The following is a 51,359-nucleotide window of genomic DNA, read 5'->3' as shown; positions in this document are numbered from 1 at the left end:
CAGGGCCTCCCAGGCGGTCTCCCCCTCGCTCCTGGCCTGGGCCAGCTCCACAGCCAGCCTCTCGGGAATGGCCCGGGCCCTCTCGTAGGCCCGCCGCCAGGCCCGCACGTTGACGGCGGCATCGGAAAGGGGGTCCTCCACCAGGGACGACCCCTCCACCTTCTCCAGCCACTCCCCGATCCTGGGGTCGGTGGCCCGCTCGTGGAGGAGGCGGGCCAGAGCGGCCATCTGCCGGGCCCGGTGCCCGTGCCCCTTTCTGGGGATCATGGTGCGCTGGTCCCAGGCGGCCAGGGCCCCTAAGGAACCCAGGTAGGCGGTTTCCCTCTGGAACTCCAACAGGTTCTGATAAGCGGCTTCCGGCGTCACGGGAGCATCATACTTCCAGCCTGGGAAAACCCGGTGAACGTCCCGGTACAATGCCCCCATGTGGCCCCTTTTCGCCCTGGTCCTGGGCCTCGTGGTGGGCTCCTTCCTCAACGTGGTCATCCGCCGCCTGCCCAAAGGGGAGTCCCTGGCCTATCCCCCCTCCTACTGCCCAAGCTGTGGCCACCGCTTGGGCCCCAAAGACCTGGTCCCCGTCCTCTCCTACCTGGCCCTAAGGGGGCGGTGCCGCTACTGCCAAAGCCCCATAAGCCCCCGCTACCCCCTGGTGGAGGCCATCACCGGCTCCCTTTTCCTCCTGGCCGCCCTCTTCTACCCGCCTTCCCCCATGGCCTTTTTGGTCTTCGCCTTCCTCGCCTTTCTGGTGGCCCTCGCCTTCATTGACCTGGACACCTACGAGCTTCCCGACGCCCTCACCTACGGCCTCCTCTTCCTGGGCCTCGCCGCCTCCTACTTCCTCGCCTTCCCTCTCCCCTTCAGGAAGAGCCTGGACGGGGCCCTGATGGCGGCGGGGGGCCTGGGCCTGGTGGCCGGGTACGGGGGGCTTTTCCTGAGGCGCTTCCGGGAGAGGAGGCCCGAGGTCCCCGTGGGCCCCCACCAGGTGCACATGGCCGCCCTCTTGGGAGCCCTCCTGGGCCCCGGGGTGGGGATGGCCCTGGCCTTCCTCACCTGGGCCCTCTCGGCGAGAACGGGTAGGCCCGTGGTCCTCCCCGACCGGCTCACCCTCCCCCTCCTTCCCGTGGCCCTCCTCCTGGCCCCCGCCCTGGGCCTGGACCTTCTGGAAAGCCTGAAGGGAAGCCTCGTCGCCGCCGGGGGGCTCGCCCTGGCCGGAGGGCTTTACTGGGCCTTCCGGCCCGCCCCGCCCGAAGAAGAGGAGGAGCCGGTCGCCATGGGCTACGGGGACGTGAAGCTTTTAGGGGCCCTCGGGGCCTGGCTTGGGCTTTACGCCTTTTTGGCGCTTCTTCTCGCCGTCTTCCTGGGGGCGGCCTTTGGGCTCGTCCTTAGAAGACAGAAAATCCCCTTTGGCCCCTACCTGGCCCTGGGAGGGGTGGTGGCCTTCTTCTTCGGGGAGGCCCTGTGGCAGGGGTACCTGGCCTTCCTTGGCCTCTAGGGGTCCTTTAGGCCCTGGTATGATGAAAGGGTGCGCCTCGAGGCCGAGCGCTTGCTAAGTACCCCACCGCGGCTTTCGCCGCGGGTGGGGTACTTAAGAAAGCTCCTGCAAGGGCTTCCCATCCCCCTCACCCGGGCGCTCCTCTTTGGCTCCCGGGCCAGGGGCGAAGCCCTGGAGGACAGCGACTGGGACCTCCTCGTGGTCTCCCCCGCTTTTCGGGGCATGGACTACCTGAGCCGGATCCAGCTCCTGTACCACCTTCTTCCCCTGAGAAACGTGGACTACGTGGCCCTCACCCCGGAGGAGTGGGAAGCCCGCAAGGGGGAGATCGGCCTTGTGGGGGAGGCCGCCCGGGAAGGCCTTGTCCTTTTGGACGAAGGGGCCCCTATGGCTTGACCACAGGCCCGCCCAAGGCCGTATCCTGCCCCCATGGACCTCACGCCCATCCTGGCTAAGAGGCGAAGCGTGCGCCGCTTCAAGCCCGTGCCCATTCCCCCGGAGGACCTGGAGAAGCTCCTTTTCGCCCTCCAGCGGGCCCCCACGGACGCCAGCGCCCAGCTTTATAGCGTCCTGAGGGTCAGGGACCCGGCCCTTAGGGAGGCCATCGCCCGGCTTTCCGGGGACCAGGAGCACGTGCGGCAGGCGGCGGAGTTTTTCCTCTTCCTGGCGGACGTCCACCGCCTGGAGAGGCTCCTCGCCCACCGGGGGGAAAGGATGGCCTCCTGGCCCAAGACCGCCCTCCACTTCGGCGTCCTGGACGCGGGGCTTTCCGCCGCCTACCTGGCCCTCACCGCCGAGGCCCTGGGCTACGGGGTCTGCTTTATCGGCGGGGTCCTCAACGAGCCCGAGGCCCTACTGGACCTCCTCCGCCTGCCTCCCGGGGTCTTCCCCGTGGTGGGGCTGGCCCTGGGGGTCCCGGACGAGGAAGGTCCCCCTAGGCCCAGGCTTCCCCGGCACCTGGTGGTCCACGAGGACCGCTACCGCCCCTACACCGAGGAGGACCTGGAGGCGGCCTACCGGGCCATGGCCCCCTACAGCCGCGTTGGAGACTGGGGAAGGGTCCTAAGCCGCTACTTCGCCCAGGGGGGCGCTATGGAGGCCCGGGAGGCCCCTTACGGCCGGGCCCTAGCCCGCCAGGGCCTGGACCCCGACCTGCCCCAGGGAAGCCCCTATTACTCCCTGGGAAGCCTCATAGAGACCGCCCTAAAGGAGGCCCGGGCCGTCCTCTTCCGCCGGGGGGAGGCCTGGCTGGAGCGGGAGGCCGAAGCCTTCCGGGGGGAGGGGAGGCCCGGGGAGGCGCTTGTGGAAGCCCTGAAGAAGGCCCGGGGAGAGGTCCCGGACTGGCCCTAGGGCCCTTTGGCCTCCTGGAGGACCCGCCTCGCCCCCCTGTAGGCCTTTTTGTAGAGGGGGGCGTCCAGGCTCTCTATCACCACCCGGCTCCCGTAGCTACTGGCGTGGGCGAAGACCCCCCGGCCCAGGTAGATCCCCACGTGGTCCACGTCCTTCCCCCCGAAGCTGAAGAAGACCAGGTCCCCGGGGCGCAGGGTGTCGGCCGCGGGCAGGGCGCGGTACTGATCCCGGCTGGTCCGGGGCAGGGCCACCCCCAGCTCGGCGTAGACCTGGGCCACGAAGGCGGAGCAGTCCAGGCTCAAGGGCGAGTTGGCCCCGTACTTGTAGGGCACGCCCAGGTAGCGGAGAACCGCCTTCACCAGGGGGCTTTCCGGGTCAAAGTCCTCGGCTTGGGGTTCCTGGGGAGGGCCTTCCTGCGAAGAGGGGGCGGGAAGCTTCAGGACCTGGCCCACCTGGAGGTCCGGGGAGGTGAGGCCGTTCAGGCGCATGAGCTCCTCCACCGTGGTCCCGTACCTGCGGGCGATGGAGAAAAGCGTGTCCCCGGGGGCCACGGTGTGGGTGGGCTGGGCCAGGGCAAGGCCGAGGAAGAGGACCAGAACCGCCTTGCGCATGGGTCCATTCTAACCGGGCGATAATGGGGGCATGAAGGTCCTCATCCTCACCGTGGGCACCACCCGGGAGCCCCTGGAGGTGGCCCTTTCCGAGCACGCCCCCGAGGGGGTGGTCTTCCTGGCCAGCCAAGCGAGCCACCCCGTGGCCGCGGAGCTTCTAAGGGACTACGGGGCCTCCTTCCGCCACCACACCCTTCTCCTGGAGGACGCGGAAAGCCTCCTCGAGGCCTACCAGAAGGCCCTCCTCGCCCTGAGGAAGGCCCTGGAGTGGGAGGCGAAGGCCATCGTGGCCGACCTCACCGGGGGCACCAAGCCCATGGCGGCGGGCCTCACCCTGGCCCTCACGGGGCGGGGGGTGGTCTTCAGCTACGTGGGCGGGGAACGGCGGGACCCAGAGACGGGCCGGGTCCTCTCCGGGCACGAAAGGCTCCGCCTCCTGGAGGACCCCACGGCCCGCTTTGGCCTCCGGGAGTGGGCGGGCTTCACCCGGGCCTGGAACGCCCTGAACCTGGGCATGGCCCTCTCTGAGTTGGAAAGCCTCCTAAGCCGCCCCCTCTCCCCTTCCGAGGCCCGCTTCTACCGGGCCATGCAGGGGGTGGTGGAGGGCCTCATGGAGTGGGACCGCTTCCGGCACCAGGAGGCCCTAAACCGGCTTTCCGCCCACCTCCCCGTGGCCCTGGCCGTGGCCGAGGCCTGGGGGCACGGGGGCAAGGTGCGGGTCCTGAAGGGCCTGGAAGCCCTCCTTCCCCATCTACAAAGCATCGTGGAGGCCGGGGAAAAGCCCACCTTCCCCCTCCTCCAGGACCTCCTGGCCAACGCCGAGCGCCGGGCCGCCTTGGGCCGCTTTGACGACGCCCTGGCCCGCCTCTACCGCGCCCTGGAGCTGGCCGTGGAGGCCGACCTCCAGGAGCGCCTGGGCTTCACCCTGAAGGACCCCAAGACCTGGCCCGAGGACTTCCCAGAAAGCCTTAGGGAGCGCATTCTGAAGCCCAGAGGCCTCATGGAGCTCCTCGAGGCGGCCTTTGACTTGGACCTGGCCTTCGGCCAGCGGGGCACCCTAGCCCAGCGCCTCTACGGAGAGAAGAACCGGCTCCAGGCCCTCCTCCAGAAGCGGCACGGGAGCATCTTGGCCCACGGCACGAAGCCTGTGGAGCGGGAGGACTACGAGCGCCTGCGGGACTTCCTCGCCGGGCTGGACGAGCGCCTGAGGCCCCTTCCCCCCTGGCCCCTCTTCTGATGACCCTACACCTCACCCACCAGGGGGCCACCCTGAGACTCAGGGCAGGCCGCCTCCTCCTTGAGAAGGACGGGATTACCCTGGCCGACTTCCCCGCCCGTCAGGTGCGCCGGGTGGCCCTTTGGGGCAACGTGCGCCTCTCCACCCCCGCCCTGGTCTTCCTCCTCCGGCAGGGGGCGCCGGTCTTCTTCCTCTCCCTGGAGGGCTTTCTCTACGGGGTGGCGGGGGCCTTCCCCGACCCCCACCCGGCCCACCTCCGGGCCCCGTTTGGGGCCGAGGCCCTTCCCCTGGCCCGGGCCTTCGTCCTGGGGAAACTCCGCTCGGCCCAGGCCCTCCTCCTGCGCCACGGCCTTCCCGAGGCCGAGGAGGTGGCCCAGGCCCTCGCCCGGGCCGGAGAGGCCCAGAGGCTGGAGAGCCTCCGGGGGGCGGAGGGGGAAGGAAGCCGGGCCTACTTCCAGGGGTTAGGCCGCCTCCTCGCCGCCCAAGGCTTTGGGGGGCGCACCCGCAGGCCCCCTAGGGACCCGGTGAACGCCGCCCTCTCCTACGGCTACGCCCTCCTCTTGGGGCGTGTTCTGGTGGCGGTGCGCCTGGCGGGGCTCCACCCCGAGGTGGGCTTCCTCCACGCCGAGGGGCGGCGGAGCCCCGCCTTGGCCCTGGACCTGATGGAGGAGTTCCGGGTGCCCGTGGTGGACGCCGTGGTCCTCTCCGCCTTCCGGAGGGGGCACCTCACCCCAGCCCACGCCGAAGCCAGGGAAGGAGGCGTGTACCTGAACGAGGAGGGCCGGAGGCGGCTCATAGAGCTCTTGGAGGGCCGCTTCCTGGAGGAGGTAGCCCACCCCTTGGGCTTCCGCAAACCCCTGGGGGAGATGATAGAGCTCCAGGCCCAGCGCCTGAAGGCCGCCCTTTTGGAACGGGGGCACTACACGCCCTTTTACCTTTGGCGATAAGGCGGGCCTTTACTATACTTGTCAGCAAAATTACGATGCAACTGGCCCTTCTTGCGCTTTGAAAATCAAAGCCCCTTTGCCAGGCCGCCTTTTGGCCCATATTTTGACCTGGTTCAACGTTGCGGTGTGTGCTATACTCCCCCTAACCCGGACCTCCGGGTGGGGACCTTGAAAGCCAGTTCTTCCCTTGGGGATGGGCAATATGCGTTTTCTCCTTCTCATCGGCCCTCTCTCCTGCGTGTGTTCATCGGCATAAACCCCCGAAAATCCCCGTTATTCGTCCCATGCATATTCCAAGCTTCATCTTTCTCACAAACCCCTCTCTGGCAGCGCCGTCCAGAACGGCGTTCTTAGGGGGGTAAAGTTGCAAACCACTTAGCCCCGTAAGGGGATTGCGACCTCGGGGGGAAGGGCCCCCTCGTAGCCGAACACCACCTCGTTGCAAACCACTTAGCCCCGTAAGGGGATTGCGACGCGTGCGGGCCAATCGTGTCCCGCACGTTCTCCATCGCGTTGCAAACCACTTAGCCCCGTAAGGGGATTGCGACCAACAGTGATGCAGCAGCCCAATGACTGTCATGATTAGTTGCAAACCACTTAGCCCCGTAAGGGGATTGCGACTGCCGGGTGTTTCGGATAGTCTAGACCCATGGCAAAACGCCTTTACGCTGTGGCGTATGACATCCCCGACGACACCCGCAGGATTAAGCTGGCCAATCTGCTCAAAAGCTATGGGGAGCGGGTCCAGCTCTCCGTGTTTGAGTGCTACCTGGACGAAAAGCTCTTAGAGGACCTGCGCGCCCGGGCGAGGCGGCTTTTGGACCTGGGCCAGGACGCCCTGCGCATCTATCCCGTGGCGGGGAGGGTGGAGGTCTTGGGGGTGGGGCCGCTTCCGTCCCCTCGGGAGCTCGCCGTGGTCTAGGGCGTGTGCCAACGCCACATCCTCTTGGCCCAAGAGAGGGGCCTTCCCGGGCATCAAGCCCCCCCGGCTTGGCCCCTGGGCCAAGGTGTGCTACAATCCCTCAAGGCGGGGGCCGTTAGCTCAACTGGCAGAGCACCGGTCTCCAAAACCGGGGGTTGGAGGTTCGAGTCCTTCACGGCCCGCCAGATGGCCCCTCTGGGGCCTTTTTTCTATGAACAGGTACCAGGTCCTCATCGTGGGCGCCGGGTTCTCGGGGGCCGAGGCGGCCTTTCGCCTGGCCTCCCAAGGCGTGCGGGTGGGCCTTCTCACCCAAAGCCTGGACTCGGTCATGATGCCCTTCCTCCCCCCAAGGCCCCCCTTCCCCAAAGGAAGCCTCCTGGAAAGGGCCTACGACCCCAAAGACCCCCGGGTCTGGGCCTTCCACGCCCGGGCCAAGTACCTCCTGGAGGGGGAAAGGAACCTCCACCTCTTCCAGGCCACGGCCACGGGCCTCCTTCTGGACGGGGAGCGGGCGGTGGGGGTGCGCACCTGGGAAGGCCCCCCCGCCCTGGCGGACAGGGTGGTCCTGGCGGTGGGGAGCTTCCTCGGGGCCAGGCTCCTTATAGGAGAGGTGGAGGAGGAGGCGGGGCGGCTTTCCGAGGCCAGCTACCCGGACCTCCTGGAGGACCTCCTCTCGCTGGGCTTCCGCTTCGTGGAGCGGGAGGGAAGCGTGCCCGAGACCCCCAGCACCCCGGGCTACCGGGTGCGCTACCTGGCCTTCCACCCGGAGGAGTGGGAGGAAGGGACCTTCCGCCTCAAACGCCTAGAAGGGCTCTACGCCGTGGGGCTTTGCGTGCGGGAGGGGGACTACGCCCTCATGAGCGAGGAGGGGAAGCGCCTGGCGGAGCACCTTCTCCATGAGCTTGGGTAGAGGCCTTTTCCAGGGGTCCTCCCCTTCCCCCTCCCAGAAGGCCCCGTGGACCTCCACAAGGAGCCTCCTGTGGGTTAAGGCGTGGCGGACCTCTCCCAGCAACCGGGGGGCCACCCCCAGGGCCTCCGCCCTCACGGGAAGCTCCTCGGCCGGGAAAAGGGGGACGCCGTAAAGCCCCTGGAAGCGCCCTTCCAGCCTTTCCAGGTAAACCCCCTTCCGCCCCAGGAGGACCAGAGCCGCTAGGCGCTCTTCCCTGACCTTTCGCCTTTGCGGGAGGGGGTAGCGCTCCGGGGCCTCCTTCCCCCGGCAGCGGGAGGCCAGGGGGCAGGCCCCGCAGAGGGGCTTCCTGGGGAGGCAGACCGTGGCCCCAAGCTCCATGAGGGCCTGGTTCCACTCCCCGGGGTGGGCCTCCTCCGGCATAAGGCTCTGGGCCAACCCCTGGAGGGCCTTGGGCGAGGCGCCTTCCAAGGCGAAGAGGCGGGCGAGGACCCGGCGCACGTTGCCGTCCACCGCCGCCACCCGCTCCCCGAAAGCCATGGAGGCCACCGCCGCCGCGGTGTAGGGGCCGAGGCCGGGAAGGCCTTTGAGCTGGGCGAAGCTTTGGGGTAGGGCCTCCACCTGCTGGGCCAGGCGGTGCAGGTGGACCGCCCTCCGGTAGTAGCCCGCCCCCTGCCACACCCTCAGGACCTCCTCCAGAGGGGCCTCTCCCAGGGCCTTCAGGGTGGGGAAGCGCTGGAGGAAGCGGCGGTAGTAGGGAATGGCCTGCCGGACCTGGGTCTGCTGGAGGAGGACCTCGGAGACCAGGATGCGGTAGGGGTCCTTCTCCCCCCGCCAGGGCAAGGGGCGGGCGTGCTTCCGGTACCAGGCGAGAAGGGCCTCCTGCCAGGCTTTCACGCTAGAGGGGAATGGAGCCAAAGAAGAGGCGCCTGTGCTCCACCATGAGGCACCGGTCCGCCACCAGGGGGATACCCGCCTCCCGAACCCGTTCTTCAAAGGCCGGGTTGCGGATGCCCGACTGGAGCCAGACCAGGCCGGGCCTGAGGGCCAGGATCTCCTCAAGGTGGGCCATGAGGGCCTCCCCCGGGCGGAAGACGTCCAGGATGTCCACGGGGCTCTGAAGCTCCAGAAGGCTCGCCGCCACCTTTGCCCCAAAAAGCTCCTCCCCGGCGAGGCGGGGGTTCACGGGCAGGATGCGGTAGCCTCTCTCCAAGAGGTAGCGGGGCACGTAGTGGGCGGGGCGGCTTGGGTCCTTGTGGGCGCCGAGAACGGCGATGGTCTTGGCCCGACTCAGGTAGGTTTTGAGCTCCTGGTCGCTCATGGCCGGTAGTCCAAAGGCCTCAGGTAAAACTCCCCGATGGCCGTGGAGGAGAGGAGGGCCACGGTGGGGAGGGCCCGCTTCCAGTGGGTGCGGTTCACCCCCTCCTTGACCCGCCGGATCTCCTCCTCGGTGAAGCCCAGGCCCAGGAGGTAGCCGTCGGGGTAGCCCTTCAGGTAGTGCTCCAGGATGACGTCGGCCCGCAGGTAGCGCACCCCCAGATCGGCCTCGTCCGTCTGGCCGGGGATGAGGTCGGCGGTGGGGGGCTTCTTCACCACCGCCTCCGGCACCCCCAGGTACTCGGCGAGCCGCCAGACCTGGGTCTTGTAGAGGTCCCCCAGGGGGTTCACGGGCGGGGTGTCGTCGCCGTGCCAGGTATAGTAGCCGAAAAGCCTTTCCGTCTTGTTGCCCGTGCCCAGGGGGAGGGCCTGGTAGGCCTGGGACTTGTCAAAGAGGACCACCATCCGCGTCCGGGCCATGACGTTGCCCTTGCGGTGGGGCGTGAGGTCCGGGGTCAGGGCGGCGTAGGCCTCCACCATGGGGGTGATGTCCACCTCCTCCAAAGCGACGCCGAAGGTCTCGGCCACCAGGTAGGCGTGCTCCCGGGAGAGGGGACTCGAGTCCCGGTGGGGCAGGAAGAGGGCGTGGACCCGGTCCTGCCCCAGGGCCCGCACGGCCAGGGCCAGGGTGGTGGCGGAGTCCACGCCCCCGGACACGGCCACGATGGCCTTCTCATATCCCCGCCAGGCTAGCTCCTCCCGGATGAAGCGGGTGAGGAAATCGGCCACCAGGGGCCAGTTGAGCTCCAGGCTTTCGCCGAGCCTCGAGGCCTCAATCACCCTCATGGCACCTCCTTAAGACCCCTCTTGGCCAACCGCTCCAGGTCGGGGAGGAGGAGGGGGAGGCTGGCCTCGAGGTCGGAAAGCAGGGGGGCGTCGTAGCGCACCGGGGGAATGCGCTCCCGGTCCAGGGCGAAGAGGAGGGCGGCCTCCTCAAAGAGGGGCGCCTCGGCCAGAACCCGCCCATCGGGCCCCACCGCCAGGCTTCCCCCGCTCATCCCCTTCCCCCCCTCAAAGCCCACCAGGCTGGCCAGGACCACGTAAACCCCGTGCTCCGCCGCCACCGCCCGGGCCAGGTTGCGCCAGCGCTCCACGTTCTCCGGCCGCTCACCCTGGAACCCCCGGGCCGGGCTCGCCGCCGGAACGTAGATGACCTCGGCCCCGTCCAAGGCGGCGATGGCGGCGGTGATGGAGTGCCAGAAGTCCTCGCAGATGAGGATGGCCGCCCGGCCAAAGCGGGTGCTAAAAGCCGCCACCCGGCTTCCCCGGGCCAGGTAGCGCTCCTCGTCAAACACGCCGTAGGTGGGGAGGAAGACCTTGCGGTGGACGTGGACCACGCGATGGGGAAGCTCCAGGTAGGCGGCGCTGTTGTAATAGGCCCCTCCGTCCCGCTCGTAAAAGCCCACCACCACGTCCAAAAGCCCCTCCCAGCCCAGCGCTTGGTGAAGCTCGGAGAAAAGCTCCAGAAGCTCGTGCCGGGTCAGGGCCAGCTCCCTAACCCCCCCCTGGAGGAAGTAGCCGGTGAGGGCGGCCTCGGGCAGGACCACCACCTCGGGGGCGTGGGGGCAGAGGGCCTCCAGGTGGGCCCGAAGGCGAAGGAGGCTCTCCTTCAGCCGGGACTTCTCCGGCCGGAACTGCAACACGGCGTGCCGCGCCACGCCCTTATCCTATCCCCCCGGGCTCGTGGGCAGAGTGGGGCAGAGCTCCCTCCAGGTAGAGCCTGGGGTCGGCCTCGGGGAAGGGGTTGTCCCGCTCCTCCAGGGCCTTCAGCTCCTCCTCGGAAACCCCCCGCAGGATGCGGAAGAAGGCCTCGGCGTGCCCTTCATAGCGCTCCCTGGCGTAGGCCTCCGCCTGGCCGGTGTCTATGAGGAAGGGCCAGTCGGAGGCCTCGAGGAGGAGAAGCTCCCGCATGGCCTGGCGGAGGTGGCGGTGGGAGAGGTTGCCCCGGCGGGCCTCCTCCATCAGGGCCCTTTCCGCCCGGTAGACCTTTCGCCAGTAGTCCAGAGTCTTCTCGTTGAGCCAGACCCGGTGGTCCCCGCCCCGGCCCCAGGAACCCTCGGGCAGACGGGCCCGCACCGCCTTCCCCTGGACCGCCTCCCTGGCGGTCACGGCCTTCACCCCCGGGAGGCGGGATAGGCGGCGCAGGACCTCCTCCAGCCAGGCCACCCCCTCGTACCACCAGTGGCCGAAAAGCTCGGCGTCGTAGGGGGAGAGGATGACCCCCTCGGGCCGCCCCTGGGCCAGGCGGGCCACAAGGCCCACGAAGTGCTCGGCGTGCTCCTTGGCCTTGGCGAAGGCCGCCTCGGGGTCGTAGGGGGCCTTGGCGGCAAGGTCGGCTTTGCGGTGGGTGACCCGCCAGTGGTGGAGCCCGGAAACCGGGTCCTTGCGGTGGAACTCCCGGTAAAGCCCCTCCCCGGGGTAGCCGTGGTCGGCGCTCCACACCTGGAGGGTGGTCTCCCGGTTGCGGGCGAGAACCCGGAGGCCCGACTCCAGCTCATGCACGTAGTAGGTGGCCTCGGCGCTCTCCACCTGGGCCAAGGAGGCCTCCCCATAAGGGGAAAGGGCCTCCCCTCCCTGCACCAGGTGGGCGTCCACGAAGGTGTAGCGGATGCCGGCCCGCATCAAAAGCTCGTCCACCCCCGCCCTGAGACCCTCCCTGGCCCCTTCCACCGGGGGCTTCCAGTACCCCCTGGGCCGGTAGGCCATCTCGGGGAGCCAAAAGCCCATGGGGTCCTTGGCGAAGTGGCGGCGGTAGACGGCCACCCCGGTCTTCACCTGGGCCCACAGGGCCTCGTCGTACCCCAGGAGGGGGGAGTAGCCGTGGGTGGCGTTGGAGGTGATCAGCTCCACCTGCCCCCGGTCCTGGGCCCGGCGGAAAGCCTGGAGGGTGTCCCCGCCCAGATGGTGGAAGTAGTCCAGGGTAAGTTCCCAGAAGGCCACCTGGTGGCGGGCGCTCTTCTCCAGCTCGGTGCCCTGGTAGCGCAGGTAGTCGCTCTGGGCCCGCTCCAGGCGGTCCTTGGCGTAGGCCTGGAAGCCCGCCTTCACCTTGGCGTCGCCCAGCTGCTCCGCCAGGATGGGGGTGATGCCCAGGGTGAAGCGGGCCTCCACCCCCTCCTGCCAGAGCCTTTCCAAGGCCCTCAAGAGGGGCAGGTAGGTCTCGGCCATGGCCTCGTAGAGGGTTTCCTCCCCGAAGGGCCACAGGCCGTGGGAGCGCACATAGGGGAGATGGGCGTGGAGGACCAGGGCGAACCGCGCCATGGGTCTAGCGTACCACGGTACCTTCCCCGGAAAGGGCCCGCCTTATGGGGTTTTCCACCCGGGCGTCGGCGAAGATCACCCGCTTCACCCCGCCCTTCACCGCCTCCACCGCCCCCATGACCTTCCGCTTCATCCGCCCCTGGGCCAGGGCCAGGTACTCGGGGTCCTCTACCCTCTCCACCGGGATCTCCCGCACCAGGGAGGCCTCGTCGGGGTAGTGGGCCAGGAGGCCCGGCACGTTGGAGAGGTAGACCAGGGCCTCCGCCCCAAAGACCCGGGCGAGAAGGGCCGCGATCTGGTCCCCATCGGTGTTGATGGCCTCCCCCTCGTAGCTAAGGGCGGGCGGGGTGATGACGGGCAGATACCCTTGGCCGAGGAGGAGGTCCAGAAGGGCCTTGTTGACCTCCTCCACGGTGCCCGTGTAGTCCCCCCGGTGGATCTTGACCTTGCCGTCTTCCACGTACTTGACGGCGGTCTTGCGGCGGCCCACAAGAAGCCTCCCGTCCAGGCCGGAAAGCCCCAGGGCGTTCACGCCCTCCTTCTGGAGAAGTTCCACCAGGCGCTTGTTGACCAGACCGGCGTAGACCATGATGAAGATCTCCAGGGTCCTCCGGTCCGTGAGGCGGCTCACCTGGCCCCCGGGGTGGGTGAGGAACCGGGGAGGGTGGCCCAGGGCCTCGGCCACCTTGTTGGTCTCCGCGCTCCCTCCGTGCACCAGAAGAAGCCTCTGGCCCTCCTTCCACAAGGAGGCCGCGTCCTTGGCCACGGCCTCGTAGTCTATGCCCTCCGCGCCGCCTACCTTGACCACGATCATGGGCAAGCCTCCTAGATTCAGGGGTGCAGGCCGGGGAAGTCCAACCCCAGGGTCTCGGGAAGGCCCAGGCGGATGTTGAGGGCCTGGAGGGCGTGGCCCGCCGTGCCCTTCACCAGGTTGTCTATGGCCACCATAACCACCAGCCTGCCGGTGTCCTCCTCCAGCTCAAAGCCGATGTCGGCGTAGTTGGTGCCCTGGACGAAGCGGGGGTCGGGGTAGCGGTGGACCCCCTTCTTCTGCTTGACCAGCCGCACGAAGGGCTCGGCCCCGTAGGCCTCCCGGTAGGCCTGCCACACGTCCCTTTCGCTCCAGCCGTCCTGCAGAAAGGTCTGGGCGGTCATGAGGATGCCCCGCACCCGGTCGGTGGCGATGGCGGTCAGGTGGACCTCGGGCCTGCCGGGAAGGTTCTCCACCACCTCCGCCGTGTGGCGGTGGCCCGTGGGCTTGTAGACCCGGATAGAGCCCGCCCGCTCGGGGTGGTGGCTGGCGGGGCTGGGCTCGGCCCCCGCCGCCGAGGTGGAGATGAGAAGGGTGACGAAGATGGGGGAGGGCTTCAGCACGCCCCCCTTGAGGAGGGGGTAGAGCCCCAGGAGGGTGGCCGTGGCGTTGCACCCTGCCCCGGCCATCCAGTCGGCCTCCCTCAAGGCCTCGCGGTAGAGCTCAGGAACGGCGTAGACGAAGCGGCCCAGGAGCTCGGGCCTGGGGTGCTCCCCGTAGTACTTCCGGTAAAGGTCCGGGTCCTTGAGGCGAAAGTCGGCGGAGAGGTCCACCAGGATGGGGGCGAGGGAAGCGTAGCGGTCAAACTCCCGGGCCAGAACCCCGTGGGGAAGGGCCAGGACCAGGATGTCGGCGGGCTCCAGCTTTTCCGGTGGAACGAACTTGAGGCTCGTGCGTCCTCGCAGGTTGGGGTGGACGAAGTGAACGGGCTCCCCGGCGAAGCGCCTCGAGGTCACCTGCTTTACTTCCAGATAGGGGTGGGAAAGGGCGAGGCGCAGAAACTCCCCCCCGGCGTACCCCGAGGCCCCCACGATGGAAAGGGTCTTCCTAGCCACCGGCCACCTCCCAGGCATACCTCAGGATCTCCCCCGGGATATCCACCCCCGTGGTGTGCACGGAGTTCTTGAACTCCATGGTGTGGTTCACCTCGTTGACCAGAAGGCCCCTCTCCGACTCAAAGAGGTCTATGGCCACTACCCCGCCCCCCACCGCCTGGGCGGCCCGCAGCGAAAGCTCGGCGATCTCGGGGGTGACGGGGCAGTTTTCCGCCTGCCCGCCCCGGGCGGTGTTGGTGATCCAGTGCTGGCTCCTGCGGTAGATGGCGGCGATGGCCCTCTCCCCCACCACGAAGACCCTGATGTCCCGGCCGGGCTTCTTCACGTACTCCTGGATGTAAAGGAGCTGGTGCTGGAAGCCTCCCAGGACCTCCTTGTGCTCCAAGATGGCCTCCGCCGCCTCCCGGTCCGTGATCTTGGCGAGGAGGCGCCCCCAGCTCCCGATCACCGGCTTTAGGACCACGGGGTAGCCCCAGGCCTCCATGAGCTTAAGGGCCTCCTCGGCCTCGGTGAGGAGGGCGGTCTTGGGCTGGGGCAGGCCCGCCCGCTCCAGGGCGACGCTGGTGGCCCACTTGTCCCCGCAGGTCTCTATGACCTCGGGCCGGTTGACCACGGGGATGCCCAAAGCGGTCAGGTAGCGGGCCACGGCCAGGCCGCGGCTTTGGCTCACGCACCGCTCCAGGGCCACGGTGACCCCTTCCAGCTCCTTGGGCCTCTCCCCCAGCACCATGTGCAGGGCGGGGACGTAGACCTTTTTGAAGGGGAGGCCCAGGGCCTCGGCCCGCTCAAAGAGCATCTTCTCGTCGGGGCGGATGCGGTCGTAAAGGATGGCCAGCATGGCGGCTTAAGGGGTGAAGCCGGACTCTGTCCGGCCCCGGCTCAGCGGGGGGCTCACTCCCCCCAGTCCTCGGCCTCCTCGGGGGCGGGCTCCAGGCGCAGGGGGTCCAGGGAGACCACCTCCAGCTCCGCCCCGCACTCCTCACAGACCACGAGCTCGCCCAGTTCCGGGTTCTCCAGCCTAAGCTCCGCGCCGCACTCAGGGCAAGTGGCCGTCATTCTTCGTCCTCCTCTACCTCCTCTACCTCGCTCCAGTCAGGCACAAAGCGGAAACCGCACTCGGGGCACTCCACCTCCTGCCCCGCCTCCTCCTCGGAAACCTCCAAGGTGTAGCCGCACCGGGGGCAGTCCACGAAGAAGCCCTCCAGACCGCCCTCCGAGACCTCCAGCTCCAGGGGGTCCAGGGAGACCACCTCCAAAAAGGCCCCGCAGGCCTCGCACTCCAGCACGTCCCCCACCTCGAGGGTCTCCAGATCCTCGGCCAGCGCCACGCTGACCTCGCCGCACACCGGACAGGTGATCTCCAGGTCCTCCATGCCTCAAGTCTACTCCCCCGGGAAGCGCCCGTGCTTCTTGTAGTAGTCCAGGAGGGAACCCTCCTTGAGGGCCTCCAGGAGGAAGGGGGGCGGGGGCCTGAGCGGGAAACGCTCCTCTCCCCTAAACAAAACCCCCCCTTCCAGGTCCAGCTCCACCTCGTCCCCGTCCTCTAGCGCATCCACCACCTCCTCCGACTCAAAGGGAACGATGCCCAGGTTCACCAGGTTGCGGAAGAAGATGCGGGCGTAGCTCTTGGCGATGACCGCCCGGATCCCCAGGCGCTTCAGGGCCTCCGGGGCGTACTCGCGGCTAGAGCCAAGCCCGGCGTTTCGCCCAAAGACCAGGATGTCCCCCGGCCGCACCTCCTGGGCGAAGCCGGGCCGCAGGTGGGCGAAGGCGTAGAGGTGGAACCGGTCCTCCCCCACCATGAAGGGGGCGTACTTGCCGGGCAGGATGTCGTCGGTGTTGATGTGGTCGCCGAACTTGAAAACCTTAGGCATAGACCTCCTTTCGGCACTCCTCCAAGACCTCCTTCTTAAAGCTACGCCAGGCTTCCCGCATCCAGATCCTCCGGCGTGGCGATGTACCCGGCCACGGCGCTGGCGGCGGCCACCCTGGGGCTCGCCAGGTAGATCTCGGCGTCCGGAGCCCCCATGCGCCCGCGGAAGTTGCGGTTGGAGGTGGAGACGCAGACCTCCCCGGGGGCCAGAACCCCCATGTGCCGCCCCATGCAGGGACCGCACCCCGGGGTGCCGATGGTGGCCCCGGCCTCGAGGAGGGTGAGGAGGGTGCCGTCCCTGGCGGCCTCCTCCAGGACCTGGCTGGAGGCGGGCACCACCAGAAGCCGCACCCCGGGGGCCACGCGCCGCCCCTTCAACACCTCGGCGGCGGCCCTCAGGTCCTCAATGCGCCCGTTGGTGCAGGTGCCGATGAAGACCTGGTCCACCCGCTTGCCCCTGACCTCGGCCACTTCGTGGACGTTGTCTACGTAAAAGGGCACGGAAACCCTGGGGGTGAGGGAGGAAAGGTCTATCTCCACCACCTCCCGGTAGCGGGCGTCGGGGTCGGGGTAGAGCCAGTCGGGGACCTGGTACATCTCCAGGATCTCCCCGCTGGGCACCACCAGGCCCGCCTTGGCCCCGGCCTCCACGGTGAGGTTGGCCAGGGTCATGCGCTCGCCCCTTGTGAGAGCCTCGGCCCCGTCCAGGAGGTGAATCTCCACCGCCATGTAGGTGGCCCCCTCCGCCGTGAGGCGGCGCACCATCTCCAGGGCGGCGTCCTTGGCCGTGACCCCCCTGGGGAGGCTTCCCCGGAAGACCACCTTGACGCTCTCGGGGACCCGAAGCCAGGTGCGGCCCGAAGCGGCCGCCAGGGCGATGTCCGTGGCCCCCATCCCCGTGCCGAAGGCCCCCACCGCCCCGTAGGTGGTGGAGTGGCTGTCCGAGCCCACCACAATCCAGCCCGGCTGGGCGAGCCCTTCCTCTATGAGGACCTGGTGGCACACCCCCCGGCCCACGTCAAAGACCCGGATGCCATGCCTCTTTCCCCATTCCCGGATCTCCTTCTGGGCCTTGGCCACCTCGAGGTTGGCCGCCGGGGCCACGTGGTCTATGACGATGGAGACCCTTTCCGGGTAGCGGGGCGTGGCCCCCAGGTAGTCCAGGCGCTTGAAGAAGCTCCCGGCGATGGAGTCCACCACCATCACCTGGTCCACCTCCACCACCAGAAGCTCCCCCGCCTCCACCGGCCTTCCCACCTTGTGGGAGAGGATCTTTTCCGCTAAGGTTTGGGGCATCTTCGCCCTCCCTTACCTTCTATAATGCGGCTATGGGCCGGTACTGGATCCGGGTTTACCCCGATCCCGAGGAGCCCGGGGTTTGGCTCGCCGAGGTCCCCGCGGTACCCGGGGTGCGCTCCGACGGGGACACGCGGGAAGAGGCCATCCAAAACGTCCTGGAAGCCCTCGAGGCCATGTTGGAAGCCCTTCGGGCTAGAAACCTCCCCATCCCTGAACCCGATGAGGAGTGGGTGGAAGTCCACGTAAATGCCGCCTAGACCCGAAGAGGTGGTGCGCAAGCTGAAACGCTTGGGTTTTGAAGAGGCCGGGGGAAAAGGTAGCCACCGCGTCTTCCTGCACCCCGACGGGCGGCGCACCGTGGTCCCCTTCCACCGCAAGGAGCTCAAGAAAGGCACGTTCCTAGGCATTCTCAAGGACATCGGCCTCACCGAGGAAGAGTTCCGCCAGATCTAGCCTCATGCCGTGATCCACTCCCTCAGGATCCGGTCCAGCTCCTCGAGGGTCAGCTGCCCCCGGTCCGCCAGGGCCTTGATGTGCTGGGTGACCCGGTGGAGCTCCTCCTCCCCGTAGTGGAGGCCTAGCTCCTCCGCCCTGGCCTTGATGGCGTGGCGGCCCGTGAGCTTGGAGGCGATAATGAGCTTCCGCTTGACCCCGAAGACCTCGGGAGGGTAGGGCTCGTAGGACTCGGGGTTCAGGTAGATGGCCTTCAGGTGCATCCCCGCCTTGTGGCTGAAGGCGGTCTCCCCGGTGATGTAGTTGTTGAAGGGGATCTCCACCCCCACCATCCTGGCGATCATCCGGTCCAGCTCGGGGATCATGTCCAGCTTGTACTTCCGGCTCACGTACTCGGGCTGGAGGGTGTACATGCGGGCCAGAAACCCTCCCAAGGGGGTGATGCCGTTCCGCTCCCCAATCCCCAGAATGGTGGTGTCCACGTGGGTGGCCCCGGCCTCTATGGCCTCAAAGGCGTTGGCGATGGCGCACCCCGTGTCGTTGTGGCCGTGGAACTCAATGTCCACCTCGGGCCCCACCACCCGCCGCACCTCCCGCACCAGGGCGTAGACCTGCCGGGGGGTGGCGATGCCCACGGTGTCCGCCAGGCCCACCCGGTCCACGTAGGGGGCGACGGCCTGGTAGATGGTCAGGAGGTCGTGCTCGTCGGAGCGGAAGGTGTCCTCGGCGGAGAAGCGCACCTCCACGTGGGGGGCCTTTTCCCGGATGTAGGCGATCACCTCCCGGGCCTCCTCAATGATCCGGGGGATGTCCCGGCCGTGGGCCGCCCGCAGGTACTTGCTGGTGCCAAAGAGGAGGTCAATCCCCTGGACCCCCGTTTCCACCGCTACCTGGGCGGCGTCCAGCCGGGTCTGGATGTGGGTCACCACCTTGGCCTTGAGGCCCAAGGAGGCCAGGACCTCGGCGTCCTTGCGGGACTGGGGGGAGGCCATGGGGGTGGTGACCTCAATGTACTCAATCCCAAACTCGTCCAGGGCCTTGGCGATCTCTATCTTGTCCTGGGTGGAAAAGTTGGCCCTTTCAAACTGCTCGCCTTCCCTCAAGGTGGAGTCTATAATCTTCCATTCCCGCATGCGCCCCTCCCTAAACGAAAACCGGCCCGAACTCGGGCCGGGGGATAGGGAAACCCTTAGAGGGCTATCCTAACCCCCGGCGACCGAGTTTTTTCTCACGGGCCAGCATCTTGGGGGTAAGGATATACGAAGCCTCTCCTTTTGTCAACGCCCAAACCGCCTCTCCCGGGCCTGGTAGCTCCTGAGGGCGCGGAGGAAGTCTATCTTGCGGAACTCGGGCCACAGCACATCGGCGAAGTAGAACTCCGAGTAGGCCGACTGCCAGAGGAGGAAGCCGGAAAGCCTAATCTCCCCCGAGGTGCGGATGATGAAGTCGGGGTCGGGAAGGCCGGCCGTGTAAAGCCTTTTGCCGATCTCCTCGGCGGTGAGGGCCTCGGCCACCTCCTTGGGGGAAAGGCCCCGCTCCTCGGCCTCCAGGAGAAGGCTCTTCACGGCGTCCACGATCTCCTCCCGCCCTCCGTAGCCCATGGCGATGTTGAGGACCATGCCCTGGTGGTGCCGGGTCCGGGCCTCGAGGCGCTCCATGGCTGCCCGCACCTCCGGGGAGAACCCCTCCCGCCGCCCGATGAGGCGCACCTGGACCTGGTTTTCCAGGATGCGGTGGTCCTCCGCCATCCTCTCCGCCTCCCGCACGAAAAGGCCCATGAGGGCCTCCACCTCCTCGGGGGAGCGCCGGAAGTTCTCGGTGGAGAAGACCCAGACGGTGACCGTTCTGATCCCCATCTCCAGGCACCACTCCAGGACCTCGTAGGCCTTCTGCACCCCGAACTCGTGTCCCTGGGTGGGGGCAAGCCCCAAAGCCCGGGCGTAGCGGCGGTTTCCGTCCAGGATGAGGCCCAGGTGCCGGGGCATGGGGCCCTTTTTCACCTCTTTCAGGAGGCGCTTCTCGTAAAGCCAGTAGAGGGGGCGGGAGAGGCCAAGGAGGCGGCGGAGCATACCTTTTCCACCCTAATCCCCGGATATGGAGAAAGGAAAGGGGGCTAAGTGCCCGCACTTTGGTTCTGCAGCACAGGAAGCCCAAACCAGGGCTAGGAATGGCCTTTTGGGGCCCCCGCCGCGGCTTTCGCCGCGGCGGGGTACTTTAGCGGTAAAGCTCCCGGGCGATGACCAGGCGCTGGATCTCCGAGGTCCCCTCGTAGATCTCCGTGACCTTGGCGTCCCGGTAGTAGCGCTCCACCCGGTAGTCCCGGTGGTAGCCGTAACCGCCCAGAACCTGGACGGCCTCCCGGGTCACCTCCACGGCCACCCGGCTGGCGAAGAGCTTGGCGGCGCTGGCCTCGAGGGTGAAGCGCTCCCCCCGGTCCTTCTTCTCCGCCGCTCTCAGGGTGAGGGCCCGGGCCGCCTCGAGGCTCACGTGCATGTCGGCGATCTTGAAGGCGATGGCCTGGTGCTCCCTCAGCTTCTTCCCAAACTGCTCCCTTTGGTCGGCGTAGGCCCTGGCGATCTCGTAGGCCCCCCGGGCGATGCCCACCGCCTGGGCCGCCACGCCCACGCGCCCCGAGTCCAGGCCCGCCAGGGCGTAGGCGAGCCCCCGCCCCTCCTCCCCCAGGAGGTTCTCCTCGGGAACGAAGACCTCCTCGAGGCGCACCTCGGCGGTGTGGGCCGCGTGCAGGCCCATCTTCTCCTCAGGGGGGCCGAAGGAAAGGCCGGGGGTGCCCTTCTCCACCAAAAAGGCGCTGATACCCTTCTCGGTGCGGGCCATGACCACGTAGAGGTGGGCCTGGCCGGCGGAGGTGATCCAGCTCTTCACCCCGTTTAAAACGAAGCCCCCGGGGACCCGCCTGGCCTCGGCGCGAAGGCTCTTGGCATCCGAGCCCGCCTGGGGCTCGGTGAGGCAGAAGGCCCCGATCCACTCCCCTTTGGCCAGGGGCACCAGGTAACGCCTTTTCTGGGCCTCGGTGCCGAAGCGGAGGAGCATGTACTGGGGAAGGCCCGAGGTGACCGAGACGATGACAGCCACGCTGGGATCGGCGGCGGCGATCTCCTCCAGGGCCAGGACCCAGGTCACGGAGTCCAGCCCCACCCCGCCCCAGGCCTCGGGCGTGGTCATGCCCAAAAAGCCCAGCTCCCCTAAGGCCTTGAGCTGAGGCCAGGGGTACTGGCCCGTGCGGTCGTACTCCGGGGCCAGGGGGTAGAGGACCTCCTTGGCCACCTGACGGACCGTGTCCAGAACCATCTTCTGCTCTTGGGTGAGCGTCATCCACCCTATCGTACTATCGTAAACCGGCGAAAAAGCGTCACATCACCCCGGGGCCTCCCCTTCGCCCCACCGGGAAACCCGCCTGGCGGGAAGGCCCAGGTGGTCCAGGATGCGCTGGGTGACGAAGCCCAGAAGGTCGGCGATCTCCTTGGGGCGGTGGTAAAACCCGGGGCTCGCGGGAAGGATCAGGGCCCCGGCCTCCGCCGCCTGGACCATGGCCCTCAGGGTGGGGAGGGGCAGGGGGGTCTCCCGGGGTACCAGGACCAGGGGCCGCCTTTCCTTGAGGTGCACGTAGGCGGCCCGGGTGAGGAGGGTGTCCGCCAGGCCGTGGGCCACCTTGGCCAGGGTGGTGGCGGAGCAGGGGATCACCACCATCCCCCGGGTCTGGAAGGAGCCGGAGGCGATGGGGGCCCCCAGGTCGCTGTCCTTGTACACCCGGGCCGCCAGGGGGTAAAGGTCTTTGGGGCTTAGGCCCATCTCCTCCCACAGGACCCGCTTGGCCCCCTGGGAGAGGACCAGGTGGACCTCGGCCAGAGGGGCCAGCGCCTGAAGGAGGTCCAGGGCGTAGGGCATGCCGCTGGCCCCGGAAAGCCCCACCACCACGCGGGGAAGCTCCATGCCCCCACTATAAGAAAGCCCCGAGGCCTAGGCCCCGGGGGGCACCCCGTGGTGCGGCGTTACTTCAGCTCCACCACCGCGCCCACGGCCTCCAGCTTCTTCTTGATCTCCTCGGCCTCGGCCTTGGGCACGCCCTCCTTGACGGGGCCGCCCTTCTCGGCCAGGTCCTTGGCCTCCTTGAGGCCGAGCCCGGTGATGGCCCGAAGCTCCTTGATGACCTCCAGTTTCTTGGCCCCGGCCTCCTTGAGGATCACGTCAAACTCGGTCTTCTCCTCCACGGGGGCCGCCGCCTGGGCCTGGGCGGGCGCGGCGGCCACGGCCACGGGGGCCGCGGCGGTCACGCCCCAAGCCTCCTTGAGAACGTCAATGAGCTGCTTGAGTTCCAAAACCGTCGCCTGGGAAAGCTCTTCCTTGATGCGTTCAATGTCCAAAGCCATCTTCTACCTCCTAAGCCGCCTTCTTCTCCGCGTACGCCTCGAGGATACCCACCAGCTCGCGGGCCACGCCACCCAAGACGCCCACAAGCTCCGCCATGGGGGCCTGCAGCACGCCCACGAGCTCCGCCCGGAGCTCGTCCATGGTGGGGAGCTCCGCCAGGGCCAAGAGGTCCTTGGCCGAGAGCACCTGCCCCTGCAGAAGCCCGCCCTTGACCTCGGGGATGCCCTTGGGGTTCTTCTTGGAGAACTCCTGCAGGGCCTTGGCCGCGGCCACCGGGTCCTGGTAGAAGACCACGGCGCTGGGGCCGGAGAGCCCGTCCAGCTTGGGCAGGCCCAGCTCCTCCAGGGCGATGCGGATCAGGGTGTTCTTGGCCACGAAGAGCCTGGCCCCTTTCTCCTTTAGCGCCTGGCGCAGGGCGTGGGTTTCCTTGGCGGATAGCCCCTGGTAGTTCACCAGGAAGAAGGAGCCCTTAGCCCGCTCAAGGTTCTCCTTGAGGGCGGCGAGAAGAGCGATGTTGCGCTTGTTTGGCACGCCTTCCTCCCTTTTGGGGCAGGGGAACCCCGACCGATTTCTTGGGATTTTGCGAAACGCTCCCCCTCAAGCGCCTCGGCGGGATGTTTAAGGCCTGAGCCCCCCGCTGTCTTTGGCCTGGGCGCCCACGCGCCCGGGGTGCCATAGAGGAGTGTACGAAGGAAAAGGCCCGGAGTCAAGAAGACCCCGGGCCGGGGCGTCCTTTAGGAGTGGGGATTGATGCGGATGCTGGGCCCCATGGTGCTGGTCACGTAGACCGAGCGCAGGAAGGTGCCCTTGGCCGCCTCGGGCTTGCTGGCCTCGAGGGCCTTGATGAAGGCCCGGATGTTGTCGGCGAGCTTTTCAGGGGGGAAGCTGGCCTTGCCCACGGGGGCGTGGATGGCCCCGGTCTTGTCGTTGCGGAACTCAATCCGCCCCGCCTTGATCTCCTTGATGATCTCCCCGATGTTGAAGCCCACGGTCCCCGCCTTGGGGTTGGGCAGAAGGCCCCTGGGACCCAGAATACGGCCCAGCTTGGAACCTACGGCCCCCATCACGTCGGGGGTGGCCACCACGGCGTCAAAGTCCATCCAGCCGTCCAGGATCTTCTGGATGATCTCCTCGCCGCCCACGTAGTCGGCCCCGGCCTCCTCGGCCTCCTTGATCTTCTCCCCCTTGGCGATGGCCAGGACCCGCACCTGCTTGCCGAGGCCGTGGGGGAGGGAGACGGTGCCGCGCACGTTCTGGTCGGACTTGCGGGGGTCAATGCCCAGCTTGGCGTGGACCTCCACCGTCTCGTCAAACTTGGCGGTGGCCAGCTCCTTCACCAGACGGGCGGCCTCGTCAATGGTGTAGACCTTGCCCGGGTCCACCTTCTCCAGAAGGGCCCGGTAGCGCTTGCCGTGCTTAGGCATCCTTCACCTCCGGCATCCCCACCACCTCCACCCCCATGGAGCGGGCCGAGCCGGCGATCATCCGGGCGGCGGCCTCCAGGTCGGTGGTGTTCATGTCGGGGAGCTTCTGCTTGGCGATCTCCAGCACCTGCTGCCAGGTGATCCGCCCCACCTTCTCCCGGCCGGGCTTGTGGGCGCCCTTCTCCAGCCCCGCCGCCTTGCGGATCAGGTAGCTGGCGGGAGGGGTCTTGGTGACGAAGGTGAAGGAGCGGTCGGCGTAGATGGTGATCTCCACCGGGACGATGGCGTCCCCCATGTTGGCCGTGGCGGCGTTGAAGGCCTTGACGAACTCCATGATGTTGGCCCCGTGCTGGCCCAAAGCGGGCCCCACCGGGGGCGCGGGCGTGGCCTTGCCCGCGGGCAGCTGCAGCTTGACTACGGCAACGATCTTCTTCATTTTTCCCTCCTAGGCTCCCCCCAACTTGGGGGTGCGAACGCCTTTAGGCCTTGACCACCTGGGAGAAGTCCAGCTCCACAGGGGTCTCACGCCCGAAGATGGTGACCATGACCTTGACCTTGCCCTTCTCGGGGTTGATCTCGGTCACGGTGCCGGTGAAATCGGCGAAGGGGCCGGAGACGACCCTTACCTGGTCCCCCTCCCGGAAGCCCACCTGGGCCTTGGGGGCCTCCTTCTTGCCTAGGAGGCCGGAGACCTCGAGGATGTGCCGCACCTCGTCCGGGGAAAGGGGCACCGGGCGGTGGCCCGCCCCCACGAAGCCGGTGATGCCGGGGGTTCCCCGCACCACCTCCCAGGCCTCGTTGGGCTCCTCCTCGTCCCCCAGGTCCATCTGGACGAAGAGGTAGCCGGGGAAGAGCTTGCGCTTGACGACCTCCTTCTTCCCCCCTTCGCGCACCTCCACCACCTCTTCCGTGGGGATGAGGACCTGGAAGATCTTGTCCTCCATGCCGAAGGCCTTCACCCTTTTCTCCAGGTTGGCCTTGGCCTTCTCCTCCTGCCCCACGTAGGTGTGGACCGCGTACCATTCAATGCTCATCGCAAAAGCCCTATCAGGAAGCGGAAGACCAGGTCGTAAAGGCCCAGGATGACCATGGCCACCAGGGTGAAGATCAGGATGGCCTGGGTCCCCTCAACGACCTGCTCCCGCGTGGGCCAGGTGACCCGGGCCAGCTCGGCCCGGGCCTCCTGAAAGTAGCGGACGATCCGGGCCAACATCAGACCTTCACTTCCCGGTGCACCGTGTGCTTATCGCACCAAGGGCAGTACTTCCTGAGCTCCAGCTTGGAGGGGGTGTTGCGCTTGTTCTTCTCGGTGGCGTAGTTGCGGCGCTTGCACTCCGTGCACTCCAAGAGGATCTTGATGCGGACCTCGCTGGCCATGCCTCACCTCGCTTCTTGGGGGGAGGAGGCCCTCCCCCTTCGCCTCACTCCAGGATCTTGGTGACCACGCCGGCGCCCACGGTCCGCCCACCCTCCCGGATGGCAAACCGCAAACCCTCCTCCAGCGCCACCGGCTTGATGAGCTCCACAGTGAAGGTCACGTTGTCCCCAGGCATCACCATCTCCACCCCCTGGGGCAACCGCACCACCCCCGTCACGTCCGTCGTCCGGAAGTAAAACTGCGGCCGGTACCCCGTGAAAAACCCCGTGTGCCGCCCGCCCTCCTCCTTCTTCAGGATGTACACCGAGGCCTCAAACTTGGTGTGCGGCGTGATGCTCCCAGGCTTGGCCAATACCTGCCCCCGCTCCACCTCCTCCCGGCTCACGCCCCGCAGAAGAAGACCCACGTTGTCCCCAGCGATCCCCTCCTGCAACGTCTTCCGGTGCATCTCCACACCCGTGACCACCGTCTTCCGCGTCTCCGGAGCCAGGCCCACGATCTCCACCTCGTCCCCAACCTTCACCTTGCCCCGCTCAATCCGCCCGGTGGCCACCGTCCCACGCCCGGTAATCGTAAACACGTCCTCCACCGGCATCAGGAAAGGCTTGTCCACGTCCCGCACCGGCGTGGGAATGTACTCGTCAATGGCGTCCAAAAGCTCCCAGATCTTGTCCACCCACTCGTTCTCGCCCCGCTTGGTCTTCGGGTTCTTGTGCATCTCTTCCAACGCAAGCAGGGCGCTACCCCGGATCACCGGCACCTCGTCCCCAGGAAACTCGTACTGGTTCAGGAGGTCCCTCACCTCCATCTCCACCAGGTCCAAGAGCTCCGGGTCGTCCACCATGTCCACCTTGTTCATGAACACCACGATGTACGGCACCCCCACCTGGCGGGCCAAAAGAATGTGCTCCCGGGTCTGCGGCATAGGACCGTCCGCCGCAGAAACCACCAGGATCGCCCCGTCCATCTGCGCCGCCCCGGTGATCATGTTCTTGATGTAGTCGGCGTGCCCCGGGCAGTCCACGTGGGAATAGTGCCGCTTCGCCGTCTCGTACTCCACGTGCGCCGTGTTAATCGTGATCCCCCGCGCCCGCTCCTCCGGCGCCTTGTCAATGTCCCCGTAGTCCTTCACCTCCACATTCGGGTTCTCCGCCGCCGCCACATAGGTCAAGGCCGCCGTCAACGTCGTCTTCCCGTGGTCCACGTGCCCAATCGTCCCCACGTTCACGTGGGGCTTCGTCCGGATAAACTCGCCCTTCGCCATGGTTCCTCCTTCTTGCACGCAAAGGCCGCCCTGGGCCTTTCCCGCCCAGGGCAGTCAAAAAGATGGAGCTCGCGGCCGGGCTCGAACCGGCGACCTCACCCTTACCAAGGGTGTGCTCTACCTGCTGAGCTACGCGAGCTCGTGGAGCGGGAGACGGGACTCGAACCCGCGACCCTCGGCTTGGGAAGCCGATGCTCTACCAACTGAGCTACTCCCGCGTGTGGTGTGCTCCGGCACACCGGGTGGTGGGCAGGGCTGGATTCGAACCAGCGTAGGCGTGCGCCAACGGTTTTACAGACCGTCCCCTTTGGCCGCTCGGGCACCTGCCCCCGCACGTTTTGGAGCCACCCAGGGGAGTTGAACCCCCAACCCCCCGATTACAAGTCGGGTGCTCTACCGGTTGAGCTAGGGTGGCGGGACCGGGGATGGGACCCTGTCCGAGGGATTAGGCTACCACAAGGCGGGGTGAGTGTCAAGATAAGGGCATGCGCATCGTACCTTTTGGCGCCGCCCGGGAGGTGACGGGCAGCTGCCACTTGAGGGCCAGCGTCCACACCCTGGGGGGCTTCTCCGGCCACGCCGGCCAGGACGAGCTTCTCTCCTGGCTGGAGGGGCAGAGGCGGGTGGTCCTGGTCCACGGCGAGGAGGAGAAGCTTTTGGAGCTAAGTGCCTGCGCTTTGGTTTCGCAACATGGAGTGCCCAAGTCGGGGCTGTAGGCTTTTCTGGGGCCCCCACCACGGCTTTTGCCGCGGTGGGGTACTTAGGGAAGCTCCTCGCCCTCAGGGGGCAGGAGGTGAGCCTGGCGACCTGGGGGGAAGGGGTTCCGGTCTGAAGCCCAGCCTCTCCAAGACCATGCGGGTGGCGGGGCTTTTGTTGAGGGTGTAGAAGTGCACCCCCTCCACCCCAGCCTCCAGAAGCTCGGCCACCTGGCGGGTGGCGTGCTCCACCCCGATCTCCAGGATGGCCCCAGGGTCGTCCTGGTGGCGCTCCAGCCGGGAGAGGAGGGGGCCTGGGATGCTGGCCCCGCAGACCTCGGTGAAGCGGCGGAGCTGCTGGTAGTTGGTGATGGGCATGATGCCAGGCAGGATGGGGATCTCCACGCCCATCCGGCGGGCCCGCTCCAGGAAGCCGAAGTAGTGGGCGTTGTTGAAGAAGAGCTGGGTGATGGCGAAGTCCAGGCCCGCCTCCACCTTGGCCTTGAAGTGGCGGAGGTCGGCCTCGAGGCTCACGCTCTCCGGGTGCCCCTCGGGGTAGGCGGCCCCGCCCACGGAAAGGGCCTCCCCGTAGCGCTCCCGGATGAAGGCCACCAGTTCGGAGGCGTAGCGAAAGCCCTCGGGGTGGGGGCGGAAAACCCGCTCCCCGGCGGGCGGGTCCCCCCTCAGGGCCAGGATGTTCTCCACCCCCACCTGCCATAGGCGCTCCAGGACCGAGGCCACCTCCTTTCGGCTCTGCCCGGCCACGGTGAGGTGGGCCAGGGGGGTGAGGCCAAGCTCCCCTATGCGGGCTGCCCAGGCCACGCTCCGATCCCGGGTGCTCCCCATGGCCCCGTAGGTGATGGAGACGAAGGCCGGGCGGAAGGCCTTGAGCTCGGCCATGGTGCGGAAGAGGGCCTCCTCCCCCTCCTTGGTCTTGGGGGGAAAGAACTCAAAGGAGAAGTGGGGCCCCTTCGCCCGGAGGAGGTCCCGTATTTTCATGCGCCCAAGTGTAGCCCTCGAGGCCCCCGGGGTCAAGGATGGACCATAATAAGGGCATGGTGGAGGTCCCCGAGATCCCCAAAGTAGAAGCCCTGGAGCTTCCCGCCAAGGAGACCGCCCTGATCGTGGTGGACATGCAAAACGACTTCGCCCACCCCCAAGGAACCCTCTTCGTGCCCGAGGCCCCCAAGACCGTCCCCGCCATAAAGGGCCTACTGGAAAGGGCCCGCCAGGCGGGGGCGCGGGTGGTCTTCACCCAGGACTGGCACCGGGAGGACGACCCCGAGTTCCGGATCTGGCCCCGGCACGCCGTGGCCGGCACCTGGGGGGCGGAGATCCTGGAGGAGCTCAAGCCCAGGCCCGAGGAGCTCGTCATCCAGAAGGTGCGCTACGACGCCTTCTACGGCACCCCCCTGGACCACTACCTGCACCTCTTTGGGGTGAAGCACCTGGTGGTGGTGGGCACCGTGGCCAACATCTGCGTCCTGCACACGGCAGGCTCGGCCGCTTTGCGCTGGTACCAGGTGGTCCTGCCCGAAGACGGGGTGAGCACCCTCACCCCCTTTGACCTGCAGGCCGCCTTGCGCCAGGTCACCTTCCTCTACCAGGGGAAGGTGACCCGGGCCGAAGGGGTGCGGTTTGTGTGAGGGCACCTGGAGTAGTCCCCCTCAGCCAGGCCCACGCCGAGGGCGAGGTGGCCCTCCTGAAGCGGGCCCAGGCCCTGGGCTTTCCCGTAGCCCCCACCTGGGTGGTGGACCTGGAGGAGGAGTTCTTCCGCCTCAACAACCTGGAAGAGCGCCTGGAAGCCCTCTTCCGCGGGGCGTTCGGGGTCCGCATAGACGAGGAGCGCCTCCTTCTGGCCTCGGAGGAGGCGGTGCGGGCGGTGAAGGAAAGCTACCTCCTCCCTGAGCGGGCCGAGGCCTTCCTGGAGGTCCTAAAGGGAAAGGGCCCCTTCCTCCTGCGCTACGCGGGGGAGGGGGCTTTGGAAAGGGCAAGGACCCCCAGGGAGGCCCTCTTCGCCCTGAAGCGGCTTTATTCAGAAAGGTTTCGGGTGGAAGCCGTCCTAGGGCGTTACCCTAAGCTCATCCCCCCCTTCACCCCGGTCCTGGTCCAGGAGGCCGAGGAGGCCAGCGAGGACCCCTTCCTCTCCCTGGACCTCTCCCGGGCCTTGGGGCAGGAAGCGGTGGTTTACGCCTGGCAGGGCCAGGTGGTCCGCATAGAATCGCCTTATGGTGGATAGCCATGTGCACACCCCCCTCTGCGGCCACGCCGAGGGGAGCCCCGAGGAGTACCTCTTCCAGGCCCGAAAGATGGGGCTAAAGGGCCTGGTCTTCACCGACCACAGCCCCATGCCCTCCTGGTACGACCCGGGGAGCCGGATGCGCCTTAGCGAGCTGCCCTTCTACCTCCTGGCCCTGGAACGGGTGCGGGAGCGGAACCCGGATCTCTACGTGGGCATCGGCCTCGAGGCCGACTACCACCCCGGCACCGAGGCCTTCGTGGCCCAGGTGGTCCGAAGCTACCCCTTTGACTACGTGCTGGGAAGCGTCCACTACCTGGGCGCCTGGCCCCTGGACCACCCCGACCACCAGGAGGAGTACGCCTGGCGGGACCTGGTGGAGGTCTACCGGGCCTACTTCCAGGAGGTGGAACGGGCGGCGAGGAGCGGCCTCTTCCACGCCATCGCCCACCTGGACCTCCCCAAGAAGTTTGGGGACCGCCTACCGGAAGAGGCCCTTTTGGAGCTGGCCGAGCCCGCCCTGAAGGCCATAGCCGAGGAAGGGCTCTTCCTGGACGTGAATACCGCCGGGCTCAGGAAGCCCGTGGGGGAGGTCTACCCCGCCCCGGCCCTCCTCAAGAGGGCCCGGGAGCTTGGGATCGGCGTGGTCCTGGGCTCGGACGCCCACCGGCCCGAGGAGGTGGGCTCCGCCTTCGCCGAAACGGAAGGCCTCCTCCTCTCCTTGGGCTTTGAGGAGGCCCACTACTTCCAAAACGGGAGGCCCCTGGCCTATTCCCTGTCCAGGGCCTCGTAGACCCTGGCCCTGTGCCCCTTGAGGTCCAAGGCGTCCCGGTGGCCGCCCGCCTCCTCGTAGCCCCGCACCGCCAGCACCAGGCGCAAAAAGGCCTCGGCGCAGGGGTCCGGGGCGGGAGCCTCGTACTCCATAAGGGTGACGCGCTCGTACTCGGGGCCGTACTGGGCCTCCTCCCGTTCCACGCAGTCCTCGTAGGCCTTTAAGGCCTCGTCCACCTCGAGGTGGGCCCTTTCCAAAGGGGTCATGGTCCTTCCTTCCGGCTCCTAAAGCGTAGGCTGGCGGCGGGGATGGGGCCCTCCTGGAAGCGCTCCTCCTTCCAGGGGTCCCCCCGCCAGTGGTAGCCCAGCCTTTCCCAAAAGCCCAGCTCCAGATGGTCCAGAAGCTCAATCTCCCTCACCCACTTGGCGCTCTTCCAGGCGTAAAGGTGGGGCACGAGAAGGCGCACGGGGCCGCCCCGCTCCCGGGGGAGGGGCTGGCCGAAGAGGGTGTGGGCCAGGATCACGTCCTCCCGCAGGAGGTCTTCCAGGAGGAGGTTGGTGGTGTAGCCGCCGTAGCTTCGCACCAAAGCGGCCACGGCCTCCTCCTTTGGCCTGGCCCTCTCCAGGAGGTCCCGCACCCTGACCCCTTTCCAGGCCACGTCCAGGCGGCTCCACCGGGTCACGCAGTGGAAGTCCCGGGTGAGCTCCACCTGGGGCAGGGCGAGGAGCTCCTCGTAGGTGAGGGTGAGGGGCCTCGCCACCAGGCCCGAGAGGGCGAAGCGCCAGGCCTCCCTGGAGACCTCCGGCTCCTCCCCGTAGGTGAGGATGGGGAAGCGCTGGGTGAGGATCTGGCCTGGAGGAAGGCGCTCCATGCCTTTAGCCTAAGGCCTTCTCCACCGGGGAAAAGGGGGCCAGGTCACCGGCTTTGGTAGCGGATCACCTCCACCTTCTCCAGGGTGACGAGCCCCTCCCGCACCATCCCGTCCAGCACCGGCAGGAAGCCCCGGATCTTCTCTTCGGTGTCCACGATCTCCACCATGACCGGCAGGTCCTCGGAGAGCTGGAGCACCTTGGCCGAGTGGATGCGGGAGTGGGCCCCAAAACCCATAAAGCCCTTGAAGACCGAGGCCCCGGAAAGGCCCCGCTTCCTGGCCTCGAGGACGATGGCCTCGTAAAGGGGCCGCCCCCCGTGGCGGTCCGACTCCCCGATGAAGATGCGGAGGAGCTTGGCCTCGCCTTCCAGCTTCATGCCACCAGCATACCGCCAAGGCGGTAGCCCAGGTAGGCCAGGAAAAAGCCTAGAAGGAGGCTTCCCAAAGCGTAGGTCAAGGCCGCCAGGGCCTCGCCGTCCTGAAGAAGGGCCAGGGTCTCGTAGCTGAAGCTGGAGAAGGTGGTGAACCCGCCCAGCACCCCCACGGCCAGAAAGAGCCTGGCCTCCCCGGAAAGGGCCCCCTCCAGGGAAAGCCGCACCACCGCCCCGATGAGAAAGCTCCCTAGGGCGTTGACAAAAAGGGTGCTCCAGGGAAAGGCGGGGCCCAGAAGCCCTTGGACCCAGGCCCCCACGAGGTAGCGCAGCAAGGAGCCGATGGCCCCGCCCACCATGACCAGGAGGTACCGCTCCACCCCCAAAGTATAGTGAGGCCATGAAGCCCAAGACCCTCTCCCCCATCCTCACCGCCAAGGGGGTGCGGCTTGCCATCGCCGTGGGCCGCTTCAACGAGCGGGTGACCAAGCTCCTTCTGGAAGGGGCCCTCGAGGCCTACGCCCGCCTGGGCGGGGACCCGGGCGAGGTCCTGGTGGCCTGGGTTCCCGGCTCCTTTGAGCTGCCCCTCGTGGCCAAGCGCCTGGCGAGCCGCCCGGACGTGGATGCGGTGGTGGCCCTGGGGGCGGTGGTGCGGGGGGAAACCCCCCACTTTGAGTACGTGGCCGCCCAGGCCGCCAGCGGCCTCATGCAGGCCATGCTCCAGACCGAGAAGCCCATCGTCTTCGGCGTCCTCACCACCAACACCCCCGAGGAGGCCCAGGAAAGGGCCGGGGGCAAGGCGGGCAACAAGGGCGCCGAGGCGGTCTTCACCGCCATAGAGATGGTGCGCCTCCTAGAGGCTATTTCCCGGTGAAGAGGGCCCTGGCGTAGCGCAGGTGCAGGTAGAGGAAGCACCCCAGGCAGAAGCCGAAGGCCAGGTTGATCAAGGCCAGAAGGGCCACCACCAGGGCCAGGGCGTACCCCACCCCCTTCAGGCCCAGGAGGAGGAAGAGAGAGGCCAGCCCCAGGAACACCGCCCCCAGGAAGCGGGCGAAGCGGTGGGGCCTGGGGTCCTCCTCCACCACCGCCGGGGGCACCCGGAGAAGGCGCTTCAAGGCCACCATCAGGTCCCAGGGGGCGTGCTGGCTGGCCATAAGGAGGAAGAGGAGGTAGACCAGCCAGGGCTGGTCCCAAAGGGCCGCCAGGGGAAGGAGGACGACCAAAAGGGCCTGGTTAAAGCGGAGTTGGTTCCGATCCACCCTCATGGTCCCAATATACACCTGAGCGTATTCAGCTTAGGGGTAAAGGGCACAATGCGCATGGCAGAATGAGCCCATGGTCCCCCTCCTCACCACCCCCCTGCCCACACCCCACGGCTTCACCACCCGCGAGGGCGGGGTCTCCCAAGGGCCTTATGGGAGCCTCAACCTTTCCGCCGCCACCGGCGACGACCCCCAAAAGGTGGCGGAGAACCAGAGGCGGGTCCTGGCCGCCTTCGGCTACCCCCCGGTAGCGGGGCTCAAGCAGGTGCACGGGGTGGAGGTGCACCTGGTGGAAGGCCCCGGAGTCTGGGAGGGGGACGGCCTCCTCACCCGCACCCCGGGCCTCCTCCTGCGGGTGGGGGTGGCGGACTGCTACCCCCTCCTCCTCTACCGCCCGGAAGGCCTGGTGGGCGCCCTCCACGCCGGCTGGCGGGGGGTGGTGGGGGGGATTCTCCCAAGGGCCCTGGAAAGGATCGCGGCCTTGGGCCTGGACCCCACGGAAACCCACTTGGCCATAGGCCCCGGCATCGGGGGCGGGTGCTACCAGGTGGGAGAGGAGGTGGCCGGGCGCTTCCAGGAGGTGGGCCTCCCCACCTTCACCCCGGACCCCAAGGCCCCGGGCCGGTATCTTCTGGACCTGGAAAAAGCCCTCCTCCTCCAGGCCCGGCGGGCCGGGCTCAAGGAGGAGCGCATCTACTGGGTGGGGCTTTGCACCCACTGCGACCCCCGCCTCTTCTCCCACCGCCGGGACCGGGGCCAGACCGGGAGGATGTGGGGCCTGGTCATGCTGGCGTCAAGGCATGGTTAATCCCCCTGGTGGCACAATGGGGGCATGCTCTTTCCCCGGGCGGTCCTCCCCTCCCTCCTCCACCTCACCCCAGAGTGGCTGGCGTCCAGGGGCCTGAAGGGGGTGATCCTGGACCTGGACAACACCCTTCTCCCCTACGGGGAGGAGGTTCTTCCCCCCGAGCACGAAGCCTGGCTGAAGGGCCTTAGGGAGGCGGTGCCCATCTACCTCCTCTCCAACGCCATGCCGGAGCGCTTCGCCCGCTTGCAGAAAAAGCTCGGCCTTCCGGGCCACGCCCCGGCCCTCAAGCCCTGGCTAGGGTTCAGGCGGGCTCTGAGGGCCCTGGGCCTGCCCCCCCATGAGGTGGCCGTGGTGGGGGACCAGGTCTTCACCGACATCCTGGGGGGCAACCTGGTGGGGGCCTACACGGTCCTGGTGCCCCCTCTGAAGGAGCGGGAGTTTTTTTACACGCGTTTCATACGGATGCTGGAAACTCCGTTTAGGCGGACCAAGGGGGAATCGGCATGAGCGTGCTCAGCATCGGCGACAAGCGGCTTGGCGCCATCCTTTTGGATTCCGGGCTCCTCACCGACGAGGAGCTCCAGATGGCCCTAGAACGGCACCGGGAGGTGGGGGGATCCCTGGCCGAGGTCCTGGTGGACATGGGCCTTCTCTCAGAAAGGCGCATCGCCCAGGCCATTGAGGATCACTTCGGCATCCCGCTGGTGGAGCTCCACAAGATGGAGATCCCACCCAAGGTGAGGGCCCTCCTTCCCGCCGAAAAGGCCAAGGAGCTTCAGGCCATCCCCTTCGCCCTGGACGAGGAGGCCGGGGTGGTCCGGGTGGCCTTCGTGAACCCCCTGGACACCCTGGCCCTCGAGGAGGTGGAGGACCTCACCGGCCTGGTGGTGGAGCCCTACCAGGCCACCAAGAGCGACTTCCTCTACGCCTTGGCCAAGAACTACCCCGAGCTGGGCCTCCCTCTCCCCCCACCCCCCCCGGGCCCCGGCCAGGAGGAGCTGAAGCTGGGGGAAGTTCTGGTGAAAAAAGGGCTCATAAGCCGGGATGTCTTAGAAGAAGCCCTGGTGGAGCAGGAACGCACCGGGGACCTCCTGGGCAGGATCTTGGTACAAAAGGGACTCAAGGAGGAGGACCTCTACCAGGCCCTGGCAGAGCAAAAGGGCCTGGAGTTCCTCCCCTCCACCGAGGGCCTCACCATAGACCCGGCGGCCACCTCCCTCCTCCTCCGCTCCGATGCCCTTCGGTATAGCGCTGTGCCCGTGGCCATCCGCGAGGGAAAGGTGGAGGTGGTTCTGGCCGACCCCCGGCACCTGGAGGCGGTGGAGGAGCTCTTGGGCCGCCCCGCCCGCTTTTTCCTCACGCTCCCCAAGGCCTGGGAGGACCTCTTCCACCGGGCCTACCCGGAAAAGGGCAGGCTCGGAGAGGTCCTGGTGCAGGAGGGCCGCCTCTCCCGGGAAGGGCTCAGGGAGGCCCTCGAGGTGCAAAAGCGCCTCCCCAAGGCCAAGCCCCTGGGGGAGATCCTGGTGGAGCTGGGCCTGGTCCGGCCCGAGGACGTGGAGGAGGCCCTGAAGAAACAGAGGCAGGGTGGAGGGCGCCTGGAGGACACCCTGATCCAGTCGGGGAAGCTGAAGCCCGAGGCCCTGGCCCAGGCGGTGGCCACGCAACTGGGCTACCCCTACATCAACCCCGAGGAGAACCCCCCGGACCCCGGGGCCGCCCTCCTCATCCCCGAGGACCTGGCCCGGCGCTACGGGGTCTTTCCCCACCACGTGGAGGGGAAGACCCTCGTCCTCCTCATGAAGGACCCCCGCAACATCCTGGCCCTGGACGACGTGCGCCTGGCCCTCAAGCGCAAAGGGCTTAACTACGAGGTCACCCCGGCGGTGGCCACCGAGGCGGCCATCACCAAGCTCATTGAGCGCTTCTACGGCAAGGAGGAGCTGGGGGAGCTGGCCAAGGAGCTCTCCAAGGGCTACCAGCAGGAAGAGGAAGCGGCCATCGGGGAGCTGGACGAGAGCGCCGCCCAAAAGTTCGTCAAGCAGGTCATCCGCGAGGCCTATTTGCAGGACGCTTCCGACATCCACGTAGAGCCCAGGCCCACCGACGTCCTGGTACGCCTCCGCGTGGACGGCACCCTGCGCCAGTACACCACCCTGCCCAAGGGGGCCCTGGGCCCGGTGATCAGCGTCATCAAGATCATGGGCGGGCTCAACATCGCCGAGAAGCGCCTCCCCCAGGACGGCCGCGTGCGCTACCGGGAAGGGACCATTGACCTGGACCTCCGCCTCTCCACCCTGCCCACCGTCTACGGGGAGAAGGCGGTGATGCGCCTCCTCAAGAAGGCCGCCGACATCCCCGAAATAGAGCAGCTGGGCTTCGCTCCCGGGGTCTTTGAGCGCTTCCAGGAGGTGATCTCCAAGCCCTACGGCATCTTCCTCATCACCGGCCCCACAGGGTCGGGCAAGAGCTTCACCACCTTCTCCATCCTGAAGCGCATCGCCACCCCCGATAAGAACACCCAGACCATTGAGGACCCGGTGGAGTACGAAATCCCCGGCATCAACCAGACCCAGGTAAACCCCCAGGCGGGCCTCACCTTTGCCCGGGCCCTGAGGGCCTTCCTGCGGCAGGACCCGGACATCATCATGGTGGGGGAGATCCGCGACTCGGAGACGGCCAAGATCGCCACCGAGGCCGCCCTCACCGGCCACCTGGTCATCGCCACCCTGCACACCAACGACGCCGCCCAGGCCATCACCCGCCTGGACGAGATGGGGGTGGAGCTCTTCAACATCTCCGCCGCCCTTATCGGGGTCCTCTCCCAGAGGCTGGTGCGGAAGATCTGCGACCACTGCAAGGTGGAGGTGAAGCCCGACCCCGAGGTCCTGAAGCGGATCGGCCTGAGCGAAAAGGAGATCCAGGGGGCCAAGCTCTACAAGGGCATGGGGTGCGAGCGGTGCGGCGGCACAGGGTACAAGGGCCGCTACGCCATCCACGAGCTTCTGGTGGTGGACGACGAGATCCGCCACGCCATCGTGGCGGGGAAGTCGGCCACGGAGATCAAGGAGATAGCCAGGCAAAAGGGCATGAAGACCCTGCGGGAGGACGGCATCTACAAAGCGCTCCTGGGCATCACCACCCTCGAGGAGGTCCTGGCGCGTACCATTGAGTAAGGGTGAAGATTATGCCTAAGGTTCCGGACATTGTGGATCTTCTGAGCCTGGCCGTGGAGCGAGGGGCCAGCGACCTGGTGATCACCGTGGGCGTCCCCCCCATGCTGAAGATCGACGGGGAGTTCCACCCCACGGAGTACGAGCCCCTCTCCCCCCAGGAGACCCGCCGCCTCATGTACGCCCTCATGGACGAGAAGCAGCAGCGGGTCTTTGAGGAGGACAAGGAGCTGGACTTCTCCTTCAGCCTCCCGGGCAGGGGACGCTTTCGGGTGAACGTCTTCTTGCAGCGGGGAAGCGTGGCCGGGGTGTTGCGGGTGGTGCCCGCCGTCATCAAGAGCTTTGAGGAGCTGGGCCTGCCCAAAAACATCGCCGAGATCGCCCTAAGCCCCAGGGGCCTAGTCCTGGTCACGGGGCCCACGGGGTCAGGGAAGAGCACGACCCTGGCCTCCATGATCGACTACATCAACGAACGCAAACCCGTGCACATCGTGACCATTGAGGACCCCATTGAGTTCTTCCACAAGCACAAAAAGGCCATCGTCAACCAGCGGGAGATCGGCGCCGACACCCACGGCTTCCACAAGGCCCTAAGGAGCGTCCTCCGCCAGGCCCCCGACGTGATCCTGGTGGGGGAGATGCGGGACTACGAGACCATCGCCGCCGCTATCACCGCCGCCGAGACCGGCCACCTGGTCATGGGCACCCTGCACACCAACTCCGCCCCCGAGACCATTGACCGCATCGTTGACGTCTTCCCCGAGAACCAGCAGGAGCAGGTGCGGGTCCAGCTCTCCAACAACCTGGTGGCCGTCCTGACCCAGCAGCTCCTGCCCAAGGCTTTCGGCGGGGGCCGGGTCCTGGCCTACGAGCTCATGATCGCCACCCCGGCCGTTAGGGCCCTGATCCGGGAGGGCAAGACCCACCAGCTCCGGAGCGTCATCCAGACGGGCGGCCAGTTCGGCATGATCACCATGGACGCCTGTCTGGCCGATCTCTACAAGCGCAAGCTCATCACCTACGAGCTGGGCCTCGCCCGGGCGGTGGACCCCAAGGAGTTCATGCGCCTCGCTGGGGTGCAGGAGAAGCCCGCCCGCGGGTAAACTCTTCCCATGTTTGAGGCGGTTATCGGCCTCGAGGTCCACCTGCACCTCAAGACCCGGACCAAGGCCTTCTGCGGCTGCCCGGCGGACCCCTTCGGCGCCCCGCCCAACACCCACACCTGCCCCGTCTGCCTGGGCCTTCCAGGAGCTTTGCCCGTGGCCAACCGGAAGGCGGTGGAGTACGGCCTCAGGCTGGCCTTGGCCCTGGGAAGCCGGATCCCGGAAAGACTGGTCTTCCACCGCAAGAACTACTTCTACCCCGACCTGCCCAAGAACTACCAGATCAGCCAGTACGACCTCCCCCTGGGTCAAGGGGGTGCCCTGCCGCTAGGGGAGCGGATGGTGCGCATCAAGCGGCTTCACCTGGAGGAAGACGCCGGCAAAAGCCTCCACCTGGAAGGCCGCACCCTCCTGGACCTGAACCGGGCGGGAAGCCCCCTCATAGAGCTGGTCACCGAGCCCGACCTCAGGACCCCGGAAGAAGCCCGGCTCTTCCTGCAAAGGATCCAGGCCCTGGCCCAGACCCTGGGCATCTCTGAGGCCAGCCCCGAGGAGGGGAAGATGCGGGCCGACGTCAACGTCTCCGTGCGCCGGCTAGGCGAGCCCCTCGGCACCAAGGTGGAGATCAAGAACCTGAACTCCTTCAAAAGCGTCCAGCGGGCCCTGGAGTACGAGATCCGCCGCCAGACCGAGATCCTCAGGCGGGGGGAGAGGGTCAAACAGGCCACCATGGCCTTTGAGGAGGGAAGCGGCAAGACCTACCCCATGCGCACCAAGGAGGAGGAGGCCGACTACCGCTACTTCCCCGAGCCCGACCTCCCCCCGGTGCCCATACCCCAGCCCTGGCTGGAGGAGGTGCGGCGGGGCCTCCCGGAACTCCCCTGGGAAAAGGAGAAACGCTACCAGGCCCTTGGCATCAAGGCCAAGGACGCCGAGGTCCTGGCCTACACCCCCTCCCTGGCCCGCTTCCTGGACGAGGCCCTGGAGCTTAGCCTCGCCTCCCCCCAGGCCCTGGCCAACTGGCTCCTGGCCGACGTGGCAGGGCTTTTGAACGAGCGGGGGCTTTCCCTTGAGGCCACCCGCCTCACGCCTTTGGCCCTGGCCCGCCTGGTGGCCCTCTTTGAGCGGGGGGAGATCACGAGCCGCGTGGCCAAGGGCCTTCTCCCCGAGCTTCTGGAAGGGCGAGACCCCGAGGCCTTGGTGCGGGAGCGGGGCCTCAAGGTGGTGGCCGACGAGGAGGCGCTGAGGACCCTGGTGGCCGAGGTCATCGCCAGCATGCCCGAGGCGGCGGAGAGCGTGCGCCAGGGCAAGGCCAAGGCCCTGGACGCCCTTTTGGGCCAGGTGATGCGCCGCACCCGGGGGCAGGCCAGGCCCGACCTGGTGCGCCGCCTCCTCCAAGAGGCCCTTGGGGTAGGATAGGGGCGATGCGCTACGAGGAAGCCGGGGTCCACATCGCCCAAAAGGCCGAGGCCCTGAAGCGGGCCAAGGCCCAGGTGGAGGCCACCTACACCCCCGAGGTCTTACGGGGCCTAGGGGCCTTTGGCGGGCTCTTTGATTCCATGGCCCTCAAGGGGATGCGCCACCCGGTCCTGGTGGCCACCACCGACGGGGTGGGCACCAAGACCCTTCTGGCCCTGGAGGTGGGCGACGTCTCCGGCCTGGGCTTTGACCTGGTCAACCACTCGGTCAACGACCTCCTGGCCCAAGGAGCCAGGCCCCTCTTCTTCCTGGACTACCTGGCGGCAAGCCGCCTGGAGGAGGAGGTCCTGGCCGGCCTCCTCGCCTCCTTGGCCCAGGCCTGCAAGGCCCTGGGCATCCCCCTTCTGGGCGGGGAGACGGCCGAGATGCCCGGGGTCTACCGGGAAGGGGCCTGGGACCTGGCGGGCACCATGGTGGGGGTGGTGGAGCGGGAGGGCATCCTGGGCCCGGAGAGGGTGCGGGAAGGGGACCTCCTCCTGGCCCTGCCCTCCTCCGGCCCCCACACCAATGGCTACTCCCTGATCCGGAAGGTGGTGGCGGGACATGACCTTCTGGCCTTCGTTCCCGAGCTGGGGGAAAGCCTCAAGGAGGCCCTCCTCCGCCCCCACCGGGCCTATTGGCCGGAGTTCCTGCGCCTTCAGGAAAGCGGGGTGGAGATCCACGCCATCGCCCACATCACCGGCGGGGGAATCTGGGAAAACCTGCCCCGGGCCCTCCCGGAAGGCCTGGGGGCGGAGATCCAAAGGGGCACCTGGCCCGTGCCCCCCATCTTCCCCTACCTCCAGCGCCTGGGCCAGATCCCCGAGGAGGAGATGTTCCGGGTCTTCAACATGGGCTTGGGCCTCATCCTGGTCCTGCCGGAGGCCGAGGCCAGGCGGGCCCAGGAGCTGGTGGAAGGCTTCCTGGTGGGCCGGGTGGTGCCGGAACCGGGAATCCGCCTGTTATGAAGGAGCTCTGGCTTATTCGCCACGGCGAAACCGCCTGGAACGCAGAAAAGCGCTTCCAGGGACATCTAGATGTCCCCCTTTCCCCAGTGGGCATCGGCCAGGCCTTCCGCTTGGCCCAGCGCCTGGCCAGAAGCCGGCAGACCTTTGACAGCCTCCACGCCTCCGACCTGCGCCGGGCCTGGGAGACCGCCGAACCCCTGGCGGCCGCCCTAGGGCTTCCCCTTAAGACCACCCCCCTTCTTCGGGAAATAGACGTGGGAAAGCTAGCCGGGCTCACCCGGGAAGAGGCGGAGGCCCGCTACCCGGACTTCGCCCAAAGCCTCCTCCAGGACCCCTGGCACACGCCCAGGCCCGGCGGGGAAAGCATGGCCCAGCTGGCCCAGCGGTTCCAGGCCTTCCTGGAAGGCCTTCCCCCAGGCCGCCATCTGGTGGTGACCCACGGCGGCGTCATCCGCGCCGCCCTGAAGCTAGTCCTCAACCTGGAAGGGGACACTTGGCGGCGCTTCCACATCCCCAACACCTCCATCACCCGCGTCCTCTTTCCGGGCCTCGAGGTCCTGAGCGTGGCCGACGCTGGCCACCTGGAAACCTGGAGCGACTGGCTCTCCGACGAAAGCCTGCAATAAAAAACCCCCAGGACATCCTGGGGGGTTTATGTGGAGCGGGAGACGGGACTTGAACCCGCGACCCCGACCTTGGCAAGGTCGTGCTCTACCAACTGAGCTACTCCCGCGAAGGCAAAATCCCCCGCACCGACCTACTCTCCCAGGACCCTGCGGTCCCAGTACCATCGGCGCTGGCGCGTTTCACTTCCGTGTTCGGAATGGGAACGGGTGGTTCCACGCCGCTAAGGGCACGGGGGATTCTCGTGTTTTGCTTTTCAAAGAGCCCGCGCCACCGAGGGGCGGGGGACCTTGGCTGGGGTGGGTATAAGGGCAAAAGGGTCAAGACCTCGGACGATTGGGACCGGTCAGCTCAACGCCTCGCGGCGCTTACACCTCCGGCCCATCCACCGGGTAGTCTTCCCGGGTCCTTACCGGCTTTACGCCGTGGGAGGCCTCATCTTGGGGCGGGTTTCCCGCTTAGATGCTTTCAGCGGTTATCCCTCCCGCACATGGCTACCCAGCTTATGCCCCTGGAGGGACAGCTGGGAAACCAGAGGTGCGTCCCTTCCGGTCCTCTCGTACTAGGAAGAGCCCCCCTCAAGCCTCCTGCGCCCGTGGCGGATAGAGACCGAACTGTCTCACGACGTTCTGAACCCAGCTCGCGTGCCGCTTTAATGGGCGAACAGCCCACCCCTTGGGCCCTTCTTCAGCCCCAGGAGGCGACGAGCCGACATCGAGGTGCCAACCCTCCCCGCCGCTGTGGACGCTCGGGGGAGATCAGCCTGTTATCCCCGGGGTAACTTTTATCCGTTGATCGATGGCCCTTCCACACGGGACCACCGGTTCACTAGGCCCGGCTTTCGCCCCTGCTCGGCTTGCAGGCCTCACAGTCAGGCCCCCTTCTACCCTTGCGCTCTCCGGCGGATTTCCGTCCCGCCTGAGGGGACCTTTGGGCGCCTCCGTTACGCTTTAGGAGGCGACCGCCCCAGTCAAACTGCCCGCCAAGCGCTGTCCCCCGCTAGGGGTTAGGCCCCCAGTCGCACCAGGGTGGTATTTCACCGGCGCCTCCACCGCCCCCGAAAGGGCGGCTTCCCAGGCTCCCACCTATCCTACGCAGGTGCGACCAAGAGCCAACACCAGGCTGCAGTAAAGCTCCACGGGGTCTTTTCGTCCTGCCACGGGTAGGCCGCATCTTCACGGCCAGTTCAATTTCACCGGGTCCCTCGCCGAGACAGCGCTCCGGTCGTTACGCTTTTCGTGCAGGTCGGAACTTACCCGACAAGGAATTTCGCTACCTTAGGACCGTTATAGTTACGGCCGCCGTTCACCGGGGCTTCGGTTTGGGGCTTGCACCCCTCCCCTTGACCTTCCGGCACCGGGCAAGCGTCGCTCCCTATACCTCCTCTTACGAGTTCGCAGAGAGCTGTGTTTTTGGTAAACAGTCGCCAGAGCCTATTCACTGCGGCTCCCAAGCGGCGCCCGAAGGCGCCACCGGGAGCACCCCTTCTCCCGAAGTTACGGGGCCAACTTGCAGAGTTCCTTGGCGAGGGTTCTCCCGCGCGCCTTAGTGCTCTCGCACCCGCCCACCTGTGTCGGTTTGCGGTACGGGTTCCCGTGGGTTGTGCTTAGAGGCTTTTCTTGGCTCCCTGGCTTCGGGGGGTTGTCACCCTCACGGGCTTCCCCACCACGCAGAGCCCACGGGAGGCGGATTTGCCTACCTCCCACCCTGCGCTTCTGGCCGGGCTCGTCCATGGCTCCGGTCCCCCTAGCCTAGAGCGTCCCCCCATCGCACCCACGGGAAGGGCCGGAATATTAACCGGCTGTCCATCGGCTACGCCTTTCGGCCTCACCTTAGGTCCCGCCTAACCCTACGCTGACGACCATGGCGTAGGAACCCTTGGGCTTACGGCGACAGGGATTCTCACCCTGTTTATCGTTACTCATGCCGGCATTCGCACTTCCCTTCCCTCCAGCCGCCCTCACGAGCGACCTTCATCGGCATCGGGAACGCTCCCCTACCGCCTAGGGCTTGCGCCCTAGGCCCGCAGCTTCGGCGCTGGGCTTAAGCCCCGCTCATTTTCGGCGCAGCGCCACTCGACCAGTGAGCTATTACGCACTCTTTAAAGGATGGCTGCTTCTAAGCCAACCTCCTGGCTGTCTTCGCGGCGCCACATCCTTTCCCACTTAGCCCAGACTTGGGGACCTTAGCTGGCGGTCTCGGTTGTTCCCGCGCTCGGACGCGGACGTTATCGCCCGCGCCCTCACTCCCAGGCTCCACCTGGGACCCTTCGGAGTTTGACAGGGTTTGGTAGGCTGGTGGGCCCCCTAGCCCTATCAGTGCTCTACAGGCCCCAGTCAGCGCCTGAGGCTGACCCTAAAGTCATTTCGGGGAGAACCAGCTATCTCCGGGTTCGGTTAGCTTTTCACTCCTAATCCCAGCTCATCCGAGGGGTTTGCATCCCCCACCGGTTCGGGCCTCCACTGGGTTTCACCCCAGCTTCACCCTGGCCAGGACTAGCTCACCCGGTTTCGGGTCCACGGCCGCGGACTTCGCGGGCCGCACGCGGCCCACCTGCGCCCTATTCGGACTCGGTTTCCCTACGCCTCCGCCTTACGGCTTAAGCTCGCCCACGACCGTGAGTCGCCGGCTCATGCTTCAATAGGCACGCCGCAACCCCTAAAGGGGCCGCGACTGCTTGTAAGCCCACGGTTTCAGGTTCTATTTCACTCCCCTCCCGGGGTTCTTTTCACCTTTCCCTCACGGTACTGGTTCACTATCGGTCACCCGGAGTACTTAGCCTTAGGCGGTGGTCCGCCCAGATTCCCCCATGGCTCCACGAACCACGGGGTACTCGGGTACCCTCACCTATCCCCTCACCTTTCGCCTACGGGGCTTTCACCCTCTCTGGCGCTGCTTCCCAGACAGCTTCGGCTAGGCTAGGGATTCGGCATCTGAGGGCCCCACGACCCCGCCCGGACAAGCCGGACGGTTTAGGCTCTTCCCCTTTCGCTCGCCGCTACTCAGGGAGTCGCTTTCGCTTTCCTCTCCTCTGGGTACTGAGATGTTTCAGTTCCCCAGGTTCCCCCCGCACAAAGGCGGTGACCCGTGTTCCCACGGGCCGGGTTTCCCCATTCGGACATCCAGGGATCAACGCTCGCTACCAGCTCCCCCTGGCTTATCGCAGGTAGCCACGTCCTTCATCGGCTCGGGTGCCAAGGCATCCACCGTGGGCCCTTAGCATCTTGACCCTTCAAGGACCACGCAGAACGTGGCCCGTGGCTTCCATCCATCCACCCCAGCTTTCAAGATCCCCCGCCGCCCATCGGGCAGCGCAAACATGAATCTACCAGATGCCCTAAAAGGTGTCAAGGGGCTCAGGTAGACTCTCCTTATGCGCGGCCTTCTCGCCCGCCTCGTGCTCAACACCTTGGCCCTTTGGCTGGTAAGCCTCCTTTACCCCGGGGTGAGGTTTACCCCGGGGGCGGGGCTTGCCGATTACCTGGTGGCGGGGGCCATCTGGGGCCTGGCCAACGCCCTCATCCGGCCTGTCTTTTTGTTCCTAACCCTGCCCCTGAATCTGCTCACCTTGGGTCTATTCACCCTGGTGATCAACGGGGCCATCCTCTACCTGGTGGCCCAGGTGACGGCCCTCGAAGTCCAAAGCTTCTCTAGCGCCCTGGTAGGGGCCATCCTCCTCTCCCTGGTCAGCCTGGCGCTGAACTGGCTTTTCCGGGACTAGTGGTTCTCGGAAATGTAACGGGACAACTCCTCAATGAGCATCTCCTGCTCGGTGATGATGGCCTTAACCGCATCCCCGATGGAGATGACCCCCACCACCTTTCCCTCCTCCACCACAGGCAGGTGGCGCACCCGGTGTTCGGTCATAAGGCGCATGGCTTCGGCTAGGTCGGCCTCTGGGCGGATGGTGACCACCTCCTTGGTCATGACCTCCTCCACCCGGGTGTCCCTGGAGAAGCGGCCCAGGAGGACCAGCTTGCGGGCGTAATCCCGCTCGGAAAAAATGCCAACGAGCTCCTCCCCCTCCATGACCAGGAGGGCGCCTATGTCGTGCTGGGCCATCCTCTCCAACGCCTCCAGGACCGTGGCCTGGGGGCTGATGGCGTAAACCGCACCCCCCTTGCGCAACAGGACCTGCCGGACCGTCATAGACCCCCCTTTCCTTTAGGGGGTCATTATACCAAAAGGCGCCTCCCTTATCGGGCCGTGAGGACCGGGCCCACGGCGTGGCGCACCACGTACTCCGCCGTGCTCCCCAGCACGAGCCGCCGCACCGGGGCCCCCAGGGCCAGAAGGTCCGAAGGCTCCTGGAGGCTCAGGAGGTGCTCCGCCGGGTCCCCGGCGAAGGCCAGGGCCTCGGTGGCGATGCCCTGGTCCTTGAGGTAGGTCTCGGCCTCGAGGGCCCAGACCCCCGCCTGCACGGGGTCATCATGCACGCTCACCACCCGCACCCTGAGCCCAAGGGGCTTGGCCAACAGGGCCAGGGTGTGCATGGCCCTCACGGCGCTTTCCGAGGCGTTGTAGCCCAGAACGGCCCCCTCCAGCTCCACGTAGTCCACCGGGGCCAAAAGCACCGGGGTGGGCGAGGCCCTCAGGACCCGGTCCACGGTGCTCCCCAAGCCGGCGAAGCTCCCGCCGTGGGCCGCCCCGCTCCGCCCCAGGACCACCAGATCCGCCATACGGGCGTAGCGCAGGATCACCTCGTGGGGCAGGCCCGTTTCCAGAAGGGTCTCCACCTGGAGGCCCGCCTCTTCGCCGCTCTTCCGGATGCGCTCCAGGATGGCCTCCCCCTTGAAGGTGAGGGCTTTTTCCAGCTCCTCCCGGTAAACGGGCAGGGGGATGGTGAGGGCCCCCAGGTCCAAAAGCTCGGGCACCCGGATAAGGCGCACGTCCCGCACGAAGAGGGCCAGGAGCTTGGCGGAAAGCTTGTAGCTAAGCCACTCCGCCAGCACCTCCGCCCCCCGGGCCTGGGGAGAGCCGTCCGTGGCCAGAAGGATCCTCATGCCCCCATCTTACGGGCTTCCCCCACGGAGCAGGCCAGGAACCAGGCGGGAAGGATCAGGCTCCCCAGGGCCAGAAGCACCGGGATGACCCCGTAGGTCTCTATGAGGTGGCCGATGGGAGCGTAAAAGAGGCCGGCGAAGCCCCAGGTGAAGCCCATGAGGAGGCCCGAGACCGTGGCCGTGTGGCCGGGCGCCAGCTCCTGGGCCATGACCACCGCCACGGGGATGCCGGCGTTCATCAGGGCCCCGGTCACGGCCAGAAGGAGGAGGTAGAGGGGGTTTTCCGGAGGCAGGAAAAGGAGGCCCAGGTAAAGGGGAAGGCCAAAGCTAAGGGTGCCCACCAGAACGGCCTTGCGGCCCAAGCGGTCGGAAAGGGTACCCCCCAGGAAGGCCCCCAGGGTGGCGGAGAAGCTGTAGACCGAAAGGGAAAGGGCCGTGTAGGCGTCGGGGATGCCCCTCTGGGCGTACCAGTAGGGCAGGGTGGTGGAGAAGCTCATGAAGACCAGGCTCCTCAAGGTGGCCATGCCCCAAAGCCGGGCCACGTCCCCGCGGAAGACCCGCAGGAAGTCGGCGAGGGCCGCAGGCCTCCCCTGTCGCCTCACCGGGGGCAGGCGCAGGAGGAAGAGGGCGGGGACGAGGGCCAGGGGGGTAAGCCAGAAAAGCCCCTTTAGCCCCCAGGCCCCCGCGGCCCAGAGGGCCACGATGGGCCCCAGGGAAAGGCCCAGGTACCCCGACGAGCCGAAAAAGGAAAGCCAGAAACCCTTGCGGTCCCTGGGGGCCAGCTCCCCCACCAAGCTGGCCCCGGAGGCGTGAAAAAGGGCCGAGCCAAAGCCCGCAAGCCCCAGGACCAGGAGGAGGACCTCAAACCGGGGCCAAAGCCCCACGGAGCCCATCCCCAAGGCCACCAAGAGGGGCCCCAAAGCGGCCAGGAGCCTCCGGTCCATCCGGTCAGCGATGAGGCCCGCCAGGGGCTGGAAGAGGCTTCCCGTCAGGGAGTAGACGGAAACCAAAAGCCCCGCCGTGCCCAGCCCCACCCCGAAGTGGGCCATGAGCTTGGGCAAAAGCGGGGTAAGGAAGTTGGAGAAGAGGTCGTTGACGGCGTGGAGCCAGGCGAGGAGGAGGGGCAGCACCCTCCCATGCTAAACCCTTTTCTCAGGAAGGGTGTGTTAGAATCCCCACGTGCTGCGGGCTTTCCGGGAGCTAAAAAGGAAAATGGCGCGCCCGAGAGGACTCGAACCTCTGACCTTCGGCTCCGGAGGCCGACGCTCTATCCAGCTGAGCTACGGGCGCACTCAAGCGGAAGTACTATAGCACGGGAAGAAGGAGGCGGTCAAGTGTTTGGCATCAACAGGCGAGCGGTAACCATCCTTTTCGGCTTTTTGGCCTTGGCCTTCGTGGTGGGGGCCATCCTCCTCTTTACCCCTCAGGCGGGGCAGGAGGCCAAGGGCAAACCGGTCCTTTGGGTCAACGGAAAGGCGGTCTACGAGCTGGACCTCCTCAGGCTACAGGGGAATGACCCCCTTTACGCCGCCAACCCCCAGGGCCTCCTCAAGGTCCTGGTGGACACCCACTTCCTGGAGCAGGTGATTCTCACCGAGGCCCTCAAGCAGGACGCGGCCCGCATCCGGGTGGGGAGCGCCGAGGTGCGCAAGGAGGTGGACCGCATCCGGGAACAGTACGGCCTGAGGGACAAAAAGGCCTACGAGCAGTTCCTGAACCAGATCGGGTACACCGACGCCCAGCTCAGGGCCGAGATCAAGGCCCAGCTCCAGATTCAAAAGCGCCTGGAGCAGGTCCGCTCCTCCGCCAAGCCCACGCCGGAGGAGGTGCGCTTCTACTTTGAAGTGCACCAGGAAGACTACAAGACCGAGCCCCGGGTCCAAGCCCGCCAGATCGTGGTGGACGACAAGAAGGTGGCGGAGGAGGTCCTGGCCAAGGCCAAGGCCGGGGAGGACTTCGCCGCCTTGGCCAAGAAGTACTCCAAGGTGGGGGCGGAGCAGGGCGGCGCCCTGGGGGCGGCCCCCGGGGAGAGCGCGCCCAAGCCGGTGACCAAGGTGGTCTTCCCCGAGAAGGTGGCCGAGGCCGTCTTCGCCCTCAAGGGCCCGGGGCTGGTGGGGCCCATAGAGGCGGGGGGGCGGCACTACATCGTCAAGGTGGAGGCCTACCTGCCGCCCAAGGTGCCCACCTTTGAGGAGGTCAAGGACCAGGTGGAAAAGGACGCGGGGGATGCGAAGGCCAATGGGGCCCTCGAGGCCTACCTGGAAGACCTGAGGAAGAAGGCCCAGGTGCGCTTCGCCGAGGGCGTGGGCTACGTCTACAAGAACCCTACGGTGGCCACGGTAAACGAAAGGGAGATCCTTCTTTCCCAGGTCCTTCAGCCCGTTTTCTCCAACCAGCAGACGGCCGCCCTCATCCAGCAGGGCCTGGGGGAGCTGGCGGTGCAGTTCTTCCTGCCCCAGACCCTGGAACGCCTCGTGGACCAGGAGATCCTGGTAGGAGCGGCCAAGAAGAGCGGGAAGCCCTTTATTGGCTCCAAGGACGAGGTGGCCCAGGCCTACCTCCTCTACGAGACCCGGGACGTGACCGCCACCGAGGCCGAGGCCAGGAGGTTCTACGCCGAAAACCCCGCCTTCTTCACCGTACCCGCCAGCGCCGAGGTGGTGGGGGTGGTGTTCCAGGAAGAGGCCAAGGCCAAGGCCTTCCGGGAGGCGGCCCTGAAGGCCAGCGACCTCCAGGCCCTGGCCAAGGCCCACGGGGGCACGGTGACCGAGTACGGCGCCGTGAACCCGGGCCAGCTCCCGGCCGTGTTGGACCGCCTGGTCTTCAAGGTGAAGGAGGCCTTTCCCAAGGGGTCCTTGGGCGAGGTGAGCGAGGTGGTGAAGCTGGAAGACGGCACCTTCACCGTCCTCCTGATCAAAAACCGCAAGCCCGAGGAGCTGAAGCCCTTTGAGGCGGTGAAGGAGGAGGCCCTCGAGGGCGTCATAAACCGCAAACGCCAGGAAAAGGCCCAGGCCCTCATCCAGAAGCTTCGCCAGGAGGCCAAGATGGAAAACCGCCTGGCCCAGGTCCTGGCGGAGCTCACCCCCAAGACGGGGGAAAAGCCCAAAGAGGAGGCCCCCAAGCAGGAAGCCCCGGCCAAGCCCTAGAGTCTCGGGAAGCCAAGGGGAGGCCTTTGGCCTCCCTTTTTCCTTAAACTGGCCATATGGAACCCCAGGAGCTCACCACCCTCCTCACCCTCTACTACGAGGCCAAACCGGACCCGGAAAACCCCCTGGAGCGCGTGGCCTTCGGCACCAGCGGCCACCGGGGGACGAGCCTCAAGGCCACCTTCACCGAGGCCCACGTCGTGGCCATCGCCCAGGCCATCGCCGACCTTAGGGAGAGCTTTGGGGCCTCGGGGCCCATCTTCCTGGCCAAGGACACCCACGCCCTCTCCGAGCCCGCTTGGGCCACCGCCCTTTCGGTCCTGGCCGCCAACGGCCTCGAGGTCCTGATAGACCAGGGCTACACCCCCACGCCCCTGGTCTCCCTGGCCATCCTGGAGCACAACGCCAAGAGCCCGGCCAAGGCCGACGGGATCCTCCTCACCCCCAGCCACAACCCCCCCGAGGACGGGGGCCTCAAGTACAACCCCCCCACGGGGGGCCCGGCCGACACCCGCATCACCAAGGCCATTGAGGCCCGGGCCAACGCCCTCCTCCGGGAGGGCCTAAAGGGGGTGAAAAGGCTTCCCCTTAAAGAAGCCCTCTCCCGGGCCAAGCCCTTTGACTTCGCCGGGCTTTACGTGGAGAAGGTGCAGGAGGTGGTGGACCTGGAGGCCATCCGGGCCTCGGGCCTCCGCCTGGGGGTGGACCCCCTGGGCGGGGCGAGCCTAGGGGTCTGGGAGCGCCTGGCGGAGGCCTACGGGCTGAACCTGGAGGTGGTGAACCGCACCATAGACCCCACCTTCCGCTTCATGCCCCCTGACCACGACGGCAAGATCCGCATGGACTGCTCCAGCCCCTACGCCATGGCCGGCCTCCTGGCCCTCAAGGACCGCTACGACCTGGCCATCGGCAACGATCCCGACGCCGACCGCCACGGCATCGTCACCCCAAGGGGGCTCATGAACCCCAACCACTACCTGGCGGCGGCCCTGCACCACCTCTTGACCACCCGGGCCTGGCCGGGGGCCAAGGCGGGGAAGACGGCGGTGACCAGCGCCCTTTTGGACCGGGTGGCGGGGGAGCTGGGCCGGGAGGTCTACGAGACCCCGGTGGGCTTCAAGTACTTCGTGGAGGGCCTCTTGCAGAGCCGGCTGGGCTTCGGCGGGGAGGAGAGCGCCGGAGCCAGCTTCCTGCGCCAAGACGGCCGCCCCTTCTCCACCGACAAGGACGGGATCCTCCTGGGGCTTCTGGCGGCGGAGATCATGGCCCGGCGGGGCCAGGCCCCCGACGAGCTCTACGAGACCCTGGTGGAGCGCCTAGGCCGCCCCCACTACGCCCGCAAGGACCTGCCCGTGACCCCCGAGGCCAAGGCCCGGCTCTCGGAGCTGACCCTCGAGGCGGTGGGCAAGGAGGTGGCGGGGGAGCCCATCCTCCGGGTTCTTACCCGGGCCCCCGGCAACGGGGAGCCCCTGGGGGGCCTGAAGGTGGTCACGGAAAACGCCTGGTTCGCCGTGAGGCCTAGCGGCACCGAGGACATCGTCAAGGTCTACGCCGAAAGCTTCAGGGGGGAGGAGCACCTAAAGGCCGTCCTGGAGGCCGCCATGGCCCTGGTGGCGCGCCTTCTGGCTTAAGCGCATCTCAGGCCCAGCGGGCCCAGGCTTCCCCTTTTCCCAGGTCCAAAAGAAGCCGCCCCTCCCGCCAGACCCCTCCCCGGACCCGAAGGGGCTTGGGCATCCCCAGGACCTCGGCCATGATCCCTTCCCGAGGCTCTTCCAGAAGCGCTTTCCGTCAAAGGCGCCGCGCACCTCCCTCCAGACCCCCTCTTCCTGGCCGTCCCCCTCGTCCTCGTAGACCGGAAGGGTGCTGGAAGAAGAGGACCCGCCAGGCCCTCACCCCCTCCTTCTCCACCGCCTCCACCCGGGAAGCCAGGCCCTGGGGGGCCTCGAGGTGGACAAAGGGCACGTCCCAGGAAAGGAGGTCCTCCACGGCCTACCCCTTGACCGCCCCGGCGGTGAGCCCGGCCACGATGCGCTGCTGGAAGATGAGGACCAGGACCACCAGGGGCACGGTGACCACCACGCTGGCGGCCATGATGGAGCCCCAGGGAATCTTAAAGGGGCTGGCCCCACCGAAGCTGGCGATGGCGGGGGGAACGGTGCGCACTGCGTACCCCACGGTGAAGGTGAGGGCGAAGAGGTGCTCGTTCCAGGCGGCGATGAAGGCCAGAAGCCCCGTGGTCACCAGGCCCGGCCCCGTGAGGGGGAGCATCACCTTCACCAGGGTCTGCAAGGGGGTGGCCCCGTCCACGTAAGCCGCCTCCTCCAGTTCCCTGGGAAGCCCCCGGAAGTAGCCCACCAGGACCCAGACGGTGAAGGGAAGGGTGAAGAGGAGGTAGGAGAGGATGAGGCCCAGGTGGGTGTTGAAGAGGCCCGTCTGCCTAAGGAGCATGAAAAGGCCCCCCAGAACGGAGATCTGCGGGAACATGGTCATGGCCAGGACGATGTAGAGGCTGTCGTAAAAGGGTGGTATCCTTGAAGGGTGCCTCTTAGACGATGTTACCCCAGCGACCTAACCGACGAGGAGTGGGCCCTCCTGGAGCCCCTCATTCCCGCCCCCAAGCCCGGCGGCCGGCCCGCCAAGGTGTCCAGAAGAGAGATCATGAACGCCATCCTTTACGTCCTGAAGAACGGCATCCCCTGGCGAGCCATGCCCCATGACCTGCCCCACTGGTCCACCGTCTACCACTACTTTCGCCAGTGGCAGAAGGAGGGGGTGTGGGAGAAAGCGGTGCAAGCCCTGGTCCGCCGGGACCGGGAGCGAGA

Annotated in this window: 60 protein-coding genes, 7 tRNA genes, 2 rRNA genes and 2 pseudogenes (1 of these 71 running past the window's edge); 26 read left to right on the top strand and 45 right to left on the bottom strand. The window is 67.2% G+C overall.

Features of this window, described 5'->3' with window-relative positions:
• Positions 1 to 366, bottom strand: partial view of a carboxypeptidase M32 gene (locus BVI061214_RS04280; protein WP_053767417.1) — the 5' end (the start) only. 1,170 nt of this gene lie to the left of the window's left edge; 366 of the gene's 1,536 nt are visible here — the first part of the coding sequence; it begins with the start codon at positions 364 to 366; its stop codon lies off the left edge, out of view.
• Positions 367 to 424: 58 nt separating this feature from the next.
• Between BVI061214_RS04280 and BVI061214_RS04275 the strand changes: the two genes are divergently transcribed.
• Genes BVI061214_RS04275 through BVI061214_RS04265 form a run of 3 tightly spaced genes read left to right on the top strand, consistent with a single transcriptional unit; the run spans position 425 to position 2,842 of the window.
• A complete protein-coding gene (locus BVI061214_RS04275) occupies positions 425 to 1,492 on the top strand; it encodes a prepilin peptidase (protein WP_053767416.1) in 1,068 nt (355 codons plus the stop codon).
• A 30-nt stretch (positions 1,493 to 1,522) separates the two neighbouring features.
• Positions 1,523 to 1,888 carry a nucleotidyltransferase domain-containing protein gene (locus BVI061214_RS04270; protein WP_248841720.1) on the top strand — a complete coding sequence of 122 codons (366 nt, stop codon included), beginning with the start codon at positions 1,523 to 1,525 and terminating at the stop codon, positions 1,886 to 1,888.
• Between the two features lie 33 nt (positions 1,889 to 1,921).
• The gene (locus BVI061214_RS04265; protein WP_053767414.1) at positions 1,922 to 2,842 is read left to right on the top strand and encodes a nitroreductase family protein; all 921 of its coding nucleotides are present in this window, start codon (positions 1,922 to 1,924) and stop codon (positions 2,840 to 2,842) included.
• Here the strand turns inward: BVI061214_RS04265 and BVI061214_RS04260 are convergent.
• Positions 2,839 to 3,453, bottom strand: a complete 615-nt coding sequence (locus BVI061214_RS04260) for a C40 family peptidase (RefSeq protein ID WP_053767413.1) — start codon at positions 3,451 to 3,453, stop codon at positions 2,839 to 2,841. The two genes, BVI061214_RS04265 and BVI061214_RS04260, sit on opposite strands and share 4 nt — an antisense overlap.
• A 31-nt stretch (positions 3,454 to 3,484) precedes the next feature.
• Between BVI061214_RS04260 and BVI061214_RS04255 the strand changes: the two genes are divergently transcribed.
• The 5 genes from BVI061214_RS04255 (at position 3,485) to BVI061214_RS12475 (ending at position 7,469) form a co-directional block, all read left to right on the top strand.
• Positions 3,485 to 4,690, top strand: a complete 1,206-nt coding sequence (locus BVI061214_RS04255) for a TIGR02710 family CRISPR-associated CARF protein (protein ID WP_053767412.1) — start codon at positions 3,485 to 3,487, stop codon at positions 4,688 to 4,690.
• Positions 4,690 to 5,637, top strand: a complete 948-nt coding sequence (gene cas1 / locus BVI061214_RS04250) for a CRISPR-associated endonuclease Cas1 (RefSeq protein ID WP_053767411.1) — start codon at positions 4,690 to 4,692, stop codon at positions 5,635 to 5,637. The genes BVI061214_RS04255 and cas1 overlap by 1 nt, the downstream gene beginning before the upstream one ends.
• 649 nt (positions 5,638 to 6,286) lie before the next feature.
• The gene (cas2, locus tag BVI061214_RS04245; RefSeq protein WP_003046971.1) at positions 6,287 to 6,559 is read left to right on the top strand and encodes a CRISPR-associated endonuclease Cas2; all 273 of its coding nucleotides are present in this window, start codon (positions 6,287 to 6,289) and stop codon (positions 6,557 to 6,559) included.
• A gap of 109 nt (positions 6,560 to 6,668) precedes the next feature.
• Positions 6,669 to 6,744 (top strand) — tRNA-Trp (locus BVI061214_RS04240).
• A gap of 26 nt (positions 6,745 to 6,770) precedes the next feature.
• A complete protein-coding gene (locus BVI061214_RS12475) occupies positions 6,771 to 7,469 on the top strand; it encodes an FAD-dependent oxidoreductase (protein ID WP_082333117.1) in 699 nt (232 codons plus the stop codon).
• Here BVI061214_RS12475 and BVI061214_RS04235 read toward each other — a convergent pair.
• From BVI061214_RS04235 to BVI061214_RS04180, 12 genes are read right to left on the bottom strand one after another with little or no spacing between them, the layout of a single operon-like run.
• Positions 7,362 to 8,363, bottom strand: a complete 1,002-nt coding sequence (locus tag BVI061214_RS04235) for an A/G-specific adenine glycosylase (protein ID WP_003046966.1) — start codon at positions 8,361 to 8,363, stop codon at positions 7,362 to 7,364. The two genes, BVI061214_RS12475 and BVI061214_RS04235, sit on opposite strands and share 108 nt — an antisense overlap.
• Before the next feature lies 1 nt (position 8,364).
• Positions 8,365 to 8,787: a CoA-binding protein gene (locus tag BVI061214_RS04230; RefSeq protein WP_053767410.1), complete on the bottom strand. Its 423-nt coding sequence runs from the start codon at positions 8,785 to 8,787 to the stop codon at positions 8,365 to 8,367.
• Positions 8,784 to 9,629, bottom strand: coding sequence for an NAD+ synthase (locus tag BVI061214_RS04225; RefSeq protein ID WP_003046959.1), 846 nt, complete (start codon positions 9,627 to 9,629; stop codon positions 8,784 to 8,786). Before BVI061214_RS04225 ends, BVI061214_RS04230 begins: the two co-directional genes overlap by 4 nt.
• Complete coding sequence (locus BVI061214_RS04220; protein WP_053767409.1) at positions 9,626 to 10,501, bottom strand: nitrilase-related carbon-nitrogen hydrolase; 876 nt, start codon at positions 10,499 to 10,501, stop codon at positions 9,626 to 9,628. Before BVI061214_RS04220 ends, BVI061214_RS04225 begins: the two co-directional genes overlap by 4 nt.
• Before the next feature lie 4 nt (positions 10,502 to 10,505).
• On the bottom strand, positions 10,506 to 12,101 hold the full coding sequence (locus BVI061214_RS04215) for a 1,4-alpha-glucan branching protein (protein ID WP_053767408.1): 1,596 nt from the start codon (positions 12,099 to 12,101) through the stop codon (positions 10,506 to 10,508).
• A gap of 4 nt (positions 12,102 to 12,105) precedes the next feature.
• The gene (locus BVI061214_RS04210; protein ID WP_053767407.1) at positions 12,106 to 12,915 is read right to left on the bottom strand and encodes a [LysW]-aminoadipate kinase; all 810 of its coding nucleotides are present in this window, start codon (positions 12,913 to 12,915) and stop codon (positions 12,106 to 12,108) included.
• A 17-nt stretch (positions 12,916 to 12,932) separates the two neighbouring features.
• Positions 12,933 to 13,967, bottom strand: coding sequence for an N-acetyl-gamma-glutamyl-phosphate reductase (argC, locus tag BVI061214_RS04205; RefSeq protein ID WP_053768583.1), 1,035 nt, complete (start codon positions 13,965 to 13,967; stop codon positions 12,933 to 12,935).
• Positions 13,960 to 14,805 (bottom strand): lysine biosynthesis protein LysX, encoded by an 846-nt coding sequence (lysX, locus tag BVI061214_RS04200; RefSeq protein WP_053767406.1) that lies wholly within the window; start codon positions 14,803 to 14,805, stop codon positions 13,960 to 13,962. Before lysX ends, argC begins: the two co-directional genes overlap by 8 nt.
• Positions 14,806 to 14,858: 53 nt before the next feature.
• Entirely contained in the window at positions 14,859 to 15,023 is a 165-nt protein-coding gene (lysW, locus tag BVI061214_RS04195; protein WP_003046938.1) for a lysine biosynthesis protein LysW, read from the bottom strand.
• Positions 15,020 to 15,340, bottom strand: coding sequence for a hypothetical protein (locus BVI061214_RS04190; protein WP_003046935.1), 321 nt, complete (start codon positions 15,338 to 15,340; stop codon positions 15,020 to 15,022). Before BVI061214_RS04190 ends, lysW begins: the two co-directional genes overlap by 4 nt.
• A 9-nt stretch (positions 15,341 to 15,349) precedes the next feature.
• Complete coding sequence (locus BVI061214_RS04185; protein ID WP_053767405.1) at positions 15,350 to 15,841, bottom strand: LeuD/DmdB family oxidoreductase small subunit; 492 nt, start codon at positions 15,839 to 15,841, stop codon at positions 15,350 to 15,352.
• Between the two features lie 41 nt (positions 15,842 to 15,882).
• Entirely contained in the window at positions 15,883 to 17,136 is a 1,254-nt protein-coding gene (locus tag BVI061214_RS04180; protein ID WP_053767404.1) for a 3-isopropylmalate dehydratase large subunit, read from the bottom strand.
• Positions 17,137 to 17,168: 32 nt separating this feature from the next.
• Between BVI061214_RS04180 and BVI061214_RS04175 the strand changes: the two genes are divergently transcribed.
• Positions 17,169 to 17,396 carry a type II toxin-antitoxin system HicB family antitoxin gene (locus tag BVI061214_RS04175; RefSeq protein ID WP_003046927.1) on the top strand — a complete coding sequence of 76 codons (228 nt, stop codon included), beginning with the start codon at positions 17,169 to 17,171 and terminating at the stop codon, positions 17,394 to 17,396.
• Positions 17,386 to 17,592 carry a type II toxin-antitoxin system HicA family toxin gene (locus BVI061214_RS04170; RefSeq protein WP_003046923.1) on the top strand — a complete coding sequence of 69 codons (207 nt, stop codon included), beginning with the start codon at positions 17,386 to 17,388 and terminating at the stop codon, positions 17,590 to 17,592. The genes BVI061214_RS04175 and BVI061214_RS04170 overlap by 11 nt, the downstream gene beginning before the upstream one ends.
• Positions 17,593 to 17,594: 2 nt before the next feature.
• Here BVI061214_RS04170 and lysS read toward each other — a convergent pair whose 3' ends face one another.
• From lysS to BVI061214_RS04090, 16 genes are all read right to left on the bottom strand, one after another.
• Positions 17,595 to 18,725, bottom strand: coding sequence for a homocitrate synthase (lysS, locus tag BVI061214_RS04165; protein ID WP_053767403.1), 1,131 nt, complete (start codon positions 18,723 to 18,725; stop codon positions 17,595 to 17,597).
• A gap of 144 nt (positions 18,726 to 18,869) precedes the next feature.
• Positions 18,870 to 19,661, bottom strand: coding sequence for an isoprenyl transferase (locus BVI061214_RS04160; protein ID WP_053767402.1), 792 nt, complete (start codon positions 19,659 to 19,661; stop codon positions 18,870 to 18,872).
• A gap of 145 nt (positions 19,662 to 19,806) precedes the next feature.
• Complete coding sequence (locus BVI061214_RS04155; protein WP_053767401.1) at positions 19,807 to 20,925, bottom strand: acyl-CoA dehydrogenase family protein; 1,119 nt, start codon at positions 20,923 to 20,925, stop codon at positions 19,807 to 19,809.
• Between the two features lie 42 nt (positions 20,926 to 20,967).
• Positions 20,968 to 21,543: a UbiX family flavin prenyltransferase gene (locus tag BVI061214_RS04150; protein WP_003046912.1), complete on the bottom strand. Its 576-nt coding sequence runs from the start codon at positions 21,541 to 21,543 to the stop codon at positions 20,968 to 20,970.
• 59 nt (positions 21,544 to 21,602) lie between these two features.
• Entirely contained in the window at positions 21,603 to 21,980 is a 378-nt protein-coding gene (gene rplL / locus BVI061214_RS04145) for a 50S ribosomal protein L7/L12 (RefSeq protein ID WP_003046909.1), read from the bottom strand.
• A 10-nt stretch (positions 21,981 to 21,990) separates the two neighbouring features.
• Positions 21,991 to 22,512 (bottom strand): 50S ribosomal protein L10, encoded by a 522-nt coding sequence (gene rplJ, locus BVI061214_RS04140; protein WP_003046906.1) that lies wholly within the window; start codon positions 22,510 to 22,512, stop codon positions 21,991 to 21,993.
• 203 nt (positions 22,513 to 22,715) lie between these two features.
• Positions 22,716 to 23,405, bottom strand: a complete 690-nt coding sequence (rplA, locus tag BVI061214_RS04135; RefSeq protein ID WP_053767400.1) for a 50S ribosomal protein L1 — start codon at positions 23,403 to 23,405, stop codon at positions 22,716 to 22,718.
• Entirely contained in the window at positions 23,398 to 23,841 is a 444-nt protein-coding gene (gene rplK, locus BVI061214_RS04130; protein WP_053767399.1) for a 50S ribosomal protein L11, read from the bottom strand. The genes rplA and rplK overlap by 8 nt, the downstream gene beginning before the upstream one ends.
• A gap of 43 nt (positions 23,842 to 23,884) precedes the next feature.
• Positions 23,885 to 24,439 (bottom strand): transcription termination/antitermination protein NusG, encoded by a 555-nt coding sequence (gene nusG, locus BVI061214_RS04125; protein WP_003046896.1) that lies wholly within the window; start codon positions 24,437 to 24,439, stop codon positions 23,885 to 23,887.
• Positions 24,436 to 24,618 (bottom strand): preprotein translocase subunit SecE, encoded by a 183-nt coding sequence (gene secE, locus BVI061214_RS04120; RefSeq protein ID WP_053767398.1) that lies wholly within the window; start codon positions 24,616 to 24,618, stop codon positions 24,436 to 24,438. Before secE ends, nusG begins: the two co-directional genes overlap by 4 nt.
• Positions 24,618 to 24,782, bottom strand: coding sequence for a 50S ribosomal protein L33 (gene rpmG, locus BVI061214_RS04115; protein ID WP_003046888.1), 165 nt, complete (start codon positions 24,780 to 24,782; stop codon positions 24,618 to 24,620). The genes secE and rpmG overlap by 1 nt, the downstream gene beginning before the upstream one ends.
• Positions 24,783 to 24,826: 44 nt before the next feature.
• Positions 24,827 to 26,047 carry an elongation factor Tu gene (gene tuf / locus BVI061214_RS04110; RefSeq protein ID WP_003043841.1) on the bottom strand — a complete coding sequence of 407 codons (1,221 nt, stop codon included), beginning with the start codon at positions 26,045 to 26,047 and terminating at the stop codon, positions 24,827 to 24,829.
• A 63-nt stretch (positions 26,048 to 26,110) separates the two neighbouring features.
• Positions 26,111 to 26,186 (bottom strand) — tRNA-Thr (locus BVI061214_RS04105).
• 3 nt (positions 26,187 to 26,189) lie between these two features.
• Positions 26,190 to 26,265, bottom strand: a tRNA-Gly gene (locus BVI061214_RS04100).
• A 25-nt stretch (positions 26,266 to 26,290) separates the two neighbouring features.
• Positions 26,291 to 26,376 (bottom strand) — tRNA-Tyr (locus BVI061214_RS04095).
• A 10-nt stretch (positions 26,377 to 26,386) separates the two neighbouring features.
• Positions 26,387 to 26,462, bottom strand: a tRNA-Thr gene (locus BVI061214_RS04090).
• Between the two features lie 121 nt (positions 26,463 to 26,583).
• Between BVI061214_RS04090 and BVI061214_RS13745 the strand changes: the two are divergent.
• A pseudogene (locus tag BVI061214_RS13745) lies at positions 26,584 to 26,879 on the top strand (MBL fold metallo-hydrolase RNA specificity domain-containing protein); the annotation flags it as partial.
• On the opposite strand, the gene metF reads toward BVI061214_RS13745, so the two are convergent.
• A complete protein-coding gene (gene metF / locus BVI061214_RS04080; RefSeq protein WP_053767397.1) occupies positions 26,827 to 27,741 on the bottom strand; it encodes a methylenetetrahydrofolate reductase [NAD(P)H] in 915 nt (304 codons plus the stop codon). The pseudogene BVI061214_RS13745 and the gene metF sit on opposite strands and share 53 nt — an antisense overlap.
• Before the next feature lie 56 nt (positions 27,742 to 27,797).
• On the opposite strand from metF, the gene BVI061214_RS04075 reads away from it, so the two are divergent.
• From BVI061214_RS04075 to BVI061214_RS04065, 3 genes are read left to right on the top strand one after another with little or no spacing between them, the layout of a single operon-like run.
• Complete coding sequence (locus BVI061214_RS04075) at positions 27,798 to 28,388, top strand: nicotinamidase (protein ID WP_053767396.1); 591 nt, start codon at positions 27,798 to 27,800, stop codon at positions 28,386 to 28,388.
• On the top strand, positions 28,385 to 28,981 hold the full coding sequence (locus BVI061214_RS04070) for a hypothetical protein (RefSeq protein WP_053767395.1): 597 nt from the start codon (positions 28,385 to 28,387) through the stop codon (positions 28,979 to 28,981). Before BVI061214_RS04075 ends, BVI061214_RS04070 begins: the two co-directional genes overlap by 4 nt.
• Complete coding sequence (locus tag BVI061214_RS04065) at positions 28,971 to 29,774, top strand: histidinol-phosphatase HisJ family protein (RefSeq protein WP_053767394.1); 804 nt, start codon at positions 28,971 to 28,973, stop codon at positions 29,772 to 29,774. The genes BVI061214_RS04070 and BVI061214_RS04065 overlap by 11 nt, the downstream gene beginning before the upstream one ends.
• Here the strand turns inward: BVI061214_RS04065 and BVI061214_RS04060 are convergent.
• The 4 genes from BVI061214_RS04060 to crcB are packed head-to-tail and all read right to left on the bottom strand — an operon-like array spanning position 29,750 to position 31,375.
• Positions 29,750 to 30,019, bottom strand: a complete 270-nt coding sequence (locus tag BVI061214_RS04060) for a hypothetical protein (protein ID WP_053767393.1) — start codon at positions 30,017 to 30,019, stop codon at positions 29,750 to 29,752. The genes BVI061214_RS04065 and BVI061214_RS04060 overlap by 25 nt on opposite strands.
• On the bottom strand, positions 30,016 to 30,624 hold the full coding sequence (locus BVI061214_RS04055; protein ID WP_003046867.1) for a sulfite oxidase-like oxidoreductase: 609 nt from the start codon (positions 30,622 to 30,624) through the stop codon (positions 30,016 to 30,018). Before BVI061214_RS04055 ends, BVI061214_RS04060 begins: the two co-directional genes overlap by 4 nt.
• A gap of 44 nt (positions 30,625 to 30,668) precedes the next feature.
• The gene (locus BVI061214_RS04050) at positions 30,669 to 31,001 is read right to left on the bottom strand and encodes a DUF190 domain-containing protein (RefSeq protein ID WP_003046864.1); all 333 of its coding nucleotides are present in this window, start codon (positions 30,999 to 31,001) and stop codon (positions 30,669 to 30,671) included.
• Positions 30,998 to 31,375 (bottom strand): fluoride efflux transporter CrcB, encoded by a 378-nt coding sequence (gene crcB / locus BVI061214_RS04045; RefSeq protein WP_053768582.1) that lies wholly within the window; start codon positions 31,373 to 31,375, stop codon positions 30,998 to 31,000. The genes BVI061214_RS04050 and crcB overlap by 4 nt, the downstream gene beginning before the upstream one ends.
• Positions 31,376 to 31,395: 20 nt before the next feature.
• On the opposite strand from crcB, the gene ribH reads away from it, so the two are divergent.
• Positions 31,396 to 31,869 carry a 6,7-dimethyl-8-ribityllumazine synthase gene (gene ribH, locus BVI061214_RS04040; RefSeq protein WP_053767392.1) on the top strand — a complete coding sequence of 158 codons (474 nt, stop codon included), beginning with the start codon at positions 31,396 to 31,398 and terminating at the stop codon, positions 31,867 to 31,869.
• Here the strand turns inward: ribH and BVI061214_RS04035 are convergent.
• A complete protein-coding gene (locus BVI061214_RS04035; protein ID WP_053767391.1) occupies positions 31,856 to 32,260 on the bottom strand; it encodes a DUF4395 family protein in 405 nt (134 codons plus the stop codon). The genes ribH and BVI061214_RS04035 overlap by 14 nt on opposite strands.
• A gap of 70 nt (positions 32,261 to 32,330) precedes the next feature.
• Here BVI061214_RS04035 and pgeF point away from each other — a divergent pair, with 70 nt between their 5' ends.
• Genes pgeF through BVI061214_RS04000 form a run of 7 tightly spaced genes read left to right on the top strand, consistent with a single transcriptional unit; the run spans position 32,331 to position 40,390 of the window.
• Entirely contained in the window at positions 32,331 to 33,065 is a 735-nt protein-coding gene (pgeF, locus tag BVI061214_RS04030) for a peptidoglycan editing factor PgeF (RefSeq protein WP_053767390.1), read from the top strand.
• A 24-nt stretch (positions 33,066 to 33,089) separates the two neighbouring features.
• Positions 33,090 to 33,572: a YqeG family HAD IIIA-type phosphatase gene (locus tag BVI061214_RS04025; protein WP_053767389.1), complete on the top strand. Its 483-nt coding sequence runs from the start codon at positions 33,090 to 33,092 to the stop codon at positions 33,570 to 33,572.
• Entirely contained in the window at positions 33,569 to 36,238 is a 2,670-nt protein-coding gene (gene pilB / locus BVI061214_RS04020) for a type IV pilus assembly ATPase PilB (protein ID WP_053767388.1), read from the top strand. The genes BVI061214_RS04025 and pilB overlap by 4 nt, the downstream gene beginning before the upstream one ends.
• Positions 36,239 to 36,249: 11 nt before the next feature.
• Positions 36,250 to 37,338, top strand: coding sequence for a type IV pilus twitching motility protein PilT (locus BVI061214_RS04015; protein WP_053767387.1), 1,089 nt, complete (start codon positions 36,250 to 36,252; stop codon positions 37,336 to 37,338).
• Between the two features lie 9 nt (positions 37,339 to 37,347).
• Complete coding sequence (gene gatB / locus BVI061214_RS04010; protein WP_053767386.1) at positions 37,348 to 38,757, top strand: Asp-tRNA(Asn)/Glu-tRNA(Gln) amidotransferase subunit GatB; 1,410 nt, start codon at positions 37,348 to 37,350, stop codon at positions 38,755 to 38,757.
• Between the two features lie 5 nt (positions 38,758 to 38,762).
• Complete coding sequence (gene purM / locus BVI061214_RS04005) at positions 38,763 to 39,764, top strand: phosphoribosylformylglycinamidine cyclo-ligase (protein WP_053767385.1); 1,002 nt, start codon at positions 38,763 to 38,765, stop codon at positions 39,762 to 39,764.
• On the top strand, positions 39,761 to 40,390 hold the full coding sequence (locus BVI061214_RS04000) for a histidine phosphatase family protein (protein ID WP_053767384.1): 630 nt from the start codon (positions 39,761 to 39,763) through the stop codon (positions 40,388 to 40,390). Before purM ends, BVI061214_RS04000 begins: the two co-directional genes overlap by 4 nt.
• A 31-nt stretch (positions 40,391 to 40,421) precedes the next feature.
• On the opposite strand, the gene BVI061214_RS03995 is transcribed toward BVI061214_RS04000, so the two are convergent.
• The 3 genes from BVI061214_RS03995 to BVI061214_RS03985 form a co-directional block, all read right to left on the bottom strand.
• Positions 40,422 to 40,497, bottom strand: a tRNA-Gly gene (locus BVI061214_RS03995).
• Between the two features lie 11 nt (positions 40,498 to 40,508).
• Positions 40,509 to 40,625, bottom strand: a 5S ribosomal RNA gene (rrf, locus tag BVI061214_RS03990).
• A 79-nt stretch (positions 40,626 to 40,704) separates the two neighbouring features.
• Positions 40,705 to 43,618: ribosomal RNA gene (locus tag BVI061214_RS03985) — 23S ribosomal RNA — on the bottom strand.
• A 143-nt stretch (positions 43,619 to 43,761) separates the two neighbouring features.
• On the opposite strand from BVI061214_RS03985, the gene BVI061214_RS03980 reads away from it, so the two are divergent.
• Positions 43,762 to 44,109: a phage holin family protein gene (locus tag BVI061214_RS03980; protein WP_053767383.1), complete on the top strand. Its 348-nt coding sequence runs from the start codon at positions 43,762 to 43,764 to the stop codon at positions 44,107 to 44,109.
• On the opposite strand, the gene BVI061214_RS03975 is transcribed toward BVI061214_RS03980, so the two are convergent.
• The 4 genes from BVI061214_RS03975 to BVI061214_RS03960 all read right to left on the bottom strand — a co-directional run bounded on the left by BVI061214_RS03975 (position 44,106) and on the right by BVI061214_RS03960 (position 46,681).
• A complete protein-coding gene (locus BVI061214_RS03975; RefSeq protein WP_053767382.1) occupies positions 44,106 to 44,537 on the bottom strand; it encodes a CBS domain-containing protein in 432 nt (143 codons plus the stop codon). The genes BVI061214_RS03980 and BVI061214_RS03975 overlap by 4 nt on opposite strands.
• Before the next feature lie 47 nt (positions 44,538 to 44,584).
• Positions 44,585 to 45,391, bottom strand: coding sequence for a universal stress protein (locus BVI061214_RS03970; protein ID WP_053767381.1), 807 nt, complete (start codon positions 45,389 to 45,391; stop codon positions 44,585 to 44,587).
• Entirely contained in the window at positions 45,388 to 46,521 is a 1,134-nt protein-coding gene (locus BVI061214_RS03965; protein WP_053767380.1) for an MFS transporter, read from the bottom strand. Before BVI061214_RS03965 ends, BVI061214_RS03970 begins: the two co-directional genes overlap by 4 nt.
• Positions 46,522 to 46,604: 83 nt before the next feature.
• Positions 46,605 to 46,681 (bottom strand) — tRNA-Arg (locus BVI061214_RS03960).
• Positions 46,682 to 46,725: 44 nt separating this feature from the next.
• Here BVI061214_RS03960 and BVI061214_RS13205 point away from each other — a divergent pair.
• Positions 46,726 to 48,537: a peptidylprolyl isomerase gene (locus BVI061214_RS13205; protein WP_053767379.1), complete on the top strand. Its 1,812-nt coding sequence runs from the start codon at positions 46,726 to 46,728 to the stop codon at positions 48,535 to 48,537.
• A 56-nt stretch (positions 48,538 to 48,593) separates the two neighbouring features.
• Positions 48,594 to 50,168, top strand: coding sequence for a phosphoglucomutase (locus tag BVI061214_RS03950; RefSeq protein ID WP_053767378.1), 1,575 nt, complete (start codon positions 48,594 to 48,596; stop codon positions 50,166 to 50,168).
• A gap of 157 nt (positions 50,169 to 50,325) precedes the next feature.
• On the opposite strand, the gene BVI061214_RS03945 is transcribed toward BVI061214_RS03950, so the two are convergent.
• Together BVI061214_RS03945 and BVI061214_RS03940 are read right to left on the bottom strand one after the other, a co-directional pair.
• Positions 50,326 to 50,523 carry a hypothetical protein gene (locus tag BVI061214_RS03945; protein WP_053767377.1) on the bottom strand — a complete coding sequence of 66 codons (198 nt, stop codon included), beginning with the start codon at positions 50,521 to 50,523 and terminating at the stop codon, positions 50,326 to 50,328.
• A gap of 3 nt (positions 50,524 to 50,526) precedes the next feature.
• A pseudogene (locus BVI061214_RS03940) lies at positions 50,527 to 51,045 on the bottom strand (carbohydrate ABC transporter permease); the annotation flags it as partial.
• 30 nt (positions 51,046 to 51,075) lie between these two features.
• Between BVI061214_RS03940 and BVI061214_RS12865 the strand changes: the two are divergent.
• A partial coding sequence (locus BVI061214_RS12865; protein WP_156303291.1) for a transposase occupies positions 51,076 to 51,359 on the top strand: 284 nt, incomplete at its 3' end.

Source organism: Thermus aquaticus, from assembly GCF_001280255.1.
GTDB classification, from domain to species: Bacteria; Deinococcota; Deinococci; order Deinococcales; family Thermaceae; genus Thermus; species Thermus aquaticus.
The sequence above is the reverse complement of the archived record's forward strand: the minus strand, read 5'-3'. Positions and strand labels throughout refer to the sequence as shown.

Excerpts from the sequence above, each read along its gene's own strand:
- BVI061214_RS04275 (WP_053767416.1), top strand. The coding sequence starts at position 425 with ATGTGGCCCCTTTTCGCCCTGGTCCTGGGCCTCGTGGTGGGCTCCTTC.
- BVI061214_RS04265 (WP_053767414.1), top strand. The coding sequence starts at position 1,922 with ATGGACCTCACGCCCATCCTGGCTAAGAGGCGAAGCGTGCGCCGCTTC.
- BVI061214_RS04260 (WP_053767413.1), bottom strand. The coding sequence starts at position 3,453 with ATGCGCAAGGCGGTTCTGGTCCTCTTCCTCGGCCTTGCCCTGGCCCAG.
- BVI061214_RS04255 (WP_053767412.1), top strand. The coding sequence starts at position 3,485 with ATGAAGGTCCTCATCCTCACCGTGGGCACCACCCGGGAGCCCCTGGAG.
- cas1 (WP_053767411.1), top strand. The coding sequence starts at position 4,690 with ATGACCCTACACCTCACCCACCAGGGGGCCACCCTGAGACTCAGGGCA.
- cas2 (WP_003046971.1), top strand. The coding sequence starts at position 6,287 with ATGGCAAAACGCCTTTACGCTGTGGCGTATGACATCCCCGACGACACC.
- BVI061214_RS12475 (WP_082333117.1), top strand. The coding sequence starts at position 6,771 with ATGAACAGGTACCAGGTCCTCATCGTGGGCGCCGGGTTCTCGGGGGCC.
- BVI061214_RS04230 (WP_053767410.1), bottom strand. The coding sequence starts at position 8,787 with ATGAGCGACCAGGAGCTCAAAACCTACCTGAGTCGGGCCAAGACCATC.
- BVI061214_RS04225 (WP_003046959.1), bottom strand. The coding sequence starts at position 9,629 with ATGAGGGTGATTGAGGCCTCGAGGCTCGGCGAAAGCCTGGAGCTCAAC.
- BVI061214_RS04215 (WP_053767408.1), bottom strand. The coding sequence starts at position 12,101 with ATGGCGCGGTTCGCCCTGGTCCTCCACGCCCATCTCCCCTATGTGCGC.
- BVI061214_RS04210 (WP_053767407.1), bottom strand. The coding sequence starts at position 12,915 with ATGATCGTGGTCAAGGTAGGCGGCGCGGAGGGCATAGACTACGAGGCC.
- lysX (WP_053767406.1), bottom strand. The coding sequence starts at position 14,805 with ATGCTGGCCATCCTTTACGACCGCATCCGCCCCGACGAGAAGATGCTC.
- lysW (WP_003046938.1), bottom strand. The coding sequence starts at position 15,023 with ATGACGGCCACTTGCCCTGAGTGCGGCGCGGAGCTTAGGCTGGAGAAC.
- BVI061214_RS04190 (WP_003046935.1), bottom strand. The coding sequence starts at position 15,340 with ATGGAGGACCTGGAGATCACCTGTCCGGTGTGCGGCGAGGTCAGCGTG.
- BVI061214_RS04185 (WP_053767405.1), bottom strand. The coding sequence starts at position 15,841 with ATGCCTAAGGTTTTCAAGTTCGGCGACCACATCAACACCGACGACATC.
- BVI061214_RS04180 (WP_053767404.1), bottom strand. The coding sequence starts at position 17,136 with ATGCCCCAAACCTTAGCGGAAAAGATCCTCTCCCACAAGGTGGGAAGG.
- BVI061214_RS04175 (WP_003046927.1), top strand. The coding sequence starts at position 17,169 with ATGGGCCGGTACTGGATCCGGGTTTACCCCGATCCCGAGGAGCCCGGG.
- BVI061214_RS04170 (WP_003046923.1), top strand. The coding sequence starts at position 17,386 with ATGCCGCCTAGACCCGAAGAGGTGGTGCGCAAGCTGAAACGCTTGGGT.
- lysS (WP_053767403.1), bottom strand. The coding sequence starts at position 18,725 with ATGCGGGAATGGAAGATTATAGACTCCACCTTGAGGGAAGGCGAGCAG.
- BVI061214_RS04160 (WP_053767402.1), bottom strand. The coding sequence starts at position 19,661 with ATGCTCCGCCGCCTCCTTGGCCTCTCCCGCCCCCTCTACTGGCTTTAC.
- BVI061214_RS04155 (WP_053767401.1), bottom strand. The coding sequence starts at position 20,925 with ATGACGCTCACCCAAGAGCAGAAGATGGTTCTGGACACGGTCCGTCAG.
- BVI061214_RS04150 (WP_003046912.1), bottom strand. The coding sequence starts at position 21,543 with ATGGAGCTTCCCCGCGTGGTGGTGGGGCTTTCCGGGGCCAGCGGCATG.
- rplL (WP_003046909.1), bottom strand. The coding sequence starts at position 21,980 with ATGGCTTTGGACATTGAACGCATCAAGGAAGAGCTTTCCCAGGCGACG.
- rplA (WP_053767400.1), bottom strand. The coding sequence starts at position 23,405 with ATGCCTAAGCACGGCAAGCGCTACCGGGCCCTTCTGGAGAAGGTGGAC.
- rplK (WP_053767399.1), bottom strand. The coding sequence starts at position 23,841 with ATGAAGAAGATCGTTGCCGTAGTCAAGCTGCAGCTGCCCGCGGGCAAG.
- nusG (WP_003046896.1), bottom strand. The coding sequence starts at position 24,439 with ATGAGCATTGAATGGTACGCGGTCCACACCTACGTGGGGCAGGAGGAG.
- secE (WP_053767398.1), bottom strand. The coding sequence starts at position 24,618 with ATGTTGGCCCGGATCGTCCGCTACTTTCAGGAGGCCCGGGCCGAGCTG.
- rpmG (WP_003046888.1), bottom strand. The coding sequence starts at position 24,782 with ATGGCCAGCGAGGTCCGCATCAAGATCCTCTTGGAGTGCACGGAGTGC.
- tuf (WP_003043841.1), bottom strand. The coding sequence starts at position 26,047 with ATGGCGAAGGGCGAGTTTATCCGGACGAAGCCCCACGTGAACGTGGGG.
- metF (WP_053767397.1), bottom strand. The coding sequence starts at position 27,741 with ATGAAAATACGGGACCTCCTCCGGGCGAAGGGGCCCCACTTCTCCTTT.
- BVI061214_RS04075 (WP_053767396.1), top strand. The coding sequence starts at position 27,798 with ATGGTGGAGGTCCCCGAGATCCCCAAAGTAGAAGCCCTGGAGCTTCCC.
- BVI061214_RS04065 (WP_053767394.1), top strand. The coding sequence starts at position 28,971 with ATGGTGGATAGCCATGTGCACACCCCCCTCTGCGGCCACGCCGAGGGG.
- BVI061214_RS04060 (WP_053767393.1), bottom strand. The coding sequence starts at position 30,019 with ATGACCCCTTTGGAAAGGGCCCACCTCGAGGTGGACGAGGCCTTAAAG.
- BVI061214_RS04055 (WP_003046867.1), bottom strand. The coding sequence starts at position 30,624 with ATGGAGCGCCTTCCTCCAGGCCAGATCCTCACCCAGCGCTTCCCCATC.
- BVI061214_RS04050 (WP_003046864.1), bottom strand. The coding sequence starts at position 31,001 with ATGAAGCTGGAAGGCGAGGCCAAGCTCCTCCGCATCTTCATCGGGGAG.
- ribH (WP_053767392.1), top strand. The coding sequence starts at position 31,396 with ATGAAGCCCAAGACCCTCTCCCCCATCCTCACCGCCAAGGGGGTGCGG.
- BVI061214_RS04035 (WP_053767391.1), bottom strand. The coding sequence starts at position 32,260 with ATGAGGGTGGATCGGAACCAACTCCGCTTTAACCAGGCCCTTTTGGTC.
- pgeF (WP_053767390.1), top strand. The coding sequence starts at position 32,331 with ATGGTCCCCCTCCTCACCACCCCCCTGCCCACACCCCACGGCTTCACC.
- BVI061214_RS04025 (WP_053767389.1), top strand. The coding sequence starts at position 33,090 with ATGCTCTTTCCCCGGGCGGTCCTCCCCTCCCTCCTCCACCTCACCCCA.
- pilB (WP_053767388.1), top strand. The coding sequence starts at position 33,569 with ATGAGCGTGCTCAGCATCGGCGACAAGCGGCTTGGCGCCATCCTTTTG.
- BVI061214_RS04015 (WP_053767387.1), top strand. The coding sequence starts at position 36,250 with ATGCCTAAGGTTCCGGACATTGTGGATCTTCTGAGCCTGGCCGTGGAG.
- gatB (WP_053767386.1), top strand. The coding sequence starts at position 37,348 with ATGTTTGAGGCGGTTATCGGCCTCGAGGTCCACCTGCACCTCAAGACC.
- purM (WP_053767385.1), top strand. The coding sequence starts at position 38,763 with ATGCGCTACGAGGAAGCCGGGGTCCACATCGCCCAAAAGGCCGAGGCC.
- BVI061214_RS04000 (WP_053767384.1), top strand. The coding sequence starts at position 39,761 with ATGAAGGAGCTCTGGCTTATTCGCCACGGCGAAACCGCCTGGAACGCA.
- BVI061214_RS03980 (WP_053767383.1), top strand. The coding sequence starts at position 43,762 with ATGCGCGGCCTTCTCGCCCGCCTCGTGCTCAACACCTTGGCCCTTTGG.
- BVI061214_RS03975 (WP_053767382.1), bottom strand. The coding sequence starts at position 44,537 with ATGACGGTCCGGCAGGTCCTGTTGCGCAAGGGGGGTGCGGTTTACGCC.
- BVI061214_RS03970 (WP_053767381.1), bottom strand. The coding sequence starts at position 45,391 with ATGAGGATCCTTCTGGCCACGGACGGCTCTCCCCAGGCCCGGGGGGCG.
- BVI061214_RS03950 (WP_053767378.1), top strand. The coding sequence starts at position 48,594 with ATGGAACCCCAGGAGCTCACCACCCTCCTCACCCTCTACTACGAGGCC.